Origin of the sequence: Nonomuraea cavernae (assembly GCF_040655715.1) — a bacterium.
Classification (GTDB): Bacteria; Actinomycetota; Actinomycetes; order Streptosporangiales; family Streptosporangiaceae; genus Nonomuraea; species Nonomuraea cavernae_A.
Window position 1 is genome coordinate 56,756 of the sequence record NZ_JBFAKL010000028.1, and the last position, 57,255, is coordinate 114,010.

The 57,255-nt window shown below is 71.4% G+C and carries 49 protein-coding genes (1 of these 49 running past the window's edge); 26 read left to right on the plus strand and 23 right to left on the minus strand.

Annotated elements, in window-relative coordinates; translation table 11 throughout:
• Positions 1-88: the beginning of a hypothetical protein gene (locus AB0I38_RS32220; protein ID WP_358488463.1), read on the minus strand. 401 nt of this gene lie to the left of the window's left edge; 88 of the gene's 489 nt are visible here — the first part of the coding sequence; the start codon lies at positions 86-88; its stop codon lies off the left edge, out of view.
• A gap of 255 nt (positions 89-343) precedes the next feature.
• Here AB0I38_RS32220 and AB0I38_RS32225 point away from each other — a divergent pair, with 255 nt between their 5' ends.
• Complete coding sequence (locus tag AB0I38_RS32225) at positions 344-1,762, plus strand: tetratricopeptide repeat protein (RefSeq protein WP_358488465.1); 1,419 nt, start codon at positions 344-346, stop codon at positions 1,760-1,762.
• Between the two features lie 11 nt (positions 1,763-1,773).
• Entirely contained in the window at positions 1,774-2,595 is an 822-nt protein-coding gene (locus AB0I38_RS32230) for a PIG-L family deacetylase (RefSeq protein ID WP_358488469.1), read from the plus strand.
• Between the two features lie 27 nt (positions 2,596-2,622).
• On the opposite strand, the gene AB0I38_RS32235 is transcribed toward AB0I38_RS32230, so the two are convergent.
• Positions 2,623-3,261 (minus strand): TetR/AcrR family transcriptional regulator, encoded by a 639-nt coding sequence (locus tag AB0I38_RS32235; protein ID WP_358488472.1) that lies wholly within the window; start codon positions 3,259-3,261, stop codon positions 2,623-2,625.
• Between the two features lie 85 nt (positions 3,262-3,346).
• On the opposite strand from AB0I38_RS32235, the gene AB0I38_RS32240 reads away from it, so the two are divergent.
• Together AB0I38_RS32240 and AB0I38_RS32245 are read left to right on the plus strand one after the other, a co-directional pair.
• The gene (locus tag AB0I38_RS32240) at positions 3,347-4,294 is read left to right on the plus strand and encodes a zinc-binding dehydrogenase (RefSeq protein ID WP_358488476.1); all 948 of its coding nucleotides are present in this window, start codon (positions 3,347-3,349) and stop codon (positions 4,292-4,294) included.
• 526 nt (positions 4,295-4,820) lie between these two features.
• A complete protein-coding gene (locus AB0I38_RS32245; RefSeq protein ID WP_358488480.1) occupies positions 4,821-5,855 on the plus strand; it encodes a carbohydrate kinase family protein in 1,035 nt (344 codons plus the stop codon).
• A gap of 74 nt (positions 5,856-5,929) precedes the next feature.
• On the opposite strand, the gene AB0I38_RS32250 is transcribed toward AB0I38_RS32245, so the two are convergent.
• On the minus strand, positions 5,930-8,071 hold the full coding sequence (locus tag AB0I38_RS32250; protein WP_358488483.1) for a DEAD/DEAH box helicase: 2,142 nt from the start codon (positions 8,069-8,071) through the stop codon (positions 5,930-5,932).
• A gap of 237 nt (positions 8,072-8,308) precedes the next feature.
• Between AB0I38_RS32250 and AB0I38_RS32255 the strand changes: the two genes are divergently transcribed.
• Genes AB0I38_RS32255 through mnhG form a run of 6 tightly spaced genes read left to right on the plus strand, consistent with a single transcriptional unit; the run spans position 8,309 to position 14,486 of the window.
• Positions 8,309-11,074, plus strand: coding sequence for a Na+/H+ antiporter subunit A (locus AB0I38_RS32255; RefSeq protein ID WP_358488486.1), 2,766 nt, complete (start codon positions 8,309-8,311; stop codon positions 11,072-11,074).
• Entirely contained in the window at positions 11,071-11,781 is a 711-nt protein-coding gene (locus AB0I38_RS32260) for a Na(+)/H(+) antiporter subunit C (RefSeq protein WP_358488489.1), read from the plus strand. Before AB0I38_RS32255 ends, AB0I38_RS32260 begins: the two co-directional genes overlap by 4 nt.
• Entirely contained in the window at positions 11,781-13,346 is a 1,566-nt protein-coding gene (locus AB0I38_RS32265; protein WP_358488493.1) for a Na+/H+ antiporter subunit D, read from the plus strand. The genes AB0I38_RS32260 and AB0I38_RS32265 overlap by 1 nt, the downstream gene beginning before the upstream one ends.
• Entirely contained in the window at positions 13,343-13,873 is a 531-nt protein-coding gene (locus AB0I38_RS32270; RefSeq protein ID WP_358488497.1) for a Na+/H+ antiporter subunit E, read from the plus strand. The genes AB0I38_RS32265 and AB0I38_RS32270 overlap by 4 nt, the downstream gene beginning before the upstream one ends.
• A 32-nt stretch (positions 13,874-13,905) precedes the next feature.
• Entirely contained in the window at positions 13,906-14,166 is a 261-nt protein-coding gene (locus AB0I38_RS32275; RefSeq protein WP_358488503.1) for a monovalent cation/H+ antiporter complex subunit F, read from the plus strand.
• Positions 14,163-14,486, plus strand: coding sequence for a monovalent cation/H(+) antiporter subunit G (gene mnhG, locus AB0I38_RS32280; RefSeq protein WP_358488505.1), 324 nt, complete (start codon positions 14,163-14,165; stop codon positions 14,484-14,486). Before AB0I38_RS32275 ends, mnhG begins: the two co-directional genes overlap by 4 nt.
• A gap of 12 nt (positions 14,487-14,498) precedes the next feature.
• Here mnhG and AB0I38_RS32285 read toward each other — a convergent pair whose 3' ends face one another.
• Positions 14,499-14,978 carry a DUF6328 family protein gene (locus tag AB0I38_RS32285; RefSeq protein ID WP_358488508.1) on the minus strand — a complete coding sequence of 160 codons (480 nt, stop codon included), beginning with the start codon at positions 14,976-14,978 and terminating at the stop codon, positions 14,499-14,501.
• Between the two features lie 282 nt (positions 14,979-15,260).
• Between AB0I38_RS32285 and AB0I38_RS32290 the strand changes: the two genes are divergently transcribed.
• Positions 15,261-16,535, plus strand: coding sequence for a cupin domain-containing protein (locus AB0I38_RS32290; RefSeq protein WP_358488513.1), 1,275 nt, complete (start codon positions 15,261-15,263; stop codon positions 16,533-16,535).
• Positions 16,536-16,551: 16 nt separating this feature from the next.
• On the opposite strand, the gene AB0I38_RS32295 is transcribed toward AB0I38_RS32290, so the two are convergent.
• On the minus strand, positions 16,552-17,736 hold the full coding sequence (locus tag AB0I38_RS32295) for an RNA-guided endonuclease InsQ/TnpB family protein (RefSeq protein WP_358488517.1): 1,185 nt from the start codon (positions 17,734-17,736) through the stop codon (positions 16,552-16,554).
• Positions 17,729-18,151, minus strand: a complete 423-nt coding sequence (gene tnpA / locus AB0I38_RS32300; RefSeq protein ID WP_358488521.1) for an IS200/IS605 family transposase — start codon at positions 18,149-18,151, stop codon at positions 17,729-17,731. Before tnpA ends, AB0I38_RS32295 begins: the two co-directional genes overlap by 8 nt.
• Positions 18,152-18,216: 65 nt before the next feature.
• Here tnpA and AB0I38_RS32305 point away from each other — a divergent pair, with 65 nt between their 5' ends.
• Complete coding sequence (locus tag AB0I38_RS32305; RefSeq protein ID WP_358488523.1) at positions 18,217-18,747, plus strand: hypothetical protein; 531 nt, start codon at positions 18,217-18,219, stop codon at positions 18,745-18,747.
• A gap of 62 nt (positions 18,748-18,809) precedes the next feature.
• Here the strand turns inward: AB0I38_RS32305 and AB0I38_RS32310 are convergent, their stop codons facing one another.
• The 7 genes from AB0I38_RS32310 to sucC all read right to left on the minus strand — a co-directional run bounded on the left by AB0I38_RS32310 (position 18,810) and on the right by sucC (position 26,526).
• Positions 18,810-19,346: a hypothetical protein gene (locus tag AB0I38_RS32310; protein ID WP_358488526.1), complete on the minus strand. Its 537-nt coding sequence runs from the start codon at positions 19,344-19,346 to the stop codon at positions 18,810-18,812.
• A 200-nt stretch (positions 19,347-19,546) separates the two neighbouring features.
• A complete protein-coding gene (locus tag AB0I38_RS32315) occupies positions 19,547-21,076 on the minus strand; it encodes an aldehyde dehydrogenase family protein (RefSeq protein ID WP_358488530.1) in 1,530 nt (509 codons plus the stop codon).
• A gap of 10 nt (positions 21,077-21,086) precedes the next feature.
• Positions 21,087-22,790, minus strand: a complete 1,704-nt coding sequence (gene gcl / locus AB0I38_RS32320; protein WP_358488625.1) for a glyoxylate carboligase — start codon at positions 22,788-22,790, stop codon at positions 21,087-21,089.
• A gap of 83 nt (positions 22,791-22,873) precedes the next feature.
• Positions 22,874-23,734 carry a 2-hydroxy-3-oxopropionate reductase gene (locus AB0I38_RS32325; RefSeq protein WP_358488535.1) on the minus strand — a complete coding sequence of 287 codons (861 nt, stop codon included), beginning with the start codon at positions 23,732-23,734 and terminating at the stop codon, positions 22,874-22,876.
• Positions 23,731-24,498, minus strand: a complete 768-nt coding sequence (locus AB0I38_RS32330; RefSeq protein WP_358488537.1) for a hydroxypyruvate isomerase family protein — start codon at positions 24,496-24,498, stop codon at positions 23,731-23,733. Before AB0I38_RS32330 ends, AB0I38_RS32325 begins: the two co-directional genes overlap by 4 nt.
• 16 nt (positions 24,499-24,514) lie before the next feature.
• Positions 24,515-25,396: a succinate--CoA ligase subunit alpha gene (sucD, locus tag AB0I38_RS32335; protein WP_358488539.1), complete on the minus strand. Its 882-nt coding sequence runs from the start codon at positions 25,394-25,396 to the stop codon at positions 24,515-24,517.
• Positions 25,396-26,526 carry an ADP-forming succinate--CoA ligase subunit beta gene (gene sucC, locus AB0I38_RS32340; protein WP_358488542.1) on the minus strand — a complete coding sequence of 377 codons (1,131 nt, stop codon included), beginning with the start codon at positions 26,524-26,526 and terminating at the stop codon, positions 25,396-25,398. Before sucC ends, sucD begins: the two co-directional genes overlap by 1 nt.
• A gap of 89 nt (positions 26,527-26,615) precedes the next feature.
• Here sucC and AB0I38_RS32345 point away from each other — a divergent pair, with 89 nt between their 5' ends.
• The 3 genes from AB0I38_RS32345 (at position 26,616) to AB0I38_RS32355 (ending at position 28,949) form a co-directional block, all read left to right on the plus strand.
• On the plus strand, positions 26,616-27,875 hold the full coding sequence (locus tag AB0I38_RS32345) for an MFS transporter (RefSeq protein WP_358488545.1): 1,260 nt from the start codon (positions 26,616-26,618) through the stop codon (positions 27,873-27,875).
• Positions 27,876-27,962: 87 nt separating this feature from the next.
• The gene (locus tag AB0I38_RS32350; RefSeq protein ID WP_358488631.1) at positions 27,963-28,694 is read left to right on the plus strand and encodes a GntR family transcriptional regulator; all 732 of its coding nucleotides are present in this window, start codon (positions 27,963-27,965) and stop codon (positions 28,692-28,694) included.
• A gap of 78 nt (positions 28,695-28,772) precedes the next feature.
• A complete protein-coding gene (locus AB0I38_RS32355; protein ID WP_358488548.1) occupies positions 28,773-28,949 on the plus strand; it encodes a hypothetical protein in 177 nt (58 codons plus the stop codon).
• A gap of 36 nt (positions 28,950-28,985) precedes the next feature.
• Here AB0I38_RS32355 and AB0I38_RS32360 read toward each other — a convergent pair whose 3' ends face one another.
• The 7 genes from AB0I38_RS32360 to AB0I38_RS32390 all read right to left on the minus strand — a co-directional run bounded on the left by AB0I38_RS32360 (position 28,986) and on the right by AB0I38_RS32390 (position 38,692).
• Positions 28,986-29,975: a TerC family protein gene (locus AB0I38_RS32360; RefSeq protein ID WP_358488551.1), complete on the minus strand. Its 990-nt coding sequence runs from the start codon at positions 29,973-29,975 to the stop codon at positions 28,986-28,988.
• Entirely contained in the window at positions 29,972-30,460 is a 489-nt protein-coding gene (locus AB0I38_RS32365; protein WP_358488553.1) for a hypothetical protein, read from the minus strand. The genes AB0I38_RS32360 and AB0I38_RS32365 overlap by 4 nt, the downstream gene beginning before the upstream one ends.
• Positions 30,460-31,947: an Nramp family divalent metal transporter gene (locus AB0I38_RS32370; protein ID WP_358488559.1), complete on the minus strand. Its 1,488-nt coding sequence runs from the start codon at positions 31,945-31,947 to the stop codon at positions 30,460-30,462. The genes AB0I38_RS32365 and AB0I38_RS32370 overlap by 1 nt, the downstream gene beginning before the upstream one ends.
• Positions 31,948-32,021: 74 nt before the next feature.
• Positions 32,022-34,139, minus strand: a complete 2,118-nt coding sequence (locus AB0I38_RS32375; RefSeq protein WP_358488562.1) for an acetate--CoA ligase family protein — start codon at positions 34,137-34,139, stop codon at positions 32,022-32,024.
• A gap of 1 nt (position 34,140) precedes the next feature.
• Complete coding sequence (gene frc / locus AB0I38_RS32380) at positions 34,141-35,364, minus strand: formyl-CoA transferase (RefSeq protein ID WP_358488567.1); 1,224 nt, start codon at positions 35,362-35,364, stop codon at positions 34,141-34,143.
• A gap of 12 nt (positions 35,365-35,376) precedes the next feature.
• The gene (locus tag AB0I38_RS32385) at positions 35,377-37,047 is read right to left on the minus strand and encodes a thiamine pyrophosphate-binding protein (protein WP_358488571.1); all 1,671 of its coding nucleotides are present in this window, start codon (positions 37,045-37,047) and stop codon (positions 35,377-35,379) included.
• 58 nt (positions 37,048-37,105) lie between these two features.
• The gene (locus AB0I38_RS32390) at positions 37,106-38,692 is read right to left on the minus strand and encodes a molybdopterin molybdotransferase MoeA (protein WP_358488574.1); all 1,587 of its coding nucleotides are present in this window, start codon (positions 38,690-38,692) and stop codon (positions 37,106-37,108) included.
• A 73-nt stretch (positions 38,693-38,765) separates the two neighbouring features.
• Here AB0I38_RS32390 and AB0I38_RS32395 point away from each other — a divergent pair, with 73 nt between their 5' ends.
• From AB0I38_RS32395 to fdhD, 5 genes are read left to right on the plus strand one after another with little or no spacing between them, the layout of a single operon-like run.
• Positions 38,766-39,743 (plus strand): 2-dehydropantoate 2-reductase, encoded by a 978-nt coding sequence (locus AB0I38_RS32395; RefSeq protein WP_358488577.1) that lies wholly within the window; start codon positions 38,766-38,768, stop codon positions 39,741-39,743.
• Positions 39,744-39,781: 38 nt separating this feature from the next.
• Complete coding sequence (locus AB0I38_RS32400; RefSeq protein WP_358488581.1) at positions 39,782-41,710, plus strand: molybdopterin oxidoreductase family protein; 1,929 nt, start codon at positions 39,782-39,784, stop codon at positions 41,708-41,710.
• A gap of 4 nt (positions 41,711-41,714) precedes the next feature.
• Positions 41,715-43,604: an NAD(P)H-dependent oxidoreductase subunit E gene (locus AB0I38_RS32405; protein ID WP_358488584.1), complete on the plus strand. Its 1,890-nt coding sequence runs from the start codon at positions 41,715-41,717 to the stop codon at positions 43,602-43,604.
• Entirely contained in the window at positions 43,604-44,443 is an 840-nt protein-coding gene (locus AB0I38_RS32410) for a 2Fe-2S iron-sulfur cluster-binding protein (protein ID WP_358488634.1), read from the plus strand. Before AB0I38_RS32405 ends, AB0I38_RS32410 begins: the two co-directional genes overlap by 1 nt.
• Positions 44,436-45,299: a formate dehydrogenase accessory sulfurtransferase FdhD gene (gene fdhD, locus AB0I38_RS32415; RefSeq protein ID WP_358488587.1), complete on the plus strand. Its 864-nt coding sequence runs from the start codon at positions 44,436-44,438 to the stop codon at positions 45,297-45,299. Before AB0I38_RS32410 ends, fdhD begins: the two co-directional genes overlap by 8 nt.
• A gap of 72 nt (positions 45,300-45,371) precedes the next feature.
• Here the strand turns inward: fdhD and AB0I38_RS32420 are convergent, their stop codons facing one another.
• Complete coding sequence (locus AB0I38_RS32420; protein ID WP_358488591.1) at positions 45,372-48,737, minus strand: hypothetical protein; 3,366 nt, start codon at positions 48,735-48,737, stop codon at positions 45,372-45,374.
• A 150-nt stretch (positions 48,738-48,887) separates the two neighbouring features.
• Positions 48,888-50,126, minus strand: a complete 1,239-nt coding sequence (locus AB0I38_RS32425) for an FAD-dependent oxidoreductase (protein WP_358488595.1) — start codon at positions 50,124-50,126, stop codon at positions 48,888-48,890.
• Positions 50,127-50,241: 115 nt separating this feature from the next.
• On the opposite strand from AB0I38_RS32425, the gene AB0I38_RS32430 reads away from it, so the two are divergent.
• The 6 genes from AB0I38_RS32430 (at position 50,242) to AB0I38_RS32455 (ending at position 56,370) form a co-directional block, all read left to right on the plus strand.
• Positions 50,242-51,219, plus strand: a complete 978-nt coding sequence (locus tag AB0I38_RS32430) for an aldo/keto reductase (protein WP_358488602.1) — start codon at positions 50,242-50,244, stop codon at positions 51,217-51,219.
• Between the two features lie 91 nt (positions 51,220-51,310).
• The gene (locus AB0I38_RS32435) at positions 51,311-51,643 is read left to right on the plus strand and encodes a hypothetical protein (RefSeq protein ID WP_358488605.1); all 333 of its coding nucleotides are present in this window, start codon (positions 51,311-51,313) and stop codon (positions 51,641-51,643) included.
• Positions 51,640-53,766 (plus strand): carbon starvation CstA family protein, encoded by a 2,127-nt coding sequence (locus AB0I38_RS32440; protein ID WP_358488610.1) that lies wholly within the window; start codon positions 51,640-51,642, stop codon positions 53,764-53,766. The genes AB0I38_RS32435 and AB0I38_RS32440 overlap by 4 nt, the downstream gene beginning before the upstream one ends.
• Before the next feature lie 89 nt (positions 53,767-53,855).
• Entirely contained in the window at positions 53,856-54,599 is a 744-nt protein-coding gene (locus AB0I38_RS32445) for an SDR family NAD(P)-dependent oxidoreductase (RefSeq protein ID WP_358488614.1), read from the plus strand.
• An 876-nt stretch (positions 54,600-55,475) separates the two neighbouring features.
• Positions 55,476-55,598 (plus strand): hypothetical protein, encoded by a 123-nt coding sequence (locus AB0I38_RS32450; protein ID WP_358488617.1) that lies wholly within the window; start codon positions 55,476-55,478, stop codon positions 55,596-55,598.
• Positions 55,599-56,160: 562 nt separating this feature from the next.
• Positions 56,161-56,370, plus strand: a complete 210-nt coding sequence (locus AB0I38_RS32455) for a transposase (protein WP_358488621.1) — start codon at positions 56,161-56,163, stop codon at positions 56,368-56,370.
• Between the two features lie 216 nt (positions 56,371-56,586).
• Here AB0I38_RS32455 and AB0I38_RS32460 read toward each other — a convergent pair.
• The coding region (locus tag AB0I38_RS32460) for a transposase (RefSeq protein WP_436838796.1) at positions 56,587-57,255 on the minus strand (669 nt) is incomplete at its 5' end.

Consider the following 57,255-nt stretch of genomic DNA (forward strand, 5'->3'; position numbering starts at 1 on the left):
CGAGCAGCGCGCCGACGGTCACCACCATCGCCGGCGCGGACAGGCGCAGGCGGCGTGACCTCGACGGAGCCCGGGAGGGCATGGACATGTGATTCTCCTGTTTTCGGTGGATTGGTCTCGCGCGCTCGCGCGACGAGTGGCACGCCCTGCGCCGGCCGAGGCGGCTGGCCACCGCAGCGCGTGCACCCGGCACGTTAACCCGCCGTGTCCGGCCGCTTCCGCGCACAAGTGCACGCACTCACCGTGCCGTTCACCCTTCCGCGCGCGGATCCTGTCGCGTACGCCGGGCGAACCGTTGATTAATGCACAGACGCGCGATCAGGGGCTTCCTATATTTGGCCCTATGAGCACCGACCAGCACGACCTGGCCTTGACCGGGGCCGGCGACGCCGCCACCCGCCACTATGATCAGGCGATCGACGAGCTGCTGCACTTCAGGGTGGAGGTCGACGTCGAGGCGACGGCCGCGCTGGCCGAGGCGCCGGACTTCCCGATGGGCAACATCCTGGCCGCCTACCTCGGGCTGCTGACCACCGAGGCCGAGGACGCGCGGACGGCCAGGCGGCGGTTTGCCGCCTTCCGGGCCCGGGTCGACCACTCCACCCTGCTGCCCCGCGAGCGCGCCCATGTGGAGGCCGTCCAGGCGCTGCTCGACGGCGACTTCCTCACCTGCGGAAGGCGGCTGGGCACGATCACGGAGCAGCATCCCCGTGACGCGCTGGCCCTGGCGGCGGGTCACCAGATCGACTTCTTCACCGGCGACGCCCGCTCGCTGCGCGACCGGATCGGCGGCGCCCTCACCGCCTGGCGCGAGGACGACCGGCACTTCGGCCACGTGCTCGGCATGTACGCCTTCGGGCTGGAGGAGGCGGGGCACTACGACCGGTCCGAGGAGGTCGGGCTGCGCGCGGTCGAGCTGAACGCGCGCGACGTGTGGGGCATCCACGCCGTCGTGCACACGTACGAGATGCAGGGCAGGTTCGTCGAGGGCATCCGCTACCTCGACGCCAGGGTGGACGACTGGTCGACCGGCACGTTCTTCAACGTGCACAACTGGTGGCACTACGCGCTGTACGCGCTGGAGGCCGGCGACGTGGCGAGGGCGCTGGCGATCTACGACGCGGTGCTGGCCGCCGGGCGGTCGTCCATGGAGCTGCTCGACGCCGCCGCCCTGCTCTGGCGGCTGTACCTGGAGGGCTCCGGCCAGCACGAGCGGTGGAGCGCGCTGGCCGAGGGCTGGCCCGCTCTGGTGGCGGAGCCGTTCTACGCGTTCAACGACATGCACGCGGTCATGTCGTACGTGGGCGCGGGCCGCTTCGCCGACGCCGGCAGGCTGTTCGCCGACCGCGAGACCTACCTCGCCGAGCAGCGGCCGGGGGTCACCAACCACGACATGACGGCCCGGGTCGGCCTGCCGGTGTGCCGGGCGCTGGTGGCGTTCGGGCAGGGCGACCATGAGCGGGTCGTGGACCTGCTCTGGCCGATCAGGCACCGGGTCAACGAGTTCGGCGGCAGCCACGCGCAGCGCGACGCGGTCCAGAGGACGCTGCTGGAGGCGGCGCTCAGGGGTGGCCGCCACGACCTGGCGCGGGTGCTGGTCAGCGAGCGGATCAACGTCCGGCCGTGCAGCCCGTTCAACTGGCTCAAGCAGGGCGCGCTGGCGGAGGCTGTCGGCGATCGCGCGGCGGCTGCGGCCGCCCGCCTGAGGGCCGGGGAACTGGTCCGCCAGGCTGAGCCGGGATCTGTCGGAACCGGCGGGTAGTGTTCTCGGACATGGATCGGCAACTCACTCTCATGGCCGTGCACGCCCACCCCGACGACGAATGCCTGAGCACCGGCGGCATCCTGGCGCGCTATACCGGCGAGGGCATCCGCACGGTGCTGGTCACCTGCACCAACGGCGAGCAGGGTGACGGTCCCGGCGGTGTCAAACCCGGCGACCCGGGCCACGATGACAAGGCCGTGGCCGAGCTGCGGCTGGCCGAGCTCCGCGAGTCGGTGCGGCATCTGGGCATCGACCACCTTGAGCTGCTCGGCTACCGCGACTCCGGCATGGACGGCTGGGAGACCAACCACCATCCCGACGCCTTCGCCAACGTGCCCGTCGACACGGCCGCCGCCCGGCTCGGCGAGTTGATGGAGCGCTACCGTCCCCAGGTGGTGGTGACCTACGACGAGACGGGCGGCAGCGGCTACGGTCACCCCGACCACGTGCAGACCCACCGCGTCGCCGTGGCGGCGGCCGAGGCGACGGGCATCCCCGACAAGCTCTACTACACCGCCATCCCCCGGTCGGCGATCAAGCGGATGTTCGAGCACATGCGCGACAGCGGCGTCGACGTCGACTTCGAGCCGTCCGGTGACTTCGGCACCCCCGACGAGCTGGTGACCACCCTGGTCGACGTCGCCCCCTACGTCGATCACAAGCTCGAGGCGCTGCGGGCGCACGCCAGCCAGGGCGACAACATCTTCCTGCTGCGCCTGCCCAAGGAGGCCCAGCAGCAGGCGTTCGCCAACGAGGCCTTCACCCGGGTCCGGTCCCGGATCGACGCCCCGGCCCACGAGCACGACCTGTTCGCGGGGCTGCGCGACTAGGGCGCGGCTGCGGGGTGGTCTCGTCGTTCAGGCGACCGTCATCGTGACGCTGCCAGGGATGGCGGCGAATGCGTCGCGGAGGCGGGCGGTGAGGTCGTCGCGGCTCACGGGTCCGGGCTGGAACGCCCACTCTTCCAGCGCGCAGTGGAAGGCCGCGACCATCATGTCAAGGGCCAGTCGGGGCCGCAGGTCGTGCGGGTCGGCCAGGCCGAAGCGCTCCCGCAGGATCGTGATCGCGCTGCGCGTGGTGCGGTCGCAGAACTGCAGCCCATGCGCGTTCATCGACGGTGTGCGGGCGGCCAGCCGACGGGTGAGCAGGACGCGCTCCGCCCAGCCCTCGGCGGGCATCCGGTCAAGCGCCGCGAACAGTGTGTCCTGGAGCAGCATCAAGAGCGGGCCGCCGGTCGGCCGCCGGGTCTGGAGATCGTCCAGGAAGGCCGCCCACAGATCCTGGGTGGGCGCCATCGCGACGTCTTCCTTGCTGTCGAAGTAACGGAAGAAGGTGCGCTTGGACACCTCGACGGCGGCGCAGAGATCGTCGAGTGTCGTGCCGTCGAAACCGCAGTCGGTGAAGTGCTCCAGCGCGGTGTCGATCAGTGCCTGGCGGGTGCGGAGCTTCTTACGCTCGCGCAGTGGCAGCCTCCCGGGCGGCGTCACGATACTCACGAACCCAGAGTGTAGCCGGTACGCGAATGCCTCCTGTAGGTTTATGCCACTCAGTGGCATAAACCTCTCGGTAAAGGTGGATCTCATGCGTGCTCTGCTCATCGACCGTTCCGTGTCAGGCGGCCTGCGGCTCGGTGAGGCGCCGGATCCCGTACCCGCCCCGAACCAGGCCCTGGTACGGGTGACGGCGACCTCCCTCAACTACGGCGAGGTCGCGTTCGGCATCCGGAACGCCCCTGAGGGGAGCATTCCCGGCTGGGACGCCGCGGGGATCGTCGAACGTGCCGCCGCCGACGGATCCGGCCCGGCCCCCGGCACGCGGGTGGTCACGCTGGCCGCCGACGGCGCCTGGGCCGAACTCCGCGCCGTCGACACCGATCTCATCGGCGCCGTGCCCCGGGATGCCGACCTCGGCGCGATCAGCACCGTCCCGGTGGCGGGCGCGAGCGCGCTACGCGCGCTCCACCGGCTCGGCCCGATCCTCGGCAGGCGTGTGCTGGTCACGGGCGCGACCGGCGGGGTCGGGCGGTACGCCGTGCGGCTCGCCCACCTCGGCGGAGCCCAGGTGGTGGCCTCCACCGGCGACCCGGCCACGCACGGGGAGAGCCTGCGAGCGCTCGGCGCGGACGAGGTGGTGTCCGGACCGCACGCGATCACCGAGCCCGTGCACGGCGTGCTGGATCTGGTCGGCGGTGACCAACTCGTGTCGGCGTACGACCGGTTGGCCGAGGGCGGCACCCTGGTCGCCGTCGGGCATACGGCGGACGGCGGCGAGAACTTCTCCGTCGGGGCCTTCTCCGGCGGCCAGGAGCGGCACGATCGCTCGATCGTCACCTTCTTCCTGCTCGCCTGCCGGGGCCTGGCGCCCGACCTGACCTGGCTGGCGGGCTGCGTCGCCAGCGGTCGGCTGACCCCGCGCATCTCGTGGCGGGGCTCCTGGCAGGAGGCCGCCAAAGCGACCGAGGCCCTGCTCGGACGCCGTCTGCACGGCAAGGCGGTCCTCGAAATCGAGTCCGATCCAAAGGTCGCCTAGAGGTGCGCGGGGCGCGGCCCGCCCTCGCATCCGAACCGCCCCGACTGCGACGGTCGCAGCTCTCCCGGAGCCGATCGCCGGGAAGCCCGATCATCGATGGTAGAAGCAGGTAAGCTCACGCCTCATGCGTGTCCTGTTTCTCACCTTTGGGTGCATGATGCTGGTTTTAGGCCTCTATTTCAGCGTGGGGGGAATATCCGACACCATAGCCGAAGACCTCCAGCGGGCACAGATTTTCGCGATGGTCGGCATCGGGTTGATGGTCGGCGGGGCCGCATGCGCATCCGCCGAGCGCCGGACCGCGGTCCTTCCCCCACCTTCCCAGCCTCCCTTCCCGTATCACCAGGCCCCGCAGAGCCACCCCAACCCCTATCCTCGGGCCTAGCTTGATCTATCCGTCCAAGGCGGGCAGATCAGTCGGCAGGGACCATGTTGTCGTCGACATCGCTGGGGAGAATGGGCTTCGATCTGGGAGACGTCGACACCTTGGTCTCGTGGCGAACGGCAACCGGCGGGGAGGCGGGCGGTGATCGCAGTCCTGGGCGAGTGCGTGGCGGACGCCTTCGCCGATCGGCGGCCGGGTGTGGAGGACCCACGATCCGGCGCGGAGCCCTCACGGCTCGGCGCGGAGCCCTCAGGAGTCGGCGCGGAGGCGCCCCGCCCCGGCGGTGACGCGGCGCGCTCCGCCGGGTTGGGGTTGCGGGTGTTTCCGGGTGGTGGGCCGGCGAACACGGCGGTGGCCCTGGCACGGCTCGGCGGCCGGACCCGGTTCTTCGGGCGGATCTCGGGTGACGTGTTCGGCGGGCTGTTCCGCGAGCACCTGGCCGCGTCGGGAGTGGACCTGTCGGGGTGCGTGGACGCGGCCGAGCCGAGCACGCTCGCGGTGGCGTCGCTGGACGAGCACGGGCAGGCCGGATACCGCTTCTACGCCGAGGGCGCCGCCGACTGGCGGTGGTCGCCGGCTGAGCTGGGCTCGCGTGACCTGTCCGGGGTGTCGTGCCTGCACACGGGCTCCCTGGCACTGGTCAGGGAGCCGGGGCGGCAGGCGGTGGAGGCGTTCGCGGCCGCCGCCGCGGAGCGCGTGACCGTCTCCATCGACCCGAACGTCCGGCCCAGCCTGGCCAGACGTGCCGACTACCAGGTGGCGCGCTGGTGCGGCGTGGCCGACGTCCTCAAGCTGAGCGATGAGGATCTGGCCTTCCTGGCGCCCGGGGAGCCGGTGGAGCAGGTCTGCGACGCCTGGCACGAGGCGGGCGCCCGCCTGATCGTGGTCACCAAGGGTGCGTCCGGGGCGCTGGTGTCGCTGGCCGGCGCACGAGCAGAGGTGGCGGCGCCCAAGGTGACCGTCGTGGACACCGTCGGCGCGGGTGACGCGTTCACCGCCGGGCTGCTGCACCGGCTGGACGAGCGCGGGCTGCTCGGCGGACGGCTGGACGACCTCGACCTGGCCACGGCCGCCGAGGCCGCCTCGTTCGCCGCCCGGGTCGCCGCGCTGACCTGCGCGGTGGCGGGCGCCGACCCGCCGTGGGCACACCAGCTCACCGACACTCCACCCACCTGAGCCGAGGTGAACCCACCTGAGCCGAGGTGAACCGGCTGTGCCGGGCATCGAGAGGTGAGCCCCTCTGAGGTGGGTCAGGACGAGGTGGTGGGGCGGGCCGCGTCGCCAACGTGCAGGCGGCGTTGTTCCTCTTCGACGATCTGGCGGGCCAGCGTCTGCTCGGACACGTCGATCGCGTCCGGGGTCGACTCGGCGAGGTCGCTGCGCCTGGCGAAGGCGTCGAACAGGGCGCTCTTCGTGTGCAGGAGGCGCAGCATCCGCTCGTCCACGCTGTCGGGCGAGAGCAGCCGGTGCACCTGCACCCTGCGGACCTGGCCCATGCGGTGGGCGCGGGCCACGGCCTGGCTCTCCATCGTCGGCTTCACCTGCGGCTCGCAGATGATCACGACGGAGGCGGCCTGCAGGTTGAGGCCGACCCCACCGGCCTGGATCTGGGCGAGTAACACCGCGTGGCCGGGCGCGGCCGTGAAGGCGTCGACGGCGTGCTGGCGGCGTTCGGGCGCGAGGGCGCCGGAGATCGGCCCGTGGTGGTCGCCGAGCTCCTTCCCCACGGCGGTGAGCACGTCGCGGAAGTAGGAGAACACCACCACCTTGAGCTCGCTCTGGGCCGCCTCGTCGACCAGCTCGCGCAGCCGTTCCAGCTTGGCCGACTTCTCCGGCACGGCGTAGGCGGCGCGGCGCATGGCCATGAACCGGCCGGCCGCCACGGCGTCCCGGTAGACGTCGGCGTCGGCCGCGCTGAGCTCCTCCCACTCGTCCACGTGGACGAGGTCGGGCAGCTCGGTCAGCACGTCCTCCTGGTTGCGGCGCAGGTAGACGGGGGCGACGGCGCGGCGGAACGCCTGGGCTCCGGCTGCCGCGTCGCTGCTCCTGACCTGGTCGAGCAGGCCGGGCTGGACGTGGCGGACGAGGTTGCGGAACTCCTCGACCCGGTTCTCCATCGGGGTGCCGGTCATGAACAGCACCCGGTCGGCCCGCCCGCACCAGCGGGTCACCTCCCTGGATCGGCGGGCCTCGGGGTTCTTGGCGTAGTGGGCCTCGTCCACGACCAGCATCGCGACCTCGTGCGCGGCCTCGACCTTGGCCAGCCCGTCGAACGTGGTCACCGCGACGCCGCCGTGCTCCGGCCACTCCGCCTGGGCGGTGGCGCGCTCGGCGCCGTGCAACCGGTAGACCCGCAGCGTGCTGCGCGCCTCGATCTCACGGATCCAGTTGAGCAGCACGCTCGCCGGGCAGACGACCAGGAAGTGCGTGGCGCCCTCGGCGCGCAGGTGGGCCATGGCGGCGATGGCCTGGACGGTCTTGCCCAGCCCCATCTCGTCACCGAGGATCACCCGCCTCTGGGCCAGCGCGAACCTCGCCCCGAACGCCTGGTAACCGCGCAGCGAGACGCGCCGGTGGGTGTCGTCGAGCGGCTGGGACCTGACGCGTTCGGCCAGGTCGTCGGGCAGGAACCCTTCGGCGGCGACCCGGTCGTCGGGCTCCAGCGCGGCGAGCTCGGCCAGCAGGTTGTAGTAGTCGGCCGAGCGGATCTCGAAGTCGATCCACGCCTCGTCGTCGTCGGGCGGCGGGCGCAGCAGGTCGGCGGTGGCCTGGGCGAGGAGCAGCCGGGTCTCGGTCTCCCGGGCGAGCACGTCGCCGAGCTCCGCCACGGCCCGCGCGGCGTGGTCACGGCGCTCCTCGCCGGACAGCAACGTGCGCCACCAGCTGGCGGCGGGGCGCGCTGCGGGGATGAGCGTGTCGAGTCGCCGCGCGACGGTCTCGGCCGTGTGGCGGGCGCGCGGCAGCTCGGGACCGGCGGCCACCAGCCGGTGCAGGGCGACGAGCAGCGCGGTGGTCTCGGGATCCTGGTGCTCGACGTCGATCTGGACGGCGGTGGTCCCGTGGGCGGCCAGCGCGATCTGCCGGGCGGCCGCCTGCGCCTGCCACCGCGTCTTCGGCCCGATGCCCGGCACCCTCTGCAGCTCGTACGGCGTCGCCTCCAGCACGCTGAGCACCGTGGTGTAGCCGGCGCTCTCCAGCGACCCGAGTCGCAGCCGCCCGCCGGTGACGTCCTTCAGCCTGGCCAGCGGGATGGCGGCCAGGCCGGCCCTGGACAGCCGCGCGCGCACCGCGTCGAGGGCGGTGCGGACCTCGGCCAGCGCCCTGTCGTACTCCTGGCCGAGACGTCGGGTGTCATCGAGCAGCCGCCCCGCGCGGCGCAGCAGGCTCCGCACCTCTTTGCCGCTTATCGGGCACCTCTTGCCGGGCAGGTTGCTGGACGCACCGTCCTACAGTGCCACAGAACGCCGCCTGCGGGTGTCCCGTCCACCTGAGCGAGGGCACACGCCTGATCATGCGCGGGTGTGCGGGGGGTGAGGTTCCGGTCAACACCGGTCGCGCCTCGGCGCCCGGTCACGGGTTTCGCGAGAGGTTCGATCGGACGTGCCCGGTCATTCCCGTCCGAGGAGCCCATGGAGTCGCTGCTGATCCTGCACGCGGTGGCGGCGATCTGCGCTCCGTGGCTGGCGAGGCGCCTCGGGCGGGGCTCGTTCGCCGTGCTGGCCGTGCCTCCCGCCTGCGGGTTCGGATACACGGTCTGGGCGGCGGCGAACGAGCCGGTCACGTCGGCCCGCCCGTGGGCGCCGGTGCTCGGCATGGAGCTGGCCTTCCGCGCCGACTCGCTGGCCGTGCTGATGATGGCGCTGGTCACCGGTGTGGGCGCGCTCGTCCTGATCTACAGCACGCGCTACTTCAAGGCCGGCGACGAGGGGCTCGGCCGGTACGGCGGGGTGATGGTCGCCTTCGCGGGCTCGATGCTCGGTCTGGTGATCGCCGACGACCTGCTCCTGTTGTACGTGTTCTGGGAGCTGACCACGGTCTTCTCGTACCTGCTGATCGGCTACCACCCGGAGAGCAGAGCGAGCCGGCGGGCGGCGCTGGTGGCGGTGACCGTCACCACGTTCGGCGGGCTGGCCATGCTGGCGGGGTTCGTGCTGATCGGGGAGGCGGCGGGCACCTACCGGGTCTCCGCGATCGTCGCCGACCCGCCGCCGGTGGCGGCCGGCGCGCTGGTGCTGGTCCTGGTGGGGGCGCTGTCGAAGTCGGCGATCTTCCCGTTCAGCCTGTGGCTGCCCGCCGCCATGGCCGCGCCGACCCCGGTCTCGGCCTACCTGCACGCCGCGGCCATGGTGAAGGCGGGGATCTACCTGCTGGCCAGGCTCGGCCCGGCCTTCGGCGACCTGACGGAGTGGCGGGCGCCGGCGGTGTGTCTCGGGGTGCTGACGATGCTGCTCGGCGGGTGGCGGGCGCTGCGCGAGACGGACCTCAAGCGGCTGCTCGCCTACGGCACGGTCAGTCAGCTCGGCTTCCTCACGGTGCTGTTCGGCGCGGGCACCCGGGACTCCGCGCTCGCGGGCGTGGCGATGCTGCTCGGGCACGCGCTGTTCAAGGCGGCGCTGTTCCTGGTGGTCGGCGTGGTCGATCGCGGGACGGGCACCCGGGACCTGCGCGTGCTCAGCGGGCTGCGCCGGTCGATGCCGTGGGTGTGCGTGGTCGCGCTGCTGGCGGGGGCGTCGATGGCGGGCCTGCCGCCGTTCGTGGGGTTCGTCGGCAAGGAGGCCGCGCTGGAGTCGTTCCTGACGGGCGAGCCGGCCGCGACGGCGATGCTGGCCGGGATCGTGCTCGGGTCGGCGCTGACCGCCGCCTACACGCTGCGCTTCCTGTGGGGCGCGTTCGCCGGCAAGCCCGGCCTGGAGCCGACGCCGGTCCGGCGGACCGAGGCGGCGATGTTCGCGCCGCCCGCGTTGCTGTCGGCGCTCGGGCTCGCGCTGGCGCCGTTCGCCTCCGTGTACGACGCCGCCATGTCGGGATACACCGGATCGTTCCCGCCGGGTCACGGCACCCATCTGGCGCTCTGGTCGGGCGCGCCCGTGCCGCTGGCGCTGTCCGCGCTGGCCCTGCTCGGCGGGGTGGCGTTGTTCCTGGCGCGGGAGCCGGTCGCCCGCCTCGGGACGAGCCTGCACCTGCTGGACTCCGGCCACGTCTACTGGTCGCTCATGCGGCGGCTGGACCTGTTCTCCGTCCAGTTCACCGGCATCACCCAGCGCGGCTCGCTGCCCGACTACCTGATGCTCGCGCTGGTCGCGATGGTCGGCCTCGGCGTCTTCGCCATCGGCTACGGCCGGCCGGCGTCGCTGGACGTGACCGTCGTCGCCTGGGAGCGGCCCGAGCAGCCCGTCGTCGTGGTGCTGCTGGTCGCGGCGGCCCTGCTCGCCCTGTACGCCCGCGCGTACATCCTGGTGGCCGTCGTCTCCGGCCTCACCGGGTACGGCACGGCGCTGCTCTTCCTCGTGCACGGCTCCCCCGACCTGGCGCTCACCCAGTTCCTCGCCGAGACGCTGAGCCTGGTGGTGTTCGCGCTGGTGCTGCGGCGGCTGCCGTTGGAGGCGGAAAGGGGGCGGGTGGAGTTCCGCTTCCGGCTGGCGCTCGGCGTCGCGGTGGGGGTGGTGGCCGCGGGAGCCGGGATGCTGGCGATGAGCGCGCGCGCCGCCGAGCCCGCGGGCGCGCACATGGCGCGGGCGGCGGAGACGGCGGGCGCGCACAACATCGTCAGCGCGCTGCTGCTCGACATCCGGGCCTGGGACACGATGGGCGAGAGCTCGGTGATCGTGGTGCTCGCCCTGGGCGTCACCAGCATGGTGTTCCTGCGCCGCCGGACGTACAGCATCGAGAGGGAGGGCGGCGAGCAGCCGCCCGGCCGCACCCACTGGCTGGCCTCGACGCTGCCTGCCGGGGAGCGGGCGCTGGCGTTCGAGATCGTGGCGCGGCTGACCTTCCACTCGGTACTGCTGCTGTCGGTGTTCCTGCTGGTCATCGGGCACTCGCGGGTCGGGGGCGGGTTCGCGGGCGGCATCGTGGCGGGCCTGGCCATCACCGTCCGCTATCTGGCGGGCGGCCGCTATGAGCTGGCCAGGGCGATGCCGGTGCACGCGGGCGTGCTGATGGGCATCGGCCTGACGCTCTCGACCGGGACGGCGCTGGCCGGGCTGCTGTTCGGGCAGGCGGCGCTGGACATCCTGACCGTGGACCTGACGGTCCCGGTGCTGGGCCACCTGCACCTGTCCACGGGGCTGGTGTTCGACTTCGGCATCTACCTGGCCGTCATCGGCCTGGTGCAGGACGTGCTGCGCGGCCTGGGCGCCGAGCTGGACCGGCAGATCGACGCGGAGGCGGCATGACCGTCCCGCTGCTGCCCCTCGCCGCCTGCGGCGTGCTGATCGCCGTCGGGGTCACCCTGCTGCTGGAACGCAGCCTGGTCCGCATCCTGGTGGGCGTGATCGTGCTCGGCAACGGCGTCAACCTGCTGATCGTCACGGTCGGCGGGCCCGCGGGCGCCCCGCCGATCCTCGGCCGGTTCGCGCCGGAGACCATGGCCGACCCACTCCCGCAGGCGATGGTGCTCACCGCCATCGTGATCACGCTGGGCGTCAGCGCGTTCCTGCTGGCCATGGTGCACCGCACGTGGCAGCTGACCGGCAGCGACGGGGTGCAGGACGACACCGAGGACCGCCAGGTGCGGCTGCGGGCCAGGCGCGGCGAGCTGAGCGAGGGCGTCCGGCAGCTGCGGGCGGCCTACCGGCGGCTCATCCTCGACCAGCGGGCCGAGCTGGCCCGGCTGGACGCCGCGCGGGCCGAGCGGGAGGTGCTGGAGGAGACCAGGCGCCAGGAGCTGGAGCCCGCCGAGGAGAAGCGGGTCCGGCTGCTCGGGCTGCGCGAGGAGGACGCCCGCAGGCAGCGCCAGCAGGCGGCGCGGGAGAAGGAACTGCGCAGGAGGTTGCGGGTCCGGCAGCGGGAGGCGCTCAAGCAGATGCGGGCCGCGATCCGGGCCGAGCGGGAGCGCCAGGCGCTCGCGCTGGACCCGGAGCTGGAAGGCGATGAGGACTGATGGAGAGTCTGATCAGCCTGCCGGTGCTGCTGCCGCTCCTGGCGGCGGGGCTGAAACTGGCGATCGGCGTCCGCCTGCGCCGCCTGCAGTCGCTGATCAGCATCGGGACGCTCGTCATCGTGGTCGTGGTGTCGGTGCGGTTGCTGATCGAGGCCGACACCCGCGGCCCGCTCGTCACCGACCTCGGCGGCTGGGGCGCCCCCATCGGCATCTGCCTGGTCGCCGACCGGCTGTCCACGCTGATGCTGGTCGTCTCGTCGGCCGTGACGCTCTGCGTGATGATCTACGCGGTCACCAGCGCGTACGCCGACCAGGAGCTCACCGCGCCCATGGGGATCTTCCACCCCGCGTTCCTGGTGATGGTGGCGGGCGTGACCGACGCGTTCCTCACGGGCGACCTGTTCAACCTGTTCGTGGCGTTCGAGATGCTGCTCAGCGGCTCGTACGTGCTGCTCACCTTCGGCGGCACCCAGTCGAGGATCCGCGCCGGGGCCACGTACACGGTGATGGCGCTGACCTCGTCGATGCTGTTCCTCATCGCGCTCGCCGTCACCTACGCGGCCACCGGCACCCTGTCCATCGCCCAGCTCGCCGAGCGGTTCGCCACGCTGCCGATGCACGTCCAGCTGCTGGTCGAGCTGACCCTGCTGCTGGTCTTCGCGATCAAGGCGGCGATGTTCCCCTTGTCGGCGTGGCTGCCGGACTCCTATCCGACTGCGCCGACGCCGGCCACGGCGGTCTTCGCGGGGCTGCTCACCAAGGTCGGCGTCTACTCGGTGATCCGGTTGGAGGCGCTGCTGTTCCCCGGGGGGCCGGTGTCGACCATGCTGATGTGGGTGGCGCTGGCGACCATGCTGACCGGTGTGTTCGGCGCCGTGGCCCAGACCGACATCAAGCGGATGCTCTCCTTCACCCTGGTCAGCCACATCGGCTACATGGTGTTCGGGGTGGCGCTGTCGACCGTGCTGGGCCTGGCCGGCGCCATCTTCTACGTCGTGCACCACATCACCGTGCAGACGAGCCTGTTCCTGGTGACCGGGCTGATCGAGCGGCGCACCGGCACCACGTCCGTGGACCGGCTCGGCGGGCTGATGACGGCCGCGCCGCTGCTCGCGGTGCTGTTCTTCGTTCCGGCGATGAACCTGTCGGGCATCCCGCCGATGTCGGGCTTCCTGGGCAAGCTCGTGCTGGTCCAGGCGGGGGTCGCGGACGGCAGCCCGCTGGCGCTCACGCTCGTGGCAGGTGGCCTGGTGACCAGCCTGCTCACGCTGTACGCCATGGTGAAGACCTGGGGCAAGGCGTTCTGGCGGGAGTCGCCGGCCGAGCACCCGGGGCTCGTGGTGGAGAGCGAGGAGGCGACCGGCGAGGCGGCGATCGTGACCACGGCCGCGATGCCCGCCCTGCTGCTCGGGTCGGCGGCGGCGCTGGTCGCGCTGGCCCTGTCGTTCACGGTGCTGGCCGGGCCGCTGTCGTCGCTGGCGGCGCGGGCCGCCGGTGAGCTCATGGCGCGCGAGCCGTACATCTCCGCCGTACTCGGGCGGACGATCACCGGGAGCGGATCGTGAACGTCGCGCCGAGGCTGTTCGGCCGGCGGGTGCCGCTGCCGCTGGTGGTCGCGCTGGCCCTGCTCTGGGTGACGCTGTGGGGCGACCTGTCGGTGGGCAACGCGCTGGGCGGGCTGGCCGTCGGGCTCGTCATCACGTGGCTGCTGCCGCTGCCGGTGCTGGACCCGGGCCTCAGGGTGCACCCGACGGCGTTGCCGTCCTTCCTGGTGAGGTTCAGCGGGGACATGGTGGCCTCGACCGTCCGGGTGGCTGTCTGGGTGCTGGCCCCCGCCCCGCCGCCGATCCAGGTCGTCACCGTACGGCTGCGTACGTCGTCGGACGCGATGACCATGCTCATCATGGTGGCGCTGTCGTCGGTGCCCGGCAGCCTCGTGCTGGAAGTCCTCAAGGAGCGCCGGGAACTGGTGCTGCACATCCTCGGCTACCGGGGCGACGTGGCCGAGAAGGTGGCGGCGGACGTCGCCGGGCTGGAGCGGCGCATCGTGGCAGCGTTCGGCACCCGGGCCGATCGGGAGGAACTGGGGTGAACGAAGCAATTGGGGTGGACGAGGGAGTTGCGATGAACGTGGTCTACCTGGCGACCCTGGCGTTGCTCGGCTGCGCGGCGCTGGCCACGCTCTACCGGATGGCGCGCGGCCCGAACATGCTGGACCGGGCGGTCGCGCTCGACGTGATGACGGCGCTGGCCATGTGCGGCATCGGCGCGTTCGCCGCCATCCGGCACGATTACTCCGACGTGCCGATCATGCTGGTGCTGTCGTTGCTGGGCTTCGTCGGCTCGGTGTCGATCGCCCGGTTCTTCGGTGGAAGGTCGCGTTGACCCTTCTCGACATGGCGGCGGCCGCCTGCCTGATCACCGGCGCCGGGCTGTGCCTGATCGCCGGGGTCGGCCTGGTGCGCTTCACCACCACGCTGGAGCGGATGCACCCGGGCACCAAGCCGCAGGTGCTCGGCGTGCTGCTGATCCTGATCGCGATGTGGCTGCGCAATCCCACCTGGGCGATGGCGGGCCCGCTGGCGATCACCGGACTGGCACAGGTGATCACGGTCTCGGTGGCCGCCCACATCGTCGGGCGCGCGTCCTACCAGGCTGGCGCTCCCGGCGACGACGGCTCCGAACTGCCCGCGCGCGGCTCCTGAGGGCTCGCCGCGTCAGTCCTCCGCGGAGTTGGCGCGATCGAGCGCCGGCTGGACGAACCAGGCCCACAGGGCGAGCAGCGCGACGACTCCGGCCGTGATGATCGCCACCGTGCCGTCGAACAGGTAGTCGACGACCAGCATGGTCGCCGCGGTCATCGCCACGGCCAGCGCCAGGGCGCCGGCGATGCCGTACAGGTTCGAGCGGCGGACCAGCGTCTCCTTCATGCCCTGCCGGAACAGCACCCGGTGCTGGGTGGCCGGCGCGATGTAGAGGATGGACGCGATGGCCGCGCTCACCAGCGCGACGTAGTAGAGCCGCCGGTCGAGGTCGCCCAGCCGGACGAAGCCCTCCGAGAACGGGACCGTGAGCAGGAACGCGAACAGCACCTGGACTCCGGTCACCGCCACCCGGGCGCCCTGCAACAGCTCGACGAAGTTACGGTCGGCTCGCTCGCCGTGGGATTCCTTCCCCGACTCCAGCCCCTGCTCCACCCGGGCCGCCTTTCTCCCGTTATTGCCTTTTGATGGGCTATGACTTACCTTGCCGCTTTCCTCGAAACCTCCGGCCGCTCCCGTGGGCCTTTCGCCGCTGGTCGGGGCGTACGAGCGGCCGCCAGATGATCCTTTCGGCCCGGCGTGACGGAGCCGGAGGAGCGGCCCCCTGCCAGGAGTCGCCGCCCCCTCGGCGGTGCGCTCTCGCCGTCACCTCGGAAACGCTGGTATTCCCCCGGGCGATATGCGAGCGTGCAAGATGTGTCCGGATCAGAATCACTGATGAGCCGCGAACCGCTGGAAAGCTCGACAATTTCCGGCAATTTGCCGCAATTAACCGAGCCGTTCAGTCTCGCCTGGCTTCTTCATCCCGTTTCGACAACCGATTTCATCCGTTCGTACTGGGAGACGGCACCCCTTGTCGTCCATCGCGAGACGCCGGACCATTTCGCGCGCCTGCCCGGGCTGGACGATGTCGACGAGCTGATCACGGCCACCACGTCGGGCCCGATTCGATCCGTCGACGACGGACTCATGGTCAGAACGGATTCGAGTGGCACCCGGACGGATCGGCGTTTCCGCATGGACGCCGGCGGCATGCCGGATGTGCAGGAAGCCTATCGGGCCTACCACGACGGTTTCTCGATCGTCCTGAACAGGGTTCATCACAGGTCCGGTGTGGTCGCGCGGCTCTGCCGCGCGCTCGAGGTCTCGCTCCACCACCCGGTCGGCGCCAACCTGTATCTCACGCCGCGCGACAGCCAGGGCTTCCTTCCGCACGCCGACACCCATGATGTCTTCATCCTGCAATTGCACGGCGTGAAGGAATGGCATGTGGCGAACCCGTTGAACAGCCTCCCCCTCGCTTCGAAGAAGTCCGGCCCGCTGAACTCGTTCTCCGGCTTCCGCGCGTTCACGCTACGGCCGGGCGACGCCCTCTACCTGCCGCGCGGATTTCCGCACGAGGCCGTGACGGGCTCCTCCTCGTCCCTGCATCTCACCGTCGGTCTCCACGTCTTCAGGTGGGTCGACCTGGTGAGCGAGGCACTGGCCCTGTTCGCCGACGAGCACACCGGCCTGCGGAGCGCGCTGGCGCCCGGATTCCTGGACGCTCCGGCGGACGCGGCTCGGCTCGCGGCTCTCGCCGACGAACTGGCGCGGGCGGCGATCAGTCAACCGCTGCTGATGGAACGCGCCAAAGCCCGGCTCGGTGCGCGCGTCCGGGACGCCGGCAAGGCCGCGGGCAGTGGGCATTTCCGGTCGATTGACGCCATTGCCGAACTGACCCTCGACAGTGTCGTGGTCCGCGCTCATGGTGTTCTCTGCCGGGCCGACTCCACTGCTGAGGAAGCACGGGTCGAGTTCGCCGGCAACTACGTCTCCGGGCCTTCCTTCCTGGCGCCCGCCCTGACGTTCGTCGCCGGCCACGAGCGGTTCGCGGTCGGCGAGCTACCGGGCCCGCTCTCGGCCGAAGACAAGATCGACCTTGTCGGTCGGCTGGTCAGCGAGGGCCTGCTGCACTGCACGGACAACGACGGTGACTCCTCCGCTCCCTGAAGGGAGCGGCTTCTCGCTAAGCCGCTTCCGCAGCCTGGCGAAGGGCAAGCCCTGCCCCGAGGATGTTGATCGCCGCGTTGACGTCGGCGTGCGCGACATGCCCGCACGCCGTACAGACGAACTCGGCTTGAGTGATGCGGTTCTCCTTCGCCACATGCCCGCAACGCGAGCAGGTGCGGGAGGTGCCGGCGGGGTTCACCGCGATCAGCTCTCGACCGGCGCTTTCAGCCTTGTGTGTGAGGACCTGCAGGAACACCCCCCAACCCGCGTCCAGGATGCTTCGGTTCAGGCCCGACTTCTGTGCGACGTTCCGGCCGGGAGCCTCGATCGTGCCGGATGCCGACCGGGTCATGTTCGTGATCCGCAGGTCCTCGTGCACGATCACGTCGTAGGCGCCGACCAGGGCGAGCGCGGCCTTGTGCGCGCCGTCCAGGCGCTGACGGCGTACCTTCGCGTGCAGCACCGCCACTCGCGCGACCGCCTTGCGGCGGCGCTTGGACCCGCGCTCTTTGCGGGCGAGATCGCGCTGGGCGGCGGCGAGCCGCTCGGCGGACGCTTCCAGGTGGCGCGGGTTGGCCAGATGCTCGCCGTCGCTGGTCGTCGCCAGCCAGGCCACGCCCATGTCGATCCCGGCTACCGCGCCGGTCGCGGGCAAGGTCTCGGCGGGCACGTCTTCGCACGACAGGATCACATACCAGCGGGAGCCCTCTCGCTTGATGCTGATCGTCTTCACCCGGCCCCTGACCGGGCGATGCCGGTGGACGCGCACGTGCCCGATGCCTTGCAGGCGGACGAACGTCGCCGTCGGCTGTCCGGGTTGGCAATCCCATCGGCAGCCATCGCCGTCCTTGGGCCACTCGACGGTGTCGAACCAGCCGCGCCCCTTGAAACGGGGGAACCCTGGCGTGCGACCTTCGCGGACCCGCTTGAAGAACGCGGCGAACGCTTTGTCCAGGCGGCGCAGGGTGGCCTGCTGGGAGGAGAACGACCAGCGTGCCTGACCGTCGGGGTCGTCGGCGCGGATGTGTTTCAGTTCGCCGGACTGCTCGCCGTAACGGACGGTCACCCCGGCCTTGCGGTAGGCGGTGCGCCGGTGTTCCAACGCCGCGTTGTACAACTGGCGGTGGTCTTGCAGGCACGCCGCGAGCGCGATCTCCTGGTGACGGGTCGGGCGCAGCAGGAACTTGTACGACCTACGCACGGCCGCTCCCCTTGGGGGCGCGCTCGTACTGCGTCTCGATATAGCACCGCACCGTCTGCGCGGACACCGCGCCGACCGTGGCCACGAAGCAGGACCGCGACCACAGCGTGGGCAACTGGGAACGCAGGTGCGGAAACTCGGCGCGCAGGTGGTGGGATGTGAACCCTTTGAACTGGTTGGCCACATACGACGGCGAGCTCTTCGGATACGGCTTGACGAACAGATGCACGTGGTCGGGCACCACCTCAAGCGCCACGATCTCCCAGCCGTGTTCACCCGCCTTGGCGCGGATCAGCTCCTCCAGGCGGGTCTTCACTCTCCCGCCGAGGACCGGGCGGCGGTACTTCGGGCACCACACGACGTGGTACCCGAGGTCGTACGCCGCGCCGGGGGAGGTGCGCACCTGACGAGCCACCCGATCATTAAACGCCATCACCCATCTAACAACACAAGGAACAAGAATTATGGAGGCGAGAGCTGATGACCGCTGACCAGGACGCGACGGCGGGGCGCGGGAACGATGTCACCGACGGCCCCGAGAAGCGCGTCGTGAGCGAGGCCCTCAAGAGGCTGAACGAGGAGGACGAACGCCTTCTCCGGCTCTGGCAGGAGAGCGTCGTCCTGCAGGAACCGCGCCTCAACAGCAAGGGCGTGGCCGGTCTGGTGCGCATGGCGATGGTCGACGAACCGTTCCGGGCACGTCTCGTCAACGACACCGAGCGGCTGCTCGACGAGCTCGACCGGAAGGTACGCATCAGCGACCAGCTGCCGGACGGTGTGACGTTGCGCTTCCTCGAGAACACACCGGACACCCTCTACGTGGTCCTTCCGCCCCGTGCCAGGGAGATGAGCCGGCGTTCCCCCTCACTGCGCGAGCTGCTCAGCTCGCGCACCTCGGCGCTGGCGTGGTTCGAGGACAACGCCGACCTGGGCGATGCGGTGCTCGACAACGGCGACGGCCGTGACACGGGAGACCCCGCCGTCGACCCTCCCATCTTCGTCCTCCCCTGACAGACTCCCCTGGCAGACGGGAGGCGTCCACCGGCCCGATCACGCCGGGAGACGGCCTCCGGTCAGGTGCCGATGGGCGAGTACATCCAGGGGTCGCGCAGGTCGTAGTAGGTGGGCTCGCCCTCGAAGAGGGTGGTCAGCTCCGCGACCGCCTCCCGGAGCGGCGGCGGGAGCTCCACGCGCTCGCCCGCCCTGGCCTCTTCCTCGGAGGTGAAGTAGGCGGTCTCGGTGTAGAGGCCGCTCTCGTGCAGGGCCGTGGTGCCGCCGATGAGGTCGGGGCGGAAGGTGGCCAGCTCCGGCTCGCAGAGCCGGATGATCTCGTCCATCCGGTCCGGGTTCTTGAGGTGGCCCTGGATCACCTGCACGAATCCGGCCGAGTCGGACCCTCCCCCCAGGTACTGCCGTACCCGGGGGCAGTCGTGGAGGATCATTTGTCCCTCGAACAGCTTCGCGGTCGCGAACCACCACTTGCCCTGTACGGCCAGGTCGGCCGTGCGCCATGCCGACTCCTGCGTGTCGTAGCGCACCACGGCGATGTAGGCGCCGCTGTCGGTCACGCCTATGGTGCTGCCGAGCCAGCCGGGCGCTTCGTGGGACATCTCGCGATGCCACCAGTCGTGGGCCTCCCGAAGCTCACCAGTCGTGGTCACCTGACCCTGAATGACCTCGATGAACATCACGCCCCCGTGGTTTCGTCGCCGTTTCCCACGCTATGAGGCTGCACCGCGAATGCGAGACGACACGGTTCTCGTGCGGGCCAAGAGTTGGTGTCAGCCGTTGACCGCCCGGCACGGATGGGTCAGGGCAGCAGGGTGTAGTGCGGGAAGTTGCCCACCAGGCGTTCGCCCTCGGGCCCGGCGGTGACCGCCCGCACCAGGAGCTCGCCACCGACGAAGGCGCCGCGCCAGGAGGCGCCGAGCCCGCCGAAGAGCTCGTCTCGGTCGCCTCGGGAGCGGGGCCGGTTGTGGCCCACCTTGAACGCCCGGATCTCGGGGGCGAGCCGGCCGGCCGTCCCCTCGTCGTCGCAGGACAGGGTGGCGACCAGGGCCCCGTTGCTGGCGTTCATGGCGGCCAGCAGCTCGGCCTCGGTGTCGACCAGGACGATCGTGTCGACCGGGCCGAACGGTTCGGCGTGGAACAGCGGCGAGGAGCGGGGCGGGTCGAGCAGCGCCGTCGGAGCGAAGTACGCGGAAATATCCTGACCGGGCAGGAAATGTCCGGTGTCGAGGGCGGCCCGGTGGATCGGCACACCGCCCTTGTCCACGGCCTCGTCCACCTGGTCGGCCAGCTCCTTGGCCTTCGAGGCGCTGATCAGCGGCCCGAAGTCCAGCTCGGGCAGCGCATCGTCCGGATCGCGGACCGCCAGCGGATGACCGAAGCGCAGCGAGCCGATCGCCGCCAGGTAGGCGGCCAGGAACTCGTGGAACAGCTCCCGCTGCACCACGAACCTCGGGTAGGCGGTGCACCGCTGCTTGCCGTAGTCGAACGAGGCGCGGATCTGCCCGGTCAGCAGCTCCCAGTCCGAGTAGTCCCACACGCCCCAGCAGTTGAGCCCCTCCTGCTCCAGGACGTGCCGGCGGCCGAGGTCGGCCAGCGACGCGGCCACCTGCGCCCCCGCGTCCCTGCCGCCGACGAACGAGACGCAGCCCACCGACCGCCCCCGGACCAGCACCGGCGACAGCTCCGCCCCTCCCCCGCTGACCAGGGTGACCGGCAGGCCCTCCTTGACGGCGAGGGCCGTGGCCAGCGTGAGGCAGGACAGCCCGCCGCCCGTCGGGGTCTTGGCGATCACCGCGTTGCCGGCCAGCGCCTGGACCAGCACGGCGTGCATGAGCACGCTCATCGGATAGTTCCAGCTCGCGATGTTGCTGACCGGTCCGGGCAGCGGCGCGCGGCCCGCCACCATGCGGTCGATCTCGCCGAGATACCAGCGAACCCCGTCGAGGCAGCGGTCGACATCGGCACAGGCCGTCTTCCACGGCTTGCCGATCTCCCAGACCAGCAGCAGCGCCAGCAGGTCGCGGTGCGCGGCCATCGACTCGACGGCCGCCGACACCCTGGCCCGGCGCTCGGCGAGCGGCACGTGCCGCCACTGCCGGTGCTCGTCGACCGCGCCGGCCACGGCCCGCGCCGCCCCCGCCCGGTCCAGCCGCGGCGGGCCGGTGATCGCAGTGCCGTCGACCGGGGAGAAGACGGGGGCCGGGCGGCCGTCGCGCTGCCAGAACCCGCCCCAGTGGTTGAGCACCCGGTCGTCGTGGAACGCCTCCGGGGCGGCGGCACAGCATCTGTCGTAGGCGTCCGGGAAGGACGTCCCGGGTTTGAGCTGCATGAGGGCCTCCTCAGTCGGACCAGTCGACGGCGACGAGCTCGGGCAGCGGCTCGAACTCCCTGATCGCGTCCAGCGAGGAGCCCATCGCGGCGTTGGCCTCGCGTTCCACCATCACCTCCACGAGCACCGGCAAACGTTCCCGCTCCGACTCGGCGCTCGCCCAGGCCAGCGCGTCGCGGAGGTCGCCGGGCACCTCCACCCGGCGGGCCGGGCAGCCGAAGGCCTCCATCGCCTTGACATGGTCGATGCCGCCCTCTCCGTAGTGCAGGTCCACCGCGTAGTTCATCTCGTACGGCAGCTCGGCCTGCCTGATCAGGCCCAGGTACTCGTTGTTGACCATCACGATGACGAACGGGATCCGGTACTGGGCGGCGACCGCGACCTCCTCCATGAGGAACTGGAAGGAGTAGTCGCCGACCACCGCCACGACCTGGCGCTCCGGATGCGCGCACTTCACGCCCATGGCGGCGGGCACCTCCCAGCCGAGCGGCCCGGCCTGACCGCAGACCAGGTAGCGGCGCGGCAGGTAGGTGGTCTGGAACTGGCCCGACCAGATCTGGTAGAGCCCGATCGCGGTGACGAACGTGGTGTCGCGGCCGAAGAACGCGTTGATCTCCCTGAACACGCGTGGCGGTTTGATCGGCACGTCGTCGAAGTCGTCCCGGCGGGTCAGGGTGGCGCGCAGCTCGACGACCCGGCGCGCCCACCGCTCGCGGCCGCGCTCCGGGGGGCGGGCGCGGGCCTCGGCCAGCAGGCCGGACAGCACCGGCCGGGCGTGCCCGACGATCCCGAGGTCCGGCTCGAAGACCCGGCCGAGCTGCGTCGGCTCGATGTCGACGTGGATGAACCGCCTGCCGCCGCGGTAGACGTCGAGGTCGCCGGTGTGCCGGTCGCCGAAGCGCGCGCCCACGGCCAGCACCAGGTCGCTCTCCAGGAACGCGGCGTTGCCCCACCGGGTCTGCGTCTGGATGCCGGCCATCCCGGCGAACAGCGGGTGGTCCTCGGGGAAGGCGCCCTTGCCCATCAGCGTGACCTGCACCGGGATCCCCAGGTGCTCGGCCAGCTCGCGTAACTCCTCGCAGGCGTCGGCGGTGATCACGCCGCCGCCGGCCAGGATCAGCGGCCGTTCGGCGCTCTGGAGCAGGTCGACGGCCGCGCGCACCGCCCGGGGCAGCGGCCGGGGCATCTCGACGGCCAGCGGCGCGTCCAGCTCTCGGTCGTACAGGCAGGTGCCGCGCTGCACGTCGATCGGCAGGTCGATGAGCACCGGCCCGGGGCGGCCGGACCGGGCGATCCGGAACGCCTCGCGGAACACCCACGGCGCCTGGGCCGGCTCCTTGAGCTGCACCGCCCACTTGGTCACCGGCCGGGCGATCGCCACGATGTCGACCGCCTGGAACGCCTCCTGGTGCAGCTTGCTGGTCACGGCCTGGCCGGTGACGCAGATCAGCGGGATCGAGTCGGCCATCGCCGTGTAGAGACCCGTGATCATGTTGGTGCCGGCCGGGCCCGAGGTGCCGACGCAGACGCCGACGTTGCCGGTCACCCGGGCCCAGCCGTCGGCCGCGTGGGTGCCGCCCTCCTCGTGGCGGACCGTGATGTGCCGGACCGAGCTGGTCCGCAGGGCGGCGTACAGGGGGAGGATGGCGGCGCCGGGGATGCCGAAGACGGTGTCCACGCCCTCCGACTCCAGCACCGCGACCACCGCCTCCATGCACGGGATCCGCTGTGCGCGGGCTCCGCTGTCGCCCGCGTACAGCGAGGGTGCTGTGTTCCTGGCTCTCTCGCTGCGCTCGTTCACGTATTGAGCCTTTCGATCACCTTGAGGAGGGCGGAGTGGTCGAGCGAGCCGTGGCCCTGCGCCCTGGCCGCCGCCACGAGCTGGGCGACCTGGCCGGTGAGCGGGAGGGAGACGCCCGCCTCGCGGGCGGCGGCGACGGCGATGCCCATGTCCTTGTGGTGCAGGTCGACGCGGAAGCCGGGGGCGAACTCACGCCGGATCATGCTGTGCCGCTTGAGGTCGAGGATCCGCGACCCGGCCAGTCCGCCGGCCAGCACGTCCAGCCCGGCCCCCGGGTCCACGCCGGAGGCCTCCAGCAGGACGATGGCCTCGGCCACCAGCCCGTAGATCCCGCCGACGACGAGCTGGTTGGCCGCCTTCACGGTCTGGCCGGCGCCAGGCGGGCCCACGTGCACGACGGTGGTGCCGAGCGTGCCGAGGACGGGCCTGGCCGCCTCGAAGTCCTCGGCGGCGCCGCCGACCATGATCGACAGGGTGCCGTCGACCGCGCCGCGTTCGCCGCCGCTGACCGGGGCGTCGAGCGCCCGGACCCCCCGGGGCGCGGCCTGCTCGGCCACCCAGCGGGAGGTCTGCGGCCTGATCGTGCTCATGTCCAGGTAGAGCAGGCCGGGCCGGGCGTGCTCCAGGATCTCAGGGACGACCTCCCCCACCTGGGGCGAGTCGGGCAGCATGGTGATCACCAGGTCGGCGTCCGCGACGGCCTCCGCCACACTCCGCGCGCCCGTGCCGCCCCTGGCCAGCAGGTGCTCGATCCGCTCACCGCTGAGGTCGAAGCCGGTCACGGCGTGCCCGGCCTTGAGCAGGTTGGCGGCCATCGGGGTGCCCATGATCCCGAGGCCGACGAATCCGATGGTCACGGGCTCCTCCAAGCGAACGCGCCCGGCCCCTGGTGCCGGTACTCCAGGCCGACGTGGCCCTGGTAGCCGGCGGCTTCCAGGCGGGTGAGGATCTCGGGGTACGGCATGCTCCCACTGCCCGGCTGTCCCCTGCCGGGGTCGTCGGCGATCTGGACGTGGCCGAACCTGGGGGTGGCGGTGTCGATGAGGGCCAGCACGTCCTCGCCCATCCGGTGCAGGTGGTAGAGGTCGGCGAGCAGGGCCACGTTGTCGCGGCCGACGGCGTCGATCACCGCGAAGGCAGCCTGCGACGAGGTGATCGGGTAGTGGGGGCACTCGTAGGAGTTGAGCGGCTCCACCACGACGACGGCGCCGCCGCGCGCGGCCGCGTCGGCGGCCAGGGCGAGGTTCTCGGCGGCGAGGTCGGGGTCGGTGCCGGGCTCGTTGCCGTAGAGGGCGTTGAGCACCGTGCAGCCCAGCTCGGCGGCCAGCCCGGTGGCGACGTCGACGTTGGCGCGGAACCGCGCCGCCCCGTCGGGGCGGGCCACCAGGCCGCGGTCACCGGCGAGCAGGTCGCCCGCGTCGAAGTTCAGCGCGACCAGGCGCACGCCGGCGTCCTCGATGGCCCGCTTCAGGGCGTCGAGCTCCTTGCCGGGCGGCTCGGGGCCGTCGAACGGCCACCACAGCTCGACGGCGTCGAACCCGGCCTTGGCCGCCGCCTCCGGACGCTCCAGCAGGGGCAGGTCGGTGAACAGGAGGGAGAGGTTGACGTCGAACTTCAGCACGGGTCCTCCAAGCGCTTCATGGTGTCTTCCCGAGCACCGTACGCAGCAGCGCGGCCGTCTCCGAGGGGGTGCGGCCGACCCGGACGCCGACCGCTTCGAGGGCGTCCTTCTTGGCCTGGGCGGTGCCGGACGAGCCCGACACGATGGCGCCGGCGTGGCCCATCGTCCTGCCCTCGGGCGCGGTGAAGCCCGCGACGTAGGCCACGACGGGCTTGGCGACGTGCGCGGCGATGTAGGCGGCGGCCCGTTCCTCGGCGTCGCCGCCGATCTCGCCGATCATGACGATCGCGTCGGTCGCCGGGTCGTCCTGGAACGCCTGGAGGCAGTCGATGTGGGTGGTGCCGATGACCGGGTCGCCGCCGATGCCGACGGCGGTGGAGAAGCCGAGGTCGCGCAGCTCGTACATGAGCTGGTAGGTGAGCGTGCCGGACTTGGAGACCAGCCCGATCCGCCCGGAGGAGGTGATGTCGGCGGGGATGATCCCGGCGGAGGACTGGCCTGGGCTGATCAGGCCGGGGCAGTTGGGCCCGATGATCCTGGTCCGGCCGGCGGCCAGGGCGCGCAGGCGGACGGCGTCGTGCACCGGGACGCCCTCGGTGATGACGACGCAGAGCGGGATCGGCGCCGCGACGGCCTCCTCGACGGCGGCCAGGGTGAAGCGGGGAGGGACGAAGACCACGCTGACGTCGGCCCCGGTGGCGGCGACGGCGTCCGCGACCGAGCCGAAGACGGGCACCGCGCGCTCGCCGAAGTCGGCCGTGTGCCCGCCCTTGCCTGGGGTGACCCCGGCGACGACGTCGGTGCCGGCGGCGAGCATCCGGGCGGTGTGCCTGGTGCCCTCCGCGCCGGTCATGCCCTGGACGAGCACCCGGCTGTCCTTGGTCAGGAAAATCGCCATCACGCACCTGCCGCGAGTCCGGCCGCCAGCTCGGCGGCGCCGTCCATGGTGGGGACCTGGCGGACCGCCGGGTGCGCGGCCTCGCCGAGGACGCGCCGCCCCGCCTCGGCGTTGTTGCCGTCCAGGCGTACGACGATGGGCCGGGCCAGGCCGCGTTCGCCGAGTTGGTCGAGCGCGCTGACGATGCCGGTGGCGACGGCGTCGCAGGAGGTGATGCCGCCGAAGACGTTGACCAGCACGGAGCGCACGTCGGGGTCGGACAGGATGATCTCCAGCCCGTCGGCCATGACCTGGGCGGAGGCGCCGCCGCCGATGTCGAGGAAGTTGGCGGGGGCGGCTCCGGCGCCGGCGACCACGTCGAGCGTGCTCATGACCAGGCCCGCGCCGTTGCCGACGACGCCGACCCGGCCGTCCAGCTTGACGTAGTTGAGGCCCTTGGCCCGCGCGCGGTCCTCCAGCCCGGCGGACAGAGCCTGCTCCGGGCGCTCGTGCCGGAAGGCGGCGTTGTCGTCGAGGGTGACCTTGCCGTCGAGGGCCACGATCCGCCCCTCGGCCGTGCGGATCAGCGGGTTGACCTCGACCAGCAGGGCGTCCTCCTCGACCATGACGCGCCACAGCCGTTCGAGCGTCCCGGCCGCCTCGTCCGGCAGACCGGCCCGCTCGGCCAGCAGCCGGGCGGTGGCGGCGTCCACGCCGGTGAGCGGAGCGACCGGCACCCGCGCCACGGCGTCGGGGCTGGTCGCGGCCACCTCCTCGATGTCCATTCCGCCGTGCCGGGAGACGATGGCCAGGAAGGCGCCCTCGGCCCTGTCGACCAGGTAGGCCGCGTAGAACTCCGCGTCGGGGACGGTGGCGGCCTCGACGAGGACGGCGTGCGCGCGGTGCCCCTTGATGTCCATCCCGAGGACGTGGCCGGCCTCCTCCTCGGCGGCGGCGGGGCCGGGCGCGGCCCTGATCCCGCCCGCCTTGCCCCGGCCGCCGATCCGCACCTGCGCTTTGACCACGACGGGGGTGCCCAGGCCGGCGGCGATCTCGCGCGCCTCGGCCGGTGTGGTGGCGACTCCGCCGGCCGGCACCTCGATGCCGTGACGCTGGAAGAGCTCCTTCGCCTGGTGTTCGTACAGGTCCATTCGAGCCTCCTTTGTAGACGGTATACCGTATGGAATATCCCTCGTCCAGACCTCGACAGGAGTCCGCAGCCCGGGATATTCCATACAGTATGGAAAACACTGCAGCGGTCAGGGACTGGCGCGGGCGCTCCTACCTCGTCGGACCGGTTCCCTCCGACCGGCCCCTGATGTTCTGGCTCGCCTGGGCCGCCATGGTGGCGATCGGCCCCCTCCAGTACGGCTACGCGGCCCTGCTCACCCGCGACGGCGCCGCCCTGGTCCCCCTCGCGGTGTGGATCGTCTGCCAGGCCGCGGGCGCGCTCCCGGCCCTGCACCTGGTCCGGCTTCGGCGGCTCGGTGTGCGGGCCGCCCTCGGCGCGGGCGCCGTGCTGAGCGGGCTCGGCCTGCTCACGCTCGCCCTCACGGCGGGCTCCGGCCCGCTCCCGGCCGTCCTGCTCGGCTACGCCGTGCTCGGCGGGCTGGGCGCCGGACTCGTCTACGGCGTGTGCGGCGAGGTCGTCTCCTCCTGGCATCCCGAACGGCCGGCGACCCGGGTCGGCCTGCTGACCGGGGCCTTCGGCTACGGCGCGCTGCCCCTGATCGTGTGGGTGGGCCTGGTCCCGGACGCCCTGCCGGCGGCCTTCCTCGTCGCCGCGGTCCTGGCGTGGACGGCCATCGCCGCCGCGGCCCGGTTCCTGCGCCTGGCGCCGGAGCGCTGGTGGCCGGACACCGTCGACCCGAGGTCGCACGCGCTGGACGCGGCGATCCTGCGCCGGACCCCGGGACCGCTACGGGAGTTCTCGCTGCCCCAGGCGCTCCGGACGGGCGCGCTGCCCATCCTGGCCCTGGTCCTCGTCTGCGCGGGGGCGGTGTCGATCTTCGATGTGATCGTCGTGGCGGGCATGGGTGCCTGGGGCCCGCTCGCCGTCCTCGTGGCGCTGAACGGCGCCGGCCGGGCGCTGGCCATGCGCTGCTCGGAGGCGTTCGGGCGCAGGCGGGTGCTCGCCGGCGTCCTCACCCTGCTGGCGGCCGGCCAGGTCCTGCTCGCCGCCGCGTGGTCCGCCTCGCCGGGCGTCGTCACCGCGCCCCTGTGGCTGGGGGCCGTCATGGCGGGCGCGGCGGGCGGCGCCTTCTACCCGCTGGTGGCCAGCCTGGTCCGCGACTACTTCGGCGCGGGGCGTACGGGGCAGATCCACGCGGTCGTCTACAGCGCGAAGGCCGTGGCGGGGATCGGCGGCGTCGGTCTGGCCGTGATCTCCCTCACCATGCCGGGCGGGGCGCTGCTGGCGGCGGCGGCCGTCGCCGGGCTCACCGCGCTGGCCGGCCTGCGGCTCCGCGCGCCGGGGCTGCCCGCGACGATCCCCGTGTGACCAGGCTCACCAGCGAGATCACCAGGGCGCACAGTATGCTGTAGGCAGTCGACGAAAAACGGAAGAAAATTCTGGGAGCTTGAGATGATGCTGCTGTCGGACCAGGCGGGCGCCAAGATTCCCCGCCCCGCCACGCTCCGGGAGAGCGTGATCGAGGCCATCCAGGAGCTCATCGTCTCCAGCCAGCTCAAGCCCGGCCAGCACCTGGTCGAGAGCGAGCTGGCCCAGTTGCTCGGGGTGTCCCGCCAGCCGGTCCGCGAGGCGTTGCAGCAGCTCAGCGGCGAGGGCTGGGTCGATCTGCATCCCGGTCAGGGCGCGTTCGTGCACGTCCCGACCGTGGAGGAGGCCGACCAGCTGCTCGCCGTCCGCGCGCTGCTGGAGACCGAGTCCGCCCGGCTCGCCGCGCACCACGCGGACGAGGAAGGCATCCAGCGGCTGCGCGAGCTGTGCTCGCGCGGCATCCAGGCGGTCGAGTCGGACGACACCGACGCCGCCGTGGCGATCAACTCCGAGCTGCACGCGCTGGTCACCGCGCTGTCCGGCAACAAGGTGCTGGCCGAGCTGGCCGCCCAGGTGGCCCGCCGGGTGCGCTGGTATCACACGCCCGTGGCGCGCCAGCGTGGCATGACGTCCTGGCGCGAGCACGCGGCCCTGATCGACGCCATCGAGGCGGGCGACGAGCAGCGGGCCGCCGAGATCATGCGCGAGCACACCGAGAGCACCCGCGCCTCCTACCGCGAGCAGCGGGCCGGCGAGCCGATCGAGCCGGCCCCCAAGCGTGTACGCCGCCGTCGTACGCGCACGTCGTCGGCGAATTGACGAGACGTTCACAAGCGGTCGCTTGCCCGGTAACACCCCGGGTAGAGGATGAGCTCCACGTTGGGAGGTGATTGTTCAATGAAGGCGTTCGTCCGCTTTCTTCTTGGTGATCCGCTGGGCCAACCGGCCGACGGCCGGGCGATCGGCCTGGGCCTGAGCGTCGCGCTGCGCAAGCACTACTCCGCAGACGACGCGGAGAGCCATCTGCGCCGATGGGCCGTGGATCAGGAGGTCCGCAAGACGCCGCGGAGCTGAGCCGTGGGCAGGAGCCGGCGCCCCCGCCCACGGCGGTCAGCCCTCCACCGGCTCCGACACCTCGGCCTTCCGCGCCGCCGCGGCGCTCCTGGCGTCGCGGGCGGACTTCAGCAGGCTCAGCACCGTGGTCACGGCGAGGGTGCCGAGGATGACCCCGAGAGACACCAGGATCGGGATCTGCGGCGCCCACGAGACGCCGTCGTGGTGCAGCGCCTCCAGCACCAGCTTGACCCCGATGAAGGCGAGCACCACCGACAGCCCCTTGCTCAGGTAGACCAGCCGGTCGAGCAGGCCGCCCACGAGGAAGAACAGCTGCCGCAGCCCCATCAGGGCGAAGGCGTTGGCGGTGAAGACCAGATAGGGCTCCTTCGTCAGGCCGAAGATGGCCGGGATCGAGTCCAGCGCGAACAACAGGTCGGTGGTGCCGATCGCGACCATCACGATGAGCATCGGGGTGACCATCCGCCGGCCGTGGTGCACCGTCAGGCGGGCGCCGTAGTAGGTGTCCGTGGTCGGCAGCACCCGCCGGATGGCGCGCAGCGCGACGTTCTCCGAGAACTCCGCCTCCTCCTCCTCGTTGCCGATCAGTTTCCACGCCGTGTAGACGAGGAAGGCGCCGAAGACGTAGAAGAGCCAGTCGAAGCGCGACACCGCCTCGGCGCCCGCCGCGATGAACGCGCCCCGCATGAGCAGCGCCAGGACGATGCCGACGAGCAGCACCTTCTGGCGATACTCGCGCGGCACCCGGAACCTGCTCATGATCAGCAGGAACACGAAGAGGTTGTCCACGCTGAGCGAGTATTCGGTGATCCAGCCGGCGAAGAACTCCCCGCCGTGCGCCGGGCCCGACAGCACGAGCAGGCCGATGCCGAACAGCACCGCCAGGCCGACGTAGAACGACACCCAGGCGACGCACTCCCTGAACGACGGCGCACGCGGGTTGCGGGCGACCAGGTAGAAGTCGAAGGCCAGCACCACGCAGAAGCCGCCGATCGTGGCCAGCCATACCCAGGCGGGCAGATTCACCGCCGCGCTCCCTTCCTCCGGCTCAGGACCTGGGCGTGCCGGACGTAGTGGTCGAGCAGCTCCGCGGCGTGCGGGTTGAGCCCGGCACGGTGGAGCAGCCAGTACGGCATGAGCCGCTCATGCAGCCAGATGAAGCCGATCGCGAAGCCCAGGCTGACCATGGCCTGGAACCCCAGGAAGGGCAGCACGCCGTCGGCCAGGCCGACCCCGGCCACGCTCTCCTGCAGCAACCGGGACAGCGGGTAGGCCGCCACCCAGTAGAGGCCAGCGGGCCCGAAGGTTCCCGGCCGGAACACGCCCCGGCCCAGCAGCACGCCGTACAGTCCGCCGAACAGGGCGAGGGGTGCGGCGAGCGCCAGCGCCGAGAGCGCGGCCAGGCCGGCGGACTGCCCCGCGAGGAGGGTCAGCCCACCGGCCATGGCACCGGCGACGGCTCCGATCGACGCCCCTGGCAGGGCGAGTTCGAGGCTGTGCCGTCCGATCATCAGCCCACGACCACGCCGAAGGCGAACAGGCTGTAGAACAGCATGCCGAGGTAGAAGAACGCGCCAAATCCGATGATCACGTTCGTCCACCACCTCGGCCTGATCGGTTTGGGCAGCATGCGGTTGTTGACCAGCAGCAGCGTCACGCAGTAGGCGCCCATCGCGAAGGTCGACAGGAACGCCAGCGTGTCCAGGATCCCGCTGGGCCCGTCGGCCGGGCCGAACAGCAGGATCAGGATGCCGAAGATGATCACCCCCCACAGGAAGCCCGCGTACAGGTGGGACATGCGCAGCTTCTTGGCGCCCTTGACGAAGTTGTACGTCATGTCGGCCTGGCCGCGTGAGAAGGAGTCGAACAGCCCCAGCGTCGCGTTGAGCCCGATCAGCGCGATGAACCCGAGGAAGATCACGCCGAGCGCCGAGCTGCCGACCGAGGAGACGGCGTCCGACATGGCGCCGAGCGCCACCTCGCGGTCGTCGCCCTGGACGGCCGTGCGCACGGCGGGGTTCTGCCGCACCGCGGCCTGGGCGATCACCGTGAAGGAGATCGTGACCAGCATGGTGATGCCCCAGAACAGCAGCAGCGCGTCGAAGGTGACCCAGCGCCGCCAGCCCTTCCACTTGGCCATCTCGGCCGGGTCCTCGGTGTCGAACATGAAGCCGCGCGACGGCATGGCCTCCTCTTCGCCGGCGTGCCGCAGGCCGCGGATGCGCGGGATGTGCGCCCCCATGCCGGCCCCCGAGTCACGCAGGTGCAGGGTGTACCACATTTGCTGCATGCCCGACGGACCGGCGAAGGCGCACGCGCCGACGATGACCGGGAACCAGGCCGCCGACATCGCCTCGGACGGCAGGTAGCCGAAGGCGAACATGCCGGTGAGCGTGGAGACCACGTCGCTCCAGGAGCCGACGAGGGAGGCGACCACCGAGGTGCTGATCACCAGGACGCCGATGAGCAGCGACAGGACCTTCTCCAGCACGCTGTAGATCACCTTGGCCAGGCTGAAGACCACGCCGACCAGGACGAGCCCGATGATCGCGGTCACCATCCAGGGGATGCCGGTTATCTCCTCGAACGCCGCCGCCCCGGCCGATAAGTGGCCCGGCCAGATGTAGACGGCGATCGCGACGACGAAGAAGAACCACATCAGCGGCTTGAACACCCGGGCCGCCCCGGAGAAGATGCTCTCGCCCGTCGCCATGGCGTAGCGGGCCATCTCCAGCATGACCACGGCCTGCAGCGTCACGCCGATCAGGAAGAGCCACCGGATCTCGGGGCCGAACAGCAGCACCAGCCGGGGCCACATGTACGACTCGCCCATCCCGACGCCCAAGGCCACGAGAAAGACGGTGGGCCCGAGGATGTGCACCGAGGGAGGCGCGTCGGGGAGCTTCCTGATGGGCATCGGCTCGAGCCGGCCCGCTTTCCATACTCGTTCGTCCTCCACCGGCGGCGACGCCGCCACCGGTGGCTTTGATGTGTCCACTAAAGGACCTCCTGGGGGGTTGTTGGTTCTTATGCGCCCCGATGCGCCCCCTCGCCTGGACTGTGCCCTTGGCTCTAGCGCAGCAGTCCGGCGGCTCTGGCCCAGCGGTACTTCGCACCGAGGACCGCTACGGGCTTCTCCGTCGTGTACGGATAGGCGACCACGCCATGCTCGAACAGGTACTCGCAGGCCTCCTCCACCTCGGTGTCCCCGGCCAGCGAGGCCACGACAGGCTTGGTGTTGCCCTTGGCCCGCTCCTCGGCCACCACGCGGGAGATGAGCTCCGCGAAGACCATGGGCGGGGTCACGATCGTGTGCCAGTAGCCGAGGACGAGCGCGTGGATCCGCTCGTCCGACAGGCCCAGGCGGACCGTGTTGGCGTAGGTCGACGGCGGTTCGCCGCCGGTGATGTCGATCGGGTTGCCGGCCGCGCCGAAGGGCGGGATGTACGCGCGGAACGCCTCGTCCAGGTCGGGCGGGATGTCCATGAGCGTCAGCCCGGCGTCCACGCAGGCGTCGGAGAGCAGCACGCCCGAACCGCCGGCCCCGGTGATGATCACCACGTTCTCGCCCTGGGGGGCGGGCAGCAGCGGCAGGGCGCGGGCGTACTCCAGCATGTCGTTCAGGCCGGGCGCGCGCACCACGCCGGCCTGCTTGAGGATGTCGTCGTAGACCTTGTCGTCACCGGCCAGGGCACCGGTGTGCGAGCCGGCGGCGCGCGCGCCCATCGCGGTGCGCCCCGCCTTCAGCACGATGACCGGCTTCTCCTTGACCACCCGGCGGGCCGCGTCGACGAAGCCGCGCCCGTCCTTGAGGTCCTCCAGGTGCATGGCCACGGCGCGGGTGTTGTCGTCCTGCTCGAAGAAGGTGAGCAGGTCGTCCTCGTCCACGTCGGCCTTGTTGCCGACGCCGACGATCGCCGAGACGCCCATCTTGGTGGTGCGGCTGAAGCCCAGGATGGCCATCCCGATGCCGCCGCTCTGCGAGGTCAGCGCGACGCCGCCCTTGACGTCGTACGGTGTGCAGAACGTCGCGCAGAGGTTCTCCGGCGTGTAGTAGTAGCCGTAGATGTTGGGGCCGAGCATGCGCACGCCGTGGCGGCGGGCGATCTCGACGATCTCCTCCTGCCCTCGCACGTTGCCGGTCTCGGCGAAGCCCGACGGGATCATGATCGCGCCGGCCGCGCCCTTGCGCCCGACCTCCTCCAGCGCCGAGGCGACGAACTTGGCGGGGATGGCGAAGACCGCCACGTCCACGTCGTAGGGCACATCGGACACGCTCTTGTAGGCGGGCAGCCCCATGATCTCGGGCGCCTTCGGGTTGATCGGGAAGATCCGGCCCTGGTAGCCGCCGTTGATCAGGTTGCGCATGACCGAGTTGCCGATCTTGCCCTCCTCGGCGGAGGCGCCGATCACGGCGACGGAACGCGGCTTGAAGATCCGGTTCATCTTGGCCAGGATCTCCTCGCGCGAGGGGCGCTCACGCTCCGGTTCGGGCTCGCCGATGATGACGCGCACGTCGGCGGCGACGGCCCCATCGGCGCTCGCGAAGACCGGGTTGAGGTCGACCTCGGCGATCTGGGGGAAGTCGGCCACCAGCCGGCCGACGTTCTCGATCAGCCCGGCGAGCGCCTCCCGGTTCGCCGGCTCGGCGCCGCGCACGCCGCGCAGCACCTCCGCCGCCCTGATGTCGTCCAGCATGCCGAGTGCCTCGTCATGGGTGGGCGGGGCGAGCCGGAACGTCACGTCCTTGAGCACCTCGACCAGCACTCCGCCCAGGCCGAACGCGACGATTTTCCCGAAGGTGGGATCGGTGACCGCGCCGACGATGACCTCGTGCCCGCCGCCGACGAGCTGCTGCACCTGGACGCCCTCGATCCGGGCGTCGGGGTCGTGGGCGCGGGCGTTGGCGATGATCGTCTCGTGGCCGGCGGCGACCTCCTCGGCCGTCTTCAGGCCGACCAGCACGCCGCCGGCGTCGGTCTTGTGCAGGATGTCCGGGGACACGATCTTCAGCACGACCGGGAAGCCGATCTCGGCGGCGATCCGGGCCGCCTCCTCAGCCGACGTGGCCAGCCCTTCGCCGGGGGTCGCTATGCCGTACGCCTGGCAGAGCACGCGCCCCTCCGGGGCGGTCAGGGCCGTACGGCCTTCAGCCCTCGCCTTCTCCAGGACCTCGCGGACCGCGTCCATGTCAGATGACTCCGTTCGTCTTGAGCTCGGACAGCTCCGCGACGCTGACGCCGAGGGCTCCGTAGATCTCCTGGTTGTGCTGGCCGAGCAGCGGCGGCGTGGTCACCTCGACCGGCGAGTCCGACAGCTGCAGCGGGCTGCCGACGGTCACGAACTCGCCGCGCTCCGGATGCTCGACCGCGACGACGATGCCCTCCTCACGCAGGCTCTCGTCCTCGACCAGCTCCTTGGTCGACAGGATCGGCCCGCACGGGACGTTCGCGGCGTTGAGCCGGTCGAGGACGGTCCACTTGTCGTGGCGGATCGTCCACTCCTCGATGAGCTGGAACATCTTGTCCAGCTTGGTCAGCCGGGCCTCCGGGGTGGCCCACTCGGGGTCCTCGGCCAGCTCGGGGCGGCCGATGATGGCCGACAGCGGCTGCCAGCCGACGGGCTGGACGATGACGTAGATGTAGTCGTTGGGCCCGCCCGGCGCGCAGCGCACCGCCCAGCCGGGCTGGCCGCCGCCGCTGGCGTTGCCCGAGCGCGGCACCTCGTCGCTGAACGTCCTGTTCGGGTATTCACGCAACGGGCCGTGCGCGAGCCGCTGCTGGTCGCGCAGCTTGACCCGGCACAGGTTGAGCACCGCGTGCTGCATCGCGACCTGCACCCGCTGGCCCCGGCCGCTCTGCTCGCGCTGGTAGAGCGCGGCCAGGATGCCGGCGACCGCGTGGATGCCGGTGCCCGAGTCGCCGATCTGCGCGCCGGTGGCCAGCGGCGGGCCGTCCTCGAAGCCGGTGGTCGACATCGAGCCGCCCATCGCCTGCGCGATCACCTCGTACGCCTTGAACCTGGCGTAACGGCCGGTGCCGAAGCCCTTGATCGAGGCGTAGACGAGGCGCGGGTTGAGCTCCTGGAGCCGGGCCCAGGAGAAGCCCATGCGGTCGACCGCGCCGGGGCCGAAGTTCTCCACCAGGACGTCGGAGTCCTTCACCAGCTCGGTGAAGATCTCCTTGCCCCGCTCGCTCTTCATGTTCAGGGTGATGCTGCGCTTGTTGCAGTTGAGCATCGTGAAGTAGAGGCTGTCGACGTCGGGGACGTCACGCAGCTGCTGGCGGGTGATGTCGCCCGCCGGGGCTTCCAGCTTGACCACATCGGCGCCGAGCCAGGCGAGCATCTGGGTGCAGGACGGGCCCGACTGGACATGGGTCATGTCGAGGACGCGGACACCTTCGAGAGCCTTCACAGCCGCCTCTCCCTACTTGTACATGGTCTGGTTCATGGTCCCCGGGGCGTACACCTCGGGATCGACCCACACGTTGATGAGCGAGGGCTTGCCCGACTCGCGGGCCCGCTGGAGCGCCGGGGCGATCTCGGCCGGGTCACGCACCTCCTCGCCGTGGCCGCCGAGGAGCTTGGCGAAGTCGCCGTAGCGGATGTCGCCGAGGGTGTTGCCGACGCGGGCGCGCTCCTGGCCGTACTTGGCGGCCTGGCCGTACCTGATCTGGTTCATCGAGGAGTTGTTGCCGATGACGCCGATGAACGGCAGGTTGAAGCGGACCATGGTCTCGAAGTCCCAGCCGGTGAGACTGAAGGCGCCGTCGCCGAACAGGCAGAGCACCTCCTTGTCCGGCCGGGCCTGCTTGGCGGCCATCGCGAAGGCCATGCCGACGCCCAGGGTGCCGAGCGGTCCGGGGTCCATCCAGTGGCCGGGCGACTTGGGCTGCACGACTTGGCCGGAGAAGGTGACGATGTCGCCGCCGTCGCCGATGTAGATCGTGTCCTCCGTGAGGAACTCGTTGATCTCGTGTACGAGGCGGTAGGGGTCGATCGGGGAGGAGTCGGACAGCTGGCGCGGCAGCCGCTTCTCGTAGGCCTTGGCCTCGACCGCGCGCAGCTCGTCGATCCACTCCTTGCGCCGGGCCGCCGCGCCGTCGATCCGGCCGCTCGCGGCCTGGGCCGCCGCCGCCAGGATGAGGCCGGCGTCGCCGACGATCCCCAGATCGATGTCCCGATTTTTGCCGACAGTACGGTAGTCCAGGTCGATCTGGACCACCGTGGCGGTGGGCGACAGCCGCTTGCCGTAGCCCATCCGGAAGTCGAACGGGGTGCCGACGATGATGATCAGGTCGGCCTCGTTGAAGGCGTGCCGCCTGGACAGCTGGAAGTGGTGCGGGTCGCCCGGCGGCAGCGTGCCGCGGCCCGAGCCGTTCATGTAGGCCGGGACGTTCAGGGCGCGCACGAACTCGATCGCGGCGTCGGTCGCGCGGCAAGTCCAGACCTGGTTGCCGAGCAGCACGCACGGCTTCTCGGCGTGCGCCAGCAGGTCGGCCAGCCGCTCGATCGCCTCGGGGTCGCCCTGCTGGCGGGTCGAGGCGCGGTAGTGGCCCTGCTTGGGGATACGCGCCCGCTCCAGCGGGACCTTCGCGTCCAGCACGTCACGGGGGATCTCCAGGAAGGACGGCCCGGGCGCCCCGTGGTAGCACTCGCGGAAGGCCATCGAGACCAGGTCGGCCACGCGTTCGGTGCTGGGCACCGTCGCCGCGAACTTGGTGATCGGGCTCATCATGTCGACGTGCGGGAGGTCCTGCAACGAGCCCATCTTGTGCTGGCTCAGCGCTCCCTGGCCACCGATGAGCAGCATCGGGCTCTCCGCGCGAAACGCGTTGGCCACGCCGGTGACCGCGTCGGTCGTGCCCGGCCCGGCCGTGACCACCGCGCAGCCGGGCCTGCCGGTGATCCGCGCGTAGCCGTCGGCGGCGTGCGCGGCGACCTGCTCGTGGCGCACGTCGATGACCTCGATGCCCTCATCGACACAGCCGTCGTAGATATCGATGATGTGGCCGCCGCAGAGCGTGTAGATCACGTCCACGCCCTCCGCCTTGAGTGCCTTGGCTACAAGATGACCACCAGAGATCGTTTCCGACATCGTGCCAACCTTTCAGGCGACTGTCTTCCGCATACTGCATACCGTATGAAGGCAATGGTTACCCTCTCGTGAACGGCCTGTCTAGACCTCCGGGCAAGTCGAGAAGCTCCACGTGCTCCCCGTCCCAGCCCGGCGGCACCACGGCCAGGGCATCCGCCAGCGCGGCGCCCCAGAGCGATCCCGGCCGGTCGTGTCCGACCGGCACCGCGCCCCTGCCCGTCCGCCGCACCGCGACCAGCCGGGTGTCGTCCGGGTGCGGCCTGACCGGTCCGGCCAGGGCACTGGTCTCGCGCCCGCCCGCCGTACCGGTCAGCCGGTCCAGTACGGGCACCAGCAGCGTGAGCGCCGCGCCGAGCGCCGCGTAGGGGTTGCCGGGCAGCCCTGCCACCAGCGGCCCGCCCGGCAGCCGGGCCAGCAGCTGCGGATGCCCGGGGCGCACGGCCACCCCGTCCACCAGCACCTCCGCCCCGAGCTCCGCGAGCACCGCCCGCAGGTGATCGGCCGGCCCGCGCGAGGACGCCCCGCACACCACCACCACATCGGCGCTCCCCCGCGACGCTCCGGCCCCCGCGTCCGCCAGGGTCGCCTCGACGGTGACGGGCGCCGCGCTGGTGACGGGCGCCGCAGTGGTGACGGGCCCGGCGGTGGTGACGGGCGCCGTCTGGGCGGCGAGGGGCCCCGTCTGAGTGGCGAGGGCGGCGCGCAGCGGGCCCGCGCCGTCGGGCAGCCGGACGTGGCCGGTGACCCGGCCGCCGGCCCACTCCACCAGGCCGGGCAGGAACGGCCCGATCGCGTCGCGGACCCTGCCCGGCTCCGGCAGTCCGGCGTCCACGACCTCGTCACCGGTGACGAGCACCGTCACCGCCGGCCGGGGCCGCACCCGCAGCACGTCGTGACCGAGCCCGGCGGCCAGCCCGAGCACCACCGGCGTCACCACCGTTCCCGGCCCGAGCACCACGGCGCCCTCGGCGATGTCCTCGCCCCGCCGCCGCACATGCCGCCCCGCCGCGAGCTCCCCCCGTGCGACCACCCATCCCCCACGGCTCCCACCCGGTGGCACTTCCCGGCCCGCCTCAGGCAACAGACCGGCGCTCCCGCGAAACGGCACTTCCCGACCCGCCGGAGAACCGTCGTCCGCGGGCGGCGGCGCCGTACAGGGCGGTTCCGGGGTGAAGGCGGCGTGCTCGTACGGGAGGACGGCGGTGGTGCCGTCGGGGACCGGGGCGCCGGTGGCGATCTCCACCGCCTCCCCCGCCCGGAGCGGAGCGTCGTGGGGCCTGCCCCCGGCGAGGACCCGTCCGACGATCCGCCACGGCGGCGCCCCGGCCACCGCGTAGCCGTCCATGGCCGCCACGTCGGCGCCCGGCACGGCGACCAGCGCCCGCAGCGGCCCGGCCAGCCGGCACCCCCGCGCCTCGGGCAGCGGCACCTCGGCCACCTCCCCCGGCCGCGCGGCGGCCGCCGCTATCCGCCGCGCCACCTCCCACCCGACCACGCCGATCGGGCCGGCCGAACCCGCGCCGGGCCCTCCAAGCCCGGACGGATCGGCCGAGCCGCCGGTGGGATGTGCCGAGCCAGGCGAGCCGGGGTGCCCCGGTGGGGGCGGTTGAGGGCGCAGGTGGGGTCCGGGTCCGGCGACAGTCATGGGCGGCTCCTTGACCGGCATTTTTCCATACTGTATACCGAATGCACAATACGACGCGAGAACGGAGCGGAGCGTGAAGGTCGCTGTTCTTGGCGCCGGCGCCATCGGCGCGTACGTGGGAGCCGCCCTGCACAGGGCGGGAGTCGAGGTGTCCCTCATCGCGAGAGGCCCCCACCTGGAGGCGATCCGCACGTCCGGCGTGCGGATCCTCAGCCCCAGGGGCGACTTCACCGCCCACCCCCATGCCACCGACGACCCTCGCGAGGTCGGGCCGGTGGACCACGTCTTCCTGGGCCTCAAGGCGAACGGCTACGCCTCCGCCGGCCCCATGATCAAGCCGCTGCTGCACGAGGCCACGAGCATCATCGCCGCACAGAACGGCATCCCGTGGTGGTACTTCCACGGGCTGAGGGGCCCCTACGAGGGCTACCGCATCGAGAGCGTGGACCCGGGAGGCGCCGTCACCACCGCGCTCCCGCTGGACCGGGCGATCGGCTGCGTCGTGTACGCCGCCACCGAGATCGAGGAGCCGGGCGTGATCCGGCACCTGGAGGGCACCCGCTTCTCGATCGGCGAGCCGACCGGCACGCTGACCGGGCGGTGCGTCGAGTTCGGCAACGCCGCCGTGGCGGGCGGCCTGAAGTGCCCGGTCGAGTCCGACCTGCGCCGCGACATCTGGATCAAGCTCATGGGCAACATCGCGTTCAACCCGATCAGCGCGCTGTCCAGGGCCACGATGGCCGGCATCTGCCGTCACGACGGCACCAGGGAGCTGGTCAGGGCGATGATGCGCGAGACCGTCGAGGTGGCCCGCAACGTCGGCTGCGACCCCGGCATCTCGATCGAACGCCGCCTGCGCGGCGCCGAGAAGGCGGGCGAGCATCGCACGTCCACGCTCCAGGACCTGGAGAAGGGCAAACCGATGGAGCTCGACGTGCTGCTCGCGGCGGTGGTCGAGCTGGCGGATCTCACGGGCGCGGAGGTGCCCACCCTGCGCGCGATCCACGCGGTGAGCGACCTGCTCAACGAGAACCTTGTCCGTACCGGATAGATACACATACCGTAGTCTGTATACAGAATGGAGGGCTCATGAGCTATGACCGCCTGACCCATCCACTGGTGCGCGAGAACGGCGAGTTGCGCAGGGCCACCTGGGAGGAGGCGCTGGAGCGGGCCGCCGAGGGCTTCCGCCGCAACGTCGCCGAGCACGGCCCCGACTGCTTCGCGATGCTGTCGTGCGCCCGCTCCACCAACGAGATGAACTACATAGGCCAGAAGTTCACCCGCGTGGTGATCGGCACCAACAACGTTGACTCCTGCAACCGCACCTGCCACGCCCCGAGCGTGGCCGGGCTGTCGGCGGTGTTCGGCAGTGGTGGTGGCACCTCCTCCTACCAGGAGGTGGAGGACACCGATGTGATCCTCATGTGGGGCTCGGCGGCGCGCAACGCCCATCCGATCTTCTTTCACCACGTGTTGAAGGGCATCCGCAACGGCGCCCGGATGTTCGCGGTCGACCCCCGCCGTACCGGCACGGCCCAGTGGGCCGACCGCTGGCTCGGGCTGAACGTCGGCACCGACATCCCGCTCGCCCACGCGGTCGCCCGGGAGATCATCCATGCCGGGCTGCACAACCAGGCGTTCATCGAGCGGGCCACGACGGGCTTCGAGGAGTTCCGGGCCTCGGTCGAGCCGTGGACGCCGACCGCCGCCGAGCAGGTGACGGGCGTCCCCGCCGAGGCGATCCGCGAGCTGGCCCACGTCTACGCCCGCGCCGACCGCGCGCAGCTGGTCTGGACGCTCGGCATCACCGAGCACCACAACGCCACCGACAACGTCCGGGCACTGATCAACCTGGCCCTGCTCACCGGCCACGTCGGCCGCTACGGCTCCGGCCTGTCCCCGTTACGCGGCCAGAACAACGTGCAGGGCGGCGGCGACATGGGCGCCATCCCCAACCGGCTGCCCGGCTTCCAGGACCTCCTCGACCCCGGCATCCGCGAGCGGTTCGAGCTGGCCTGGCAGAGCCCGATCCAGCCGCGCTACGGCCGCAACCTCACCCAGATGCTCGACGGCATGGCCGAGGGCGAGGTCACCACCTGCTACCTGATCGGCGAGAACCCCGTCCAGTCAGAGGCCGACTCCCTCGCCTGCGTCAAGCGGCTGTCGATGCTCGACCACCTCGTCGTCCAGGACATCTTCCTCACCAAGACCGCCCAGATGGCCGACGTGGTGCTGCCCGCCAGCGCCGCCTGGTGCGAGGCGGAGGGCACCTTCACCAACAGCGAGCGCCGGGTCCAGCGGGTGCGCCGGGCGGTGACCCCGCCGGGTGAGGCCCGCGACGACATCGAGATCATCTGCGAACTGGCCCGCCGCCTGGGCCACGACTGGCACTACGACGGCGCCGAAGAGGTCTGGAACGAGCTGCGCGCCCTGTCGCCCGCGCACACCGGGATGAGCTACCAGCGGCTGACCGAGTTGCAGGGCATCCAGTGGCCGTGCCCGTCGGAGGACACCCTCGAACCGCCCTACCTGCACGGACGGCTCTGGGATGACGACCCGGTCAGACGGGGCATGCCGGCGCCGTTCGCCGTCATCCCGCACTCGCCGCCGGTGGACCTGCTCGACGAGGAGTATCCGCTGCGCCTCACCACCGGCCGGCGGCTCGACTCGTACAACACCGGGGTGCAGTCGTCCGGTTTCGCCTCTCCGCTGCGCCGCGGCGAGACCATCGAGCTGTGTCCCGAGGACGCCGACCGGCTCGGGCTCGTCGCGGGCGAGGAGGTGCGGATCACCTCCCGCCGCGGCTCGGTGATCGCGCCCGTCTACATCGACCCGGCGTTGCGGCCGGGGCTGGTGTTCATGACGTTCCACTTCCCGGACGAGGTCGACACCAACGCGCTGACCATCGAGGCGACCTGCCCGATCGCGGGCACGGCCGAGTTCAAGGCGGCCGCCGTGCGGGTCGAGAAACTCGCCCGCGGCGCGGAGACGCTCAAGCCCGTTCAGGCCGGGTGACGCCGTGGACCTGAGATTCCGCGACGCCGAACCCACCGACGAGGAGCGCGCGGCGGTCGACGCGCTGCTCGGGCCGCCCGCCACCGCCTGGGACGGCGGCGCCCGGACCGCGACCGACCTGCGCTTCGCGGCCCGCGCCGAGCCCGCCCGCGACCTGCTGCTGCCCGCGTTGCACGCGGTCAACGACCGGGTCGGCTGGATCAGCGAGGGCGCGCTCGACTACATCTGCCGCCGCCTGACCGTCCCGCCCGCCGAGGCGTACGGGGTGGCCTCGTTCTACTCGCTGCTGGCGCTCGAACCCCGTCCCCCGCGCGTGCTGCACGTCTGCACCGACCTCGCCTGCCAGGCGAAGGGCGCGCAGGACGTACGGCGGCGCGTCGAAGAGCGGCTCGGCGCGCCGGGCGGCTCCTGGCAGCCCAGCCCCTGCCTCGGCCTGTGCGAGCGGGCCCCGGCCGCGCTCGCCCTCACGGCCGGCGAGACCCCGGCCGCGACCGTGTACGGCCCCGCCGACCCGGACGTTCTCGCGGACGCCGAGATCGCGAACGGCGCGCCCCCGATCGGCACGCCCCCGACCGGCGCCACCGGGACCGGCGCGGCTCCGAATGGCTCGGTCGCGAACGGTGTGCGCCCCGCCGCACCCGCCGAGCCGGTGGAGCCTCCGGTGGAGGCGGCGGTGCCGCAGGCCGGGCAGCCCGGCCTGGTGCTGCTCCGGCGCATCGGGGCAGTGGACCCGGCGAGCCTCGACGACTACCGGGCGAGTGGCGGATACGCGGCCCTGCGCAGGGCGTTCCAGCTCGGCCCGGCGGGCGTGATCCGCGAGGTTCTGGAGTCGGGCCTGGTGGGGAGGGGTGGCGCGGCCTTCCCGACGGGCCGGAAGTGGGACGCCACCGCCCGCCAGCCCGACCACCCGCACTACCTGGTGTGCAACGCCGACGAGAGCGAGCCGGGCACCTTCAAGGATCGCGTGATCATGGAAGGTGACCCGTACGCGCTCATCGAGGCGATGACGATCACCGCCTACGCCACCGGCTGCGCCAAGGGATACCTCTACATCAGGGGCGAGTATCCCCGGGCGACGCGGCGGCTGGAGCACGCGATGGCGATGGCCCGCACCCGGGGCCTGCTCGGCGCGGACATCCTCGGCCAGGGCTTCTCCTTCGACATCGAGCTGCGCAGGGGCGCCGGCGCCTACATCTGCGGCGAGGAGACGGCCATCTTCAACTCGATCGAGGGCTTCCGCGGCGAGCCGCGCAGCAAGCCGCCGTTCCCGGTGGAGAAGGGCCTGTTCGGCAAGCCCACGGTCGTCAACAACGTGGAGACGCTGGTCAACGTGCTGCCGATCCTGGAGCACGGCGCCCAGGCCTACGCGGCGACCGGCACGAAGGACTCCACGGGCACCAAGCTGTTCTGCGTCTCGGGCAACGTCGACCGGCCGGGCATCTACGAGCTGCCCTTCGGCGCGACGCTGAGGGAGCTGCTGGACCTCGCCCGTCCGGAGGGGCCGCTCAGGGCGGTGCTCCTCGGCGGCGCGGCCGGGGCGTTCGTGACGGACCTGGACATCCCGCTGACGTTCGAGGGCACCCGGCAGGCGGGCGCGACGCTCGGGTCGGGCGTGGTGCTCGCCGTCGACGACACCGTGGACCTGAAGAGCATGCTGCTGCGGATCGCGGAGTTCTTCCGCGACGAGTCCTGCGGCCAGTGCGTGCCGTGCCGCGTGGGCACCGTACGCCAGGAGGAGGCCCTGCACCGGCTGTCCGGCCGGGTCGACCAGCGCGACCTGGTGCTGCTGCGCGAGGTCGGCCAGACCATGCGGGACGCCTCGATCTGCGGTCTTGGACAGACCGCGTGGAACGCGGTGGAATCAGCCATCGACCGCTTGGGGGTATACAAGTGATCCCGCTGCAGCCGCCCCGCCGGCTCGTCGACGTCCAGATCGACGGCGAGGCCGTGCGAGTGCCCGAAGGCTCGACGATCCTCGACGCCTGCGCGGCGGCCGGTAAGGACATCCCGACGCTCTGTTACGGCGACACGCTCACCCCGAAGAACGCCTGCCGGGTGTGCGTCGTCGAGGTCGAGGGGGCGCGGACACTGGCCCCCGCCTGCTCGCGGAAGGTCGAGGCCGGCATGTCCGTCGGCACCGGCACCGAGAGGGCCAGGCAGAGCCGCAAGGTGGTGCTCGAACTGCTCGGCTCGTCGGTGGACCTGTCGACGACGCCGCGTGCCGCCGAGTGGATCGAGGAGTACGGCGCCGAGCCGGACAGGTTCGGCGACGACGCGGCCACGGTCGAGCAGCCCGTCAAGGTGGACAACGACCTCTACGTGCGCGACTACGGCAAGTGCATCATGTGCTACAAGTGCGTCGACGCCTGCGGCGACCAGTGGCAGAACACCTTCGCCATCGCCGTCGCGGGCCGGGGCTTCGACTCGACGATCTCCACCGAGTTCGACGCCCCGCTCACCGACTCGGCCTGCGTCTACTGCGGCAACTGCGTCGAGGTCTGCCCGACCGGGGCGCTGTCGTTCAAGTCGGAGTTCGACATGCGCGCCGAGGGCACCTGGGACGAGTCGCGGCAGACACGGACCACGACGATCTGCAGCTACTGCGGGGTCGGCTGCAACCTGACCCTGCACGTACAGGAGAACAAGATCGTCAAGGTGACCTCGCCGCACGACAACCCGGTCACCCACGGCAACCTCTGCGTGAAGGGCCGCTTCGGGTACGGCTATGTCTAGGGTCACCGTGCGCCGGCCGATCATGCGCATCAGCGAGGCGGCCCCCACGCACCGGATCGACTCCCTGGCCGCCGAGGAGCCGCTGGAGATCCGGGTCGGCGGGGTGCCGCTGACGGTCACCATGCGCACGCCGGGCGACGACTTCGACCTGGCCGCCGGTTTCCTCGTCAGCGAGGGGGCCGTCGGCTCGGCCGGCGACATCGCCGCGATCCGCTACTGCGCGGGCGCCACGCGGGAGGGGCTCAACACCTACAACGTGCTGGACGTCCAGCTCGCCCCCGGCGTCCCGCCCCCGGAGCCGCGCAACTTCTACACCACCTCCTCCTGCGGCGTCTGCGGCAAGGCGTCGCTGGAGGCGGTCCGCTCGGTGGCCCGGTGGAACGTCCGCGACGACCCGCTGGAGCTGACTCCGGCGACCGTCGCCGCGCTGCCCGACCGGCTCCGCTCGGCCCAGCGGGTCTTCGACCGGACCGGCGGGCTGCACGCGGCGGGCCTGTTCACGGCGGACGGCGAGCCGCTGTGCGTGCGTGAGGACGTCGGCCGGCACAACGCCGTGGACAAGCTGCTCGGCTGGGCGCTGCGCGACGGCCGCCTGCCGCTGCGCTCCACGGTGCTCATGGTGTCCGGCCGCGCCTCCTTCGAGCTGGTGCAGAAGGCGGTCATGGGCGGCGTCCCCGCCCTGGCCGCCGTCTCCGCCCCCTCCTCACTCGCGGCGGAGCTGGCCGCCGAGGAGGGACTGACCCTGATCGGCTTCCTGCGGGGGGAGTCGATGAACGTCTACACCGGCGAGAAGCGACTGAACGTCACTCCGCGCACCGGAAACGGCTCATCCGGTGCGGTGGTACCCACGGGGTGATGGCGGGATGCCGACCGGCGCGCCTGGCCCCCAGCCGCCGGATCGGCATCCCAACATCCCGCTCCGGTAAGCTCACTCGTCCGCCGTGTGGACGCTCCTCGCCAGGTGGGCCGCCTCGGCCCAGGGACCGTTGCGCACCTGCCGGACCAGGTCGCGCCAGGGCTCCGCCCAGCCGCTCAGCGGACCGCACCGGCCGGCGAGCGCCACGGCCAGCAGGGCGCCCGTCTCGTTCCGGCCGGCCAGCCAGGCCGCGTGCGGGAGGATCCGTCCGGCGTCGACGCCGGACGCCGACCCGGCGAGGACGCGCCCCGCGCCGACGGCCGCCAGCACGCCGCCGCCGACCCGATCCACCAGTACGGCGAGCTGTTCGCGGGGATCCGCCCAGTCCACCGAGGCCGCGACCAGCTCGGCCTCCAGGTGCGCGGGGAAGTCGCCGGCGACCTGGCGGACGACCGGCTCAACGGCTTCCCTGCCGATCGAGTGCCGCTCGCACAGGGCGCCCGCGATCGTGGCCAGCCGCTGAGCCGCCGGGCGGTCGCGGTCGGCGCCGGCGTCGGGCTCGTCGGGGGCCTCGGCGAGAGCCCGCACCGTGGCCCGCAGCTCCTCGACGCCGATCCCGGAGCGAGCGCACCTCGCCAGCGCCCCCGCCGCGACCTGCCAGTCGGCGGTCCGGGTGAGGTCGCCCGCGATCTCGGCCAGCCGGTCGACGGCGGCGGGCGTGTACCGCGCCCACCGGTCCAGCGCGCCGACCGCCGCCCACCGCGTGACCGGGTCGTCCGACCCGGCCGCGGCGACGACCAGCTCCGCGTACCGGCGACGGAAGCGTCCGGGCAGGTCCAGGGGGTGCGCGCCGAGCACCGGCGCGGCCGGGTCGCCACCTCCCGCCACCACGTCCGCGAGCAGCGACCAGGCCGCCGGATCGTCGAGCAGCTCCCGGGAGGCCGAGGCGATCGCCGTCCGGACGTCGGGCCCCGCTCCGTCCCACAGCCGCCGCAGCAGGCTCGCCGTGTCCGGTGCCCGGTGCCCGGCGAGCAGGCGGACGGCCTCCTTGCGCGCGGTCACCTTGCCCGCGGCGAGGATCGGGGTCAGCGCCGTCATCAGCTCGCCGGGCGGCACGAACCGCGCGGCCCTGGCCGCCGCCGACACCGCCACGTGGGCGTCGTCACCGTACGCGCGATCCAGCAAGGCAGCGAGCGCGTCCCGAGGGTTCCCGGTCCACGGCAGCGCGGTCAGCGCCGCCCGGCGCGTCACATCGTCGGGCGAGCTCAGGTAGCGGTCCAGCTCGCCGGCCGGGACGGCCGGCAGCTCGCCGATGGCCCTGATCGCCATTTCCCGCTCGTGGCCGGGCAGCTCGGCGTCGTCCGCGATTCGGTGCAGCAGCCGCAGGCACGCCTCCCGCTGCCGCGCCGTCCACCGCAGCGCGATGGCGCGGGTGACGTACCGTAGGCGCCGTATGCCCTGCTCGGCGAACCGGCCGCGCGGCGCCCGCTCGCCCAGCACGGCGTCCAGCAGGTCCGTGCGGTGCCAGGCGATCGCCTGGAACACCTCAGGGAGCGTGACCGGGGACGGGTCCATCGCCAGCAGGCCGGGCACCCGGTCGCCTCGGGTCCGCGGCGGCGCCAGCCAGTGCTCGATCGCCGTCCTGACGCTCCCCGCGTTCGCGGACGTCAGCGCGCGGGCCAGCGCCCGCTGCAATTCCGGGATCGCGTGGCCGCGCCGGCCCAGGGCACTGGCCAGCAGGAACGCGAGCTCGTGCCGGTCGTGACCGGCCTCGGCGGCCAGGTACGGGGCCAGCCGGTCCACCAGCGTCGCCGCCTGCCCGGCACGCAGTGCCCCGGCCAGGCGGCTCAGGTGGATCCGTCCCGTGTGCTGCGCGAGCCGGGCGAGAGTGCGCAGCGCGAACTCCAGCAGGTCGGCCTCATCCCGGGCGGCGCCGCTCTCCAGCACCCGGCCGGCCAGGCCGGTGAGCGCGTAGTCGGTCCCGTAGGAGCGGTCGCGGGCGGCGAGCGCGCCGTCGACCACCCGTTCCAGCGCCGGCAGGTGCGCGGGCGCGAAAAGGCCGGCCGGGATCGCGGCCAGCGCCTCGACCGCGGCCAACCGCACCGGATCCTGCTCGTTGCGGAGCCGCCCCAGCGACTCCAGCAGGGCGGTGATCACCTCCGGGTCACGACTCCGCCCCGCGCACGCGATCAGGTGCCGGTAGCCGAGGGCGCGGTCGCTCCCGTTCGAGCGCCGGGTCGTCGCCCGCAGGGCCGGCTCCGCCTCGCCGTACGGGAGGAATCCGGTCGCCTCCAGCAGGCAGGAGGGGTTCTGCGCGACCTGCCTCAGGTTTGCCATCCGGCGCGCCTCGGCGGAGCGCCGCTCCAGCGGCAGAACCTCCAGCAACGGTACGGACAGCTCGGCCCGGTCGAGGTCCGTGCCGGCCGTCGCCGCGTCGAACACGGCCTCCCTGCGGCTCGGCGGCAGCGCGCGCAGCAGACCGGCCAGCCCTTCGTCGTCCTCCCGGACCATGACCATCACCAAGCCCAGCTGGGCGTCGCTCAGCTCGGGCGGCAGGTCGTCGGCCGATTCCTGATCGTCTTCCCGGACTGCGCGCCCCACCGCGCCCAGCTCGGTGTCGGTCAACGCGCCCAGGCGGTCCCGGACGGCTCTCGACCGGAGCAGCGAGTGCAGCCACTCCGAGCGTCCGGGGACGAGGAACAGGGCGAGCGTGCGGCGAGGATCAGCCTCCAGCAACCGGGCCACGCACCGCGCCGACAGCACGGGCGTCCAGTACAGCTCCAGCAGCCCGATCACGCGTTCCGGCGCCGCCGGCGCGGCGGCCTCGACGCCCGCGGCGTGCCCTCTCCACCACCCGTTCCGCAGATGGCGCGGCAGCTCAGGCAGGACGCTCTCGGCGTGGGTGAGGACCGCGAGCGGATGCCGCCTGCCCAGGCTCGCCCAGTTGCGCACCGCGTGCGCGAGGCCGTCCAGCTCCGCCGCGACGACCTCCGGGCGGCAGGCGACGAGCACCCGGGCGGCCTCCCGCTCACCCCATCGTTCGCGGACCTGGCCGAGCAACCGTTCCGCCAGATCGCTCCGGCCCCAACGCCGGATCGCCCGGTAGGCCGTACTCCGGGCCTGCGTCGATCCCTCGCGCACGATCCGCTCGATCACCTCGGCCGGATGGCCGAGGCGCACGGTCAGGGTGATGGCGTAACCGGCGACGTCCGGGTCCGGGTCTCGCGTCGCCCGGACGATGTGGGCGGTCTCTCCCGCCGCCGCCGCCAGGGTCACGCCGGTGTGCCGTTCGTACTGGCCGCGCTCCGCGAGCTCATCCAGGATCCTCCGCAGCTCGGGCCGCCCCGCCCGCTCGCGACCGTAGTGGTGCAGCCGGTGGCACCGCTCCCGGAAGGGCAGGGCCTCCATCTCGTCGAGCAGTGCGTCCGCGGATCCCATCAGCCCATGCATGCCGCCCGATTATTACGAAATATCCTGTCAAATGCGCCCAATTTTCCCGTGCGACCCCTGGCCGGGACGTTGATGAGCCGTCCCTTCAGAGTCACCGATCGGAACGCGTGGTGACCCAGCCGCGCTCCCGGTCATGTCTCACCCGGTGCGGGCGGGGCGGCGGGCGAAGGGCGGGGCGTGTTCGGGGCGCAGGCCGACGCCGATGAGGTAGGCGGGCACGTACGACAGCTGGGGGAACACCCGCAGCAGGACCAGCAGGGCTCGCGGCGGGCCCTTGCGCCTGCCCTCGATGACCGGCACGGCAAGGACCCGGTGCATCAGCCGCTGCAGGGTCTGCACGAGGAAGGTCGGCAGCAGCCTGCGCGCGCGGACCCCGGCGAGCACCGCGGGAGTGACCGTCCCGCGCCGAAGCGGCTCGGCGAGCAGCGTCGCGGCCGCCACCGCGTCCTGAACGGCCAGGTTGATGCCGACGCCGCCCAGGGGCGACATGGCGTGCGCCGCGTCACCGATGCACACCAGGCCGTCGCGGTGCCAGCGCCGCAGCCGGTCCATGCGCACGTCCAGGTGCTTCACATCGTCCATCGACTCCAGGGCGGCCGTCCGGTCGGCCAGAGCAGGATTGATCCGCGCGATCTCGTGACGGAAGCCGGCGATGCCGGCGGCGCGCAGCTCGGGATCGAGGCCCTTCCTGGCGAGGTAGCCGATCTGGAGGTGGGTCTCGCGCGGGATCGCGATCATGATGCGGTTGCCGCGCAACATCGGGGCGAGCGTTGCCGGCTCGTCCTCGGGCGTGCGCGGCAGCCGGAACCACCAGACGTCGAACGAGACCGGGAACTCCTTGGCGCGCAGCCCGGCCCGGCGGCGGGCCATCGACGAGCGGCCGTCGCAGGCGATGGTGAGGTCGGCGCGGATCTCGCCGGTCCGGCCGTCCTCGGTGCGGTAGCGCACCCCGGCGACCCGGTCGGCCTCGCGGATCAGGTCGGTCGCCTCGGTGCGCATCCGCAGGGTGAAGCCGGGCTCCTCCGACGCCGCGTCGGCGAGCAGCGTGAGCAGGTCCCACTGCGGCACCATCGCGATGTAGGGGTGGCGGACCTTGAGCCGGCGCAGGTCGCCGAAGACGACGCGGCGGTTCTCGCCGACGGGGAAGGCGATCTCGTGGATCCGGTTCTGCGGAAGCTTGGCGAACCGGTCGCCGAGCCCGAGCTCGTCGAGCAGCCGCAGCGTCGACGGATGCACCGTGTCGCCGCGGAAGTCGCGCAGGAAGTCACCGTGCTTCTCCAGGACGGTCACCTCGACGCCGGCACGGGCCAGCAACAGGCCCGACACCATGCCGGCCGGGCCTCCTCCGATGATGACGCAGGTCCCCTGACCGCTCATCTTCATCACCATATTTCATCGCTTGTTGAATAACTTCATCATGCGACCGCGTCTCCCCCCGGTCAACCCCACACGCCGAACGGCCCCGGCGGACATACGGATAAGGTGCTTCCTCATGGAGCAGCGAGTGCTGGGGCGGACCGGACGGCGGGTGGGCGTGGTCGGGCTCGGCGCCTGGCAGCTTGGAGCCGACTGGGGTGACGTGAGCGAGACCGACGCGTTCGCCACCCTGGAGGCCGCCGCCGACGAGGGCGTGACCTTCGTCGACACCGCCGACGTCTACGGCGACGGGCGCAGCGAGCAGATCGTCGGCCGGTTCGCCAAGGGGCGGCCGGAGCTCACCGTGGCCACCAAGATGGGCCGCCGGATGGAGCAGGTGCCCGCCACCTACGTGATGGCCAACTTCCGCGCCTGGAACGAACGCTCCCGCCGCAACCTCGGCGTCGACACCGTCGACCTGGTGCAACTGCACTGCCCTCCCACCCCGGTCTACTCGTCCGACGCCGTCTTCGACGCGCTCGACACGCTGGTCGACGAGCAGAAGGTGGCCGCGTACGGAGTGAGCGTGGAGACGTGCGACGAGGCGCTGACGGCGATCGCCCGGCCGGGCGTCGCGACCGTGCAGATCATCCTCAACGCGTTCCGGCTCAAGCCGCTGGAGCGGGTGCTGCCCGCGGCCCGCGCGGCCGGGGTAGGCGTGATCGCCCGGGTGCCGCTGGCCAGCGGCCTGCTGTCCGGCCGCTACGACGAGCACACCGTCTTCGCGCCCGACGACCACCGCAGCTTCAACCGGCACGGCGAGGCGTTCGACGTGGGCGAGACATTCTCCGGCGTCGACTTCGCCACCGGCCTGGAGGCGGTCCGCCGGCTGGCGCCGCTGGTGCCCGAGGGGGCGACCATGGCGCAGTTCGCGCTGCGCTGGATCCTCGACCAGCCCGGCGTCTCCGTCGTCATCCCCGGCGCCCGCAACCCGGCCCAGGCCGCGGCCAACGCGGCCGCCGCGGCGCTGCCGCCGCTCCCCCAGACCACCCTGGCGGCCGTCCAGGCCGTCTACGACGAGCTGATCCGCCCGCGAGTCCACGACCGGTGGTAAAGGGGACGGCGGGCGCGATCTCTTAACAGGCGTCTTTACTCGGTGATGATCGAGGACTAACTTCTGAAGCAGCTTCACTCAGGAGTGACAGATGTCTTCGATGATGCTGACCTCCGCGGCTCGTGACGCGCTGCGCGAGGATGAGGTGATCTTCTTCGACTGGCATGTCGTCGGCCTCTGCTGCGCGGACGCGGGAGAGTTCTCGGTCCGCCCGCTGCGCCGGCGACGCCTGCCACGACGCGCGCGCCAGATCGGATCCGCGCCCGTGTACGCCCACCCGACCGCCTGGGTTCATCTCGCCGGGCTCCAGGTCACCGTCGACTGCCGCGCGCTGGGCCGCTGGCGGCGATTCACGACCGACCTTCCCCCGGACGCCGGACTGCGCTGCTGCCTTGGCCGACCCTTATCTGGAGGTATTCGGTGAACGTGCGCTCCATCATCGTCTGGACGGCGGTCGCCCTCGTCGGCGCCACCGGCTGGGCGGTACTCGCACTGTCCCGGGGCGAGAACGTCAACGCGATCTGGCTGCTCGCGGCGGCGCTCGGTTCCTACGCCATCGCCTACCGCTTCTATGCCCGATTCATCCTGCGCAAGGTGCTGGGCGCCGACGACCGCAGGGCCACTCCCGCCGAACGACTCGACAACGGCATCGACTACCACCCGACCGACCGCCGGATCCTGTTCGGCCACCACTTCGCCGCCATCGCCGGCGCCGGCCCGCTGGTCGGCCCGGTGCTGGCCGCGCAGATGGGCTACCTGCCGGGCACGATCTGGATCATCGCCGGCGTCATCTTCGCCGGCGCCGTGCAGGACATGATCATCTTGTTCTTCTCGATGCGGCGCAACGGCAGGAGCCTCGGCCAGATGGCCCGCGAGGAGATCGGCCCGGTGGGCGGGGCGGCGGCGCTGATCGCGGTCTTCGCGATCATGATCATCCTGCTCGCGGTGCTGGCCCTGGTCGTGGTCGGCGCGCTGGCCAAGTCGCCGTGGGGCACCTTCTCCATCGCGATGACCATCCCGATCGCCCTGTTCATGGGGTTCTACCTGCGCGTGTTCCGGCCGGGCCGGGTCATGGAGACCACGGTGATCGGCGTCACGCTGCTGGTGCTGGCGATCGTCGCCGGCGGCTGGGTCCAGGAGTCGAGCTGGGCGCCCACCTTCACGCTAAGCCCGTCCGCGCTCTCCCTCTGGCTGATCGGGTACGGCTTCATCGCCGCGGTCCTGCCGGTCTGGATGCTGCTGGCGCCTCGCGACTACCTGTCCACCTTCATGAAGATCGGCACGATCGTCCTGCTGGCGATCGGGGTCGCGGTCACCATGCCCACGCTCCAGACCACGGCGTTCACCGAGTTCGCCTTCAACGGCAAGGGGCCGGTCTTCGCCGGGTCGTTGTTCCCGTTCGTGTTCATCATCATCGCCTGCGGCGCGCTGTCCGGGTTCCACGCGCTGATCTCGTCCGGCACCACGCCCAAGATGATCCGCAAGGAGTCGCAAGTCAGGATGATCGGCTACGGCTCCATGCTGATGGAGTCGTTCGTCGCCGTCATGGCCATCACCGCGGCCTCGATCCTGAGCCCCGGCCTCTACTTCGCCATGAACTCCCCCGCCGGACTGGTCGGAGCCACCGTCCAGACGGCCTCCGAGGCGGTCACCAACCTGGGCTTCGTCATCACCCCCGAACAGTTGCAGGCGGCGGCGCAGGCCGTACAGGAACAGACCCTGATCGCCCGCACCGGAGGCGCGCCCACCCTGGCCGTCGGCCTGTCGCAGATCTTCTCCGACTTCATCGGCGGGCCAGGGCTGCAAGCCTTCTGGTACCACTTCGCGATCATGTTCGAGGCGTTGTTCATCCTCACCACCGTCGACGCCGGCACCCGGGTCGGCCGGTTCATGCTCCAGGACATGCTGGGCAACCTGTGGAAGCCGATCGGCCGCGTCAGCTGGTGGCCCGGCCTGATGGTGTCCAGCGCGGTGGTCGTCGCAGGCTGGGGTTACTTCCTCTACCAGGGCGTCAACGATCCGCTCGGCGGCATCAACCAGCTCTTCCCGCTGTTCGGCATCGCCAACCAGCTGCTCGCCGCGGTGGCCCTCACCGTGGCCACGACCCTGCTGATCAAGAGCGGCCGGCTGAAATGGGCGTGGGTGACCGGGATCCCGCTAGCCTGGGACGTCGCGGTCACGCTCACGGCGAGCTACCAGAAGGTCTTCTCCAGCGACCCCATCCTCGGCTTCTTCGCCCAGCGCGACCGCTATCAGACCGCGCTCGACCAGGGACAGCTGCTGGCCCCGGCCAAGACGCCCGACGCCATGCGGCAGATCGTGATCAACTCCACCGTCGACGGCATCCTGGCCGCGCTGTTCGCGATCCTCATCATCGTCGTGCTCGTCGACGCGATGCGGGTGTGGGCGAAGGCGATCAAAACGAGAGAACCACTGCCCAACACCGAGGCGCCGTTCGAGGAATCCAAGATCGTCGAACCGTCCGGGCTCATCGCCACCCGCGAGGAGCGACGCATGATGGCCGAGACGTCGTCCCGCGACACCTGACGCCCGGCTCCGTACGGCTCTCGGTACGGCATCGGTACGGCTCTCGCCTGGGCGGGAGCCGTACTCGTGCGGCTGCTAGGGTGCGGCGGGTGAGCGGACGTGGAGTTCTCATCACCGGGGCGTCGCGAGGCATCGGCCGGGCGGTCGCGGCGGCCTTCGCCGCCGAGGGCGACCGGGTCGCGATCCACCACCGCGACTCCGCCGAGCAGGCGCGGCAACTGCTCGGCGAGCTGCCCGGCCAAGGGCACACCGTCGTCCAGGCTGACCTGGCCGACCCCGACGAGGTGCGGCGCATGACCGACGCGGCGGCAGAGGCGCTCGGCGGCATCGACGTACTGGTCAACAATGCCGGAATCTTCCTGCACCACCCCATCACGGAGCTGTCCTACGAGGAGTGGCAGGCGGCCTGGCGGCGGACGCTCGACGTCAACCTCGTGGGCGCGGCCAACGTCACCTGGTGCGCGCTTCAGCACATGCCCGCCGGAGGCCGGATCGTCAACGTCTCCTCGCGCGGCGCCTTCCGAGGCGAGCCCGACGGCCCCGCCTACGGGGCGACCAAGGCGGGCCTCAACGCGTTCGGCCAGTCACTGGCCATCGCCCTCGCGCCACGCGGCATCGCGGTGGCCACCGTGGCGCCGGGTTTCGTGGCCACCGACATGACCAACGAACACCTCAAGCCGCCCCGGGGCGACGAGATCCGCGCGCAGAGCCCGTTCGGCCGGGTGGCCGAACCGGAGGAGATTGCGGCGGCCGTCGTGTATCTGGCCTCACCGGCCGCCGAGTGGGCCAGCGGCGCCGTCCTCGACCTCAACGGCGCCTCCTACCTCCGCTAGCCGGTGCAAGTGCAAGCGGCCCATGACGAGGCGGCCAACGCGGGACAGACGCGGGATGACCTTACAGATGGCAACGTGGTTGCCTCTCGGCATTGTCGTCATGGTCGTTCATTGGATGCGGCGGCGATGACGAAAAAAATGATTTCTCTCGTCAGTATGCGATGTGAATCCACACGGACGAGCGGGAGTACCGGCGCGGAACCGGCTAGCTCATCAAAGCGTCCGCGAAACCGCGCCCGTTCCTGCTGCAGGCGCTACGGCAGCCCGGCGAGCCCTGGGAGGTGGCAACCCTGCCGTCAAACGCCGCTTCACCGACAACCGCGCGAGGAGCGGGTGGATCACACATGCGCCATGCCCATGGCGGGCCGGACACGCGTGAGGCGTCCGAACTTCGGAGACAGCCAAGGCTCGGACACCTCTCCGTCGGCGCGGACGTCACCGCCTCGACTGCGGAGCTCGAAGAAGCCATCTGCGACCACCTGCGGTGTTCAAGGACACCGACGGATCCGACTGAGCGGTTGGCTAGATCTGGGCCCGCCACGGGCTGAAACTGTTCCTGCTGGACCAGGCGCACGATCGGCTGTCGTTCACCGCCGCGTGCGCGGCGCTCAGAGAGATGTCCGCGAAGTGAACCCAGACCGCGCCCAAGCTTGTCGAGGGCAAGGCCAACGGGACTGCGGCTATAGACAGCTTGTCGCGGCACGTGCCCGGCCTTGTCCCCGGTCGAACCAGACGAGTCCAAGGAAACCAGAGCTCGCAGCAGTCACACCTTTCATCGAGGCCGGATCGGTGTACCCACCGATGCCTGAGCTGTGCCCATGGGTCGGGTTCAGAGACGGACACGCGGCCTTCCCGAACGGGTCCTACGACGACCAAATGGACGCCTGCACACAGGCGATCAATTGGATGCCGCTCGCGCCGATCCTCGCCGCATCGCTCATCCTGGAGGGGCAGGATCTGGACGAAGAGATCGACGGTTACGAGATAAGTCGGCACTAGTCGCGCGGATTTGACGTGAAGCCGCTTCGACAAAGGCACGGAGGGCGGCCTGCGCCTGGTCCGACAGGTCGGCCCTCGCAGCCTCATCGGAGGCACTGTGGATCGCCGTCGTAGCCTGCAGAGCGTCTTCCGCGAGCTGGGTCAAGCCTGGGTCGGGGTTAACCAGTTCGAGTCGGAACAGCGCCGACTTCGCGTTCACCCGGTCGGCGTACGAGGCGTCGCGCGCTTGGCTGTGAGCCTCCTTCCCGTCGGGTTTCCGCCTTTGCCGCCAGCGGGCGTTCTGGCTGCCCCGATACGAAGTGATGGCGTTAGCGAAGGCGTTGTAGGCGACGAGCTGCTCCTGCCACAACCTTTCCGCGCGAGCCTCTAACCGTGCCTGCCGGGCGGCTCGGGCTTGGAAAACGTAGGTGGCCGTGGCACCGAGTAGCGTGCCGGCGATCGCGATGAGGCTGGTTATCGCACCCTGCATCTGCCCAGTTCAACACCCCGCACGGCACTCCGTCAGCCTATTCTGGACTTCCCCTTCTAGCGTGGAGATCTGACCTAAGGAGAAGGTTGGGTCGTGGGAGAGACCAGACGCAGGTTCGATCCGCAGTTCCGGGCGGGCGCGGTGCGGATCGTGCGGGAGACAGGAAAGCCGATCGCGCAGGTCGCCAAGGATCTGGGCATCAATGCGGGCGCGCTGGCCAACTGGGTGCAGATGGATCGGCTGGCTCGCGAGCAGGACACCAATGGTGGTGAGCTGGCCGAGTCGGAGCGGGAGGCGCAATGACGCCCCTATGTTTGTTCAAGCCGCAGCGGGCGGAGGACGCGCTGGTGAGAGTGCTGCGGTGATGATCGGGAAAACTTCGCGGGCGACGTAGCGCTTGAGGCAGCGGATGATCTCTTTTTGAATTTGCCTTCGGTGGTGCGGCGTTCGGCGTAGGCGCGGGTGCGCGCATCGCGGACGAGGCGGGTAACGACGGCGCCCGTCAAACCGAATGAGACATCAGGCTACTTTTGTGGTTTGTGGTGAGGTATCGGACTGAAGGGTCGTGGGTGGCCTGTTGATCCACACTCTGGCGGGCAGCGACGGCGGGTAGGGGCGCCTGCCACGGAACCGTTCGGGGTGGGCCAGGAAGGCCACGTACAGCGTGGCGATCCGCTTGGTGTGGATCTTGACGGCGGTGCCGTTGTGCACGTATGTGGGGGTATGCATCGCGAAGCCCGAATGGCGATGCTCGTTGTTGAAATAATCGAAGAACTGTTCGCAGAAGATGCGGGCGTCTTCGATCGAGCCGAACCTCCATGGGAACGCCGGGCAATATTTGAGAGATTTGAACTGCGCCTCGGAGTAAGGGGTGTCGTTGGACACGCGTGGTCGTGAATGCGATTGGTCGATCCCGAGCTGCGCGAGCAGGCCGGTGACGGTGTTCGACGTCATCGAGGTGCCTCGGTCCGCATGAATCGCGTCAGGCGCGATACCGCCGTTCGCTTCGATGGCGCGCTCGATGAACTCTTTGGCCAGGGGTGCCGTTCTCCGTCGGCCAGATCGGAGCTTCTTGTTCTCGGCCCGCAGTCGGGCAAGGCCGTTGCGTTCTCGGTTGATGGACGTTCGCTGGGCTCGATGAGGCAGGTGTTGAGGGCACCCCGGGGTGCACATGACAAACGCGACCCC

Bases quoted from the DNA above. Each gene is read 5' to 3' on its own strand.
- AB0I38_RS32365 (WP_358488553.1), bottom strand. From the start codon at position 30,460: ATGATCGGACGGCACAGCCTCGAACTCGCCCTGCCAGGGGCGTCGATC.
- AB0I38_RS32255 (WP_358488486.1), top strand. From the start codon at position 8,309: ATGGAGTCGCTGCTGATCCTGCACGCGGTGGCGGCGATCTGCGCTCCG.
- AB0I38_RS32225 (WP_358488465.1), top strand. From the start codon at position 344: ATGAGCACCGACCAGCACGACCTGGCCTTGACCGGGGCCGGCGACGCC.
- AB0I38_RS32290 (WP_358488513.1), top strand. From the start codon at position 15,261: ATGAGCCGCGAACCGCTGGAAAGCTCGACAATTTCCGGCAATTTGCCG.
- AB0I38_RS32385 (WP_358488571.1), bottom strand. From the start codon at position 37,047: ATGTCGGAAACGATCTCTGGTGGTCATCTTGTAGCCAAGGCACTCAAG.
- AB0I38_RS32400 (WP_358488581.1), top strand. From the start codon at position 39,782: ATGAGCTATGACCGCCTGACCCATCCACTGGTGCGCGAGAACGGCGAG.
- sucD (WP_358488539.1), bottom strand. From the start codon at position 25,396: ATGGCGATTTTCCTGACCAAGGACAGCCGGGTGCTCGTCCAGGGCATG.
- AB0I38_RS32425 (WP_358488595.1), bottom strand. From the start codon at position 50,126: ATGAGCGGTCAGGGGACCTGCGTCATCATCGGAGGAGGCCCGGCCGGC.
- AB0I38_RS32260 (WP_358488489.1), top strand. From the start codon at position 11,071: ATGACCGTCCCGCTGCTGCCCCTCGCCGCCTGCGGCGTGCTGATCGCC.
- AB0I38_RS32390 (WP_358488574.1), bottom strand. From the start codon at position 38,692: ATGACTGTCGCCGGACCCGGACCCCACCTGCGCCCTCAACCGCCCCCA.
- AB0I38_RS32375 (WP_358488562.1), bottom strand. From the start codon at position 34,139: ATGGACGCGGTCCGCGAGGTCCTGGAGAAGGCGAGGGCTGAAGGCCGT.
- AB0I38_RS32430 (WP_358488602.1), top strand. From the start codon at position 50,242: ATGGAGCAGCGAGTGCTGGGGCGGACCGGACGGCGGGTGGGCGTGGTC.
- AB0I38_RS32310 (WP_358488526.1), bottom strand. From the start codon at position 19,346: ATGTCCCACGAAGCGCCCGGCTGGCTCGGCAGCACCATAGGCGTGACC.
- AB0I38_RS32265 (WP_358488493.1), top strand. From the start codon at position 11,781: ATGGAGAGTCTGATCAGCCTGCCGGTGCTGCTGCCGCTCCTGGCGGCG.
- AB0I38_RS32230 (WP_358488469.1), top strand. From the start codon at position 1,774: ATGGATCGGCAACTCACTCTCATGGCCGTGCACGCCCACCCCGACGAC.
- AB0I38_RS32240 (WP_358488476.1), top strand. From the start codon at position 3,347: ATGCGTGCTCTGCTCATCGACCGTTCCGTGTCAGGCGGCCTGCGGCTC.
- AB0I38_RS32275 (WP_358488503.1), top strand. From the start codon at position 13,906: ATGAACGTGGTCTACCTGGCGACCCTGGCGTTGCTCGGCTGCGCGGCG.
- fdhD (WP_358488587.1), top strand. From the start codon at position 44,436: ATGTCTAGGGTCACCGTGCGCCGGCCGATCATGCGCATCAGCGAGGCG.
- AB0I38_RS32350 (WP_358488631.1), top strand. From the start codon at position 27,963: ATGCTGCTGTCGGACCAGGCGGGCGCCAAGATTCCCCGCCCCGCCACG.
- sucC (WP_358488542.1), bottom strand. From the start codon at position 26,526: ATGGACCTGTACGAACACCAGGCGAAGGAGCTCTTCCAGCGTCACGGC.
- AB0I38_RS32420 (WP_358488591.1), bottom strand. From the start codon at position 48,737: ATGGGATCCGCGGACGCACTGCTCGACGAGATGGAGGCCCTGCCCTTC.
- gcl (WP_358488625.1), bottom strand. From the start codon at position 22,790: ATGGAGGCGGTGGTCGCGGTGCTGGAGTCGGAGGGCGTGGACACCGTC.
- AB0I38_RS32305 (WP_358488523.1), top strand. From the start codon at position 18,217: ATGACCGCTGACCAGGACGCGACGGCGGGGCGCGGGAACGATGTCACC.
- AB0I38_RS32435 (WP_358488605.1), top strand. From the start codon at position 51,311: ATGTCTTCGATGATGCTGACCTCCGCGGCTCGTGACGCGCTGCGCGAG.
- AB0I38_RS32355 (WP_358488548.1), top strand. From the start codon at position 28,773: ATGAAGGCGTTCGTCCGCTTTCTTCTTGGTGATCCGCTGGGCCAACCG.
- AB0I38_RS32345 (WP_358488545.1), top strand. From the start codon at position 26,616: ATGGAAAACACTGCAGCGGTCAGGGACTGGCGCGGGCGCTCCTACCTC.
- AB0I38_RS32450 (WP_358488617.1), top strand. From the start codon at position 55,476: ATGGACGCCTGCACACAGGCGATCAATTGGATGCCGCTCGCGCCGATC.
- AB0I38_RS32315 (WP_358488530.1), bottom strand. From the start codon at position 21,076: ATGCAGCTCAAACCCGGGACGTCCTTCCCGGACGCCTACGACAGATGC.